Source organism: Streptomyces sp. NPDC020362 (genome assembly GCF_040642095.1).
In the GTDB taxonomy this organism is placed as follows: Bacteria; Actinomycetota; Actinomycetes; order Streptomycetales; family Streptomycetaceae; genus Streptomyces.
On record NZ_JBFAET010000001.1, the window covers coordinates 205,504 to 260,163 of the forward strand.

Genomic DNA, 54,660 nt, shown 5'->3' on the forward strand with positions numbered 1-54,660 from the left:
CGGGCCGCAGTTCGCGCACGCTGCGCAGGGCCTCCTCGCCGTCCGCCGCCTCCCCGGCCACCTCGATGTCCGGCTGGGCGTCGAGCAGCGCCCTGAAGCCGGCCCGCACGAGCGACTGGTCGTCGGCGAGCAGTACCCGGATCACTGATCCTCCCCGGTGTGCAAGGGCAGTACGGCAAGCACCCGGAATCCGCCGTCGGGGCGCGGGCCCGCCTCGATGGTGCCACCCAGTGCGGCCGCCCGCTCCCGCATGCCCGCCAGTCCGTTCCCGCTGCCGCCGGCCTCGGCGCCGGTCGCGGGCCCGTCGTCGTCGATCCGCAGCCTGAGTGCGGTGCCGTCGTCGTCGAGCCGTACGCGCGCGAGCCGGGAGCCGGAGTGCCGTACGACGTTGGTCAGGGCCTCCTGCACGATGCGGAAGGCGGCGAGGCCGGCGCCGGGCGGCAGGTGCGGGGGCGTGCCCCGGACGTCGACGGTCAGGCCGGCGGCCGCCGCCTGTTCGACCAGTTCCGGCAGCCGGTCCAGGCCGGGCGCGGGGGCGCGCGGCGCGGCACCGGGAGCGCGCAGGGTGTCGAGGACCTGGCGCACCTCGCCGAGGGCCTCCTTGCTGGCGGCCTTGATGGTGGTGAGCGCCGCGCGCGCCTGTTCGGGGTCGCTGTCCAGCAGGGCGAGGCCCATGCCCGCCTGCACGTTGATGACGGAGATGCTGTGCGCGAGCACGTCGTGCAGTTCGCGGGCGATCCGCAGCCGTTCCTCGTCCGCGCGGCGCCGGGCGGCCTGAGCCCGGTCCGCGCGCTCCCGCGCCCACTGCTCGCGCCGCACCCGGACCACTTCGGAGAGCGCGACGATGACCAGCATCCAGGTGGCGACGACGATCTCCTGCCCCACGCTCGACGCCCGGTCGCCCTGGGGCGGAAGCCACCGGTAGAGCCACAGGGCGATCAGGGCGTGCCCGGCCCAGAGCAGGCCGAGGGCCGCCCAGGCAGCCTGCCGGTGCCCGGTGACGACGGCGCTGAAACAGCCGACGGCGACGGCCAGGAAGACCGGGCCGTAGGGGTAGCCCGCGCCCAGGTAGACCAGGGCCACGGTCGCGGTGCCGAAGGCGACCACCACCGGATGGCGCTGCCGCCACAGCAGCAGGGCCGAGGCCACCAGCAGCAGCACGCGCGCGTACCCGTCGAGGTGCTCCCGGTGGGGCTGCGCGTGCGCGGCGAACTGGGAGCCGACGAGCACGAACGCGGTGAGCAGCACGGTGGAGCGCCAGGGCAGTCGGCCGGGGTGCGGCTGCGGGTCCGCGGAGCGGTTCCACCACGGGGGCCCGTACCGCCACCAGTGCGCGGGATCGCGCTCGCGCTGCTCTTCCATGCCCGTCACGCTAGACGGCGGCGGGCTGCGAGGACGTCAGCCGGGCGAGGTGGCCTCGGATACTCCCCGGGGAGTACGCCCGCCAGCGCGCTCAGCGCCCGCCGGTCAGTCCCTCCGCCTCGGCGGCGAAGAGCAGCTCCGGGTCGAAGCCCATGCCCGTGAAGTGGCCGGCGAGTTCTAGCGAGAGGACTCCGTGCAGGCGGGTCCAGAAGGTCAGGGCCCGGCGCAGGACGGGTGGCGGGGCGGAGTGGTCGCCCGCCCATCGGCGGTGGTCCGCGAGGTGGGATTCGAGCGCGTCGGGCGACGCGTCCCGGGGTGTCTCGGCCGCGCAGACGTCGAGCAGGGCGGCCATGATCTCCTGGGCGATCGCGGTGATGTCGTCCGGCGCCCGGTAGCCGGGGACCGGTGTGCCGTAGACGAGGAAGTAGCGCTGGGGATCCTCCAGCGCCCAGCCGCGCAGCGCCCGGGCAAGGCCGGGCAGGTCCGAGTCCGCGTCGGCCGTGGCGCGGAAGGTGTCCGCGAGGCTGCGGTAGGCGTCGCGGATCAGCTCGGTGATCAGGTCGTCCCGGCCGCCGAAGTACCGGTAGAGCGCCGGGCCGCTCATACCCAGTTCCTTGGCGATGGCGTTCAGGGACAGCCCCGATGCGCCCGCGGTGGCGATCTGTTCCCAGGCCTTCGCCTTGATCTCCGCCCGCACCTGACTGCGGTACCGCTCCCGGGGACTCACCGCGCCTGCCGCCATCGCCTTCACGCTCCTCGTCGTCGGGGTTTCAACCTATCACTGGCGAAAGAGGCCGTAACAGAGTTCTCCGCCAGAGCTTGACACCACCGATAGGAGAAGTCATTTTAGTTATAGCTTCTAACGCAAGCGAAGCGCTCTACACACCAAGCGCCAGCACCCCCTCTCCGACCTGGAGGTCGCCATGGAAAGCAAGGAACTCGTCGAGGTTGTCCTGCCGGGCACGGTCGAGCCGGAGGAGCTGCAGTTCCGGCGCGGGGACGTCCCGCAGCCGGACGCCGGGCAGATCGTGGTGCGGGTGGAGGCCACGGGAGTGTCCTTCGCGGAGCAGCAGATGCGCCGGGGCCGCTACTACGACCAGCCGCCGTTCCCGTTCGTGCCCGGTTACGACCTGGTCGGGACGGTTCTCACGGCGGGCGAAGGGGTCGCGCCGGGCCTTGTCGGCAAGCGGGTGGCGGCGCTGGTCAAGGTCGGCGGCTGGGCCAGTCACGTGGTGCTCGACGCGGCCGACGCAGTGGAGGTCCCGGCCGGGATCGGCGCCGCGGAGGCGGAGACGCTGGTGGTCAACGGGATCACCGCGTGGCAGATGCTGCACCGCACGGCGCGGGTGCGCAGCGGCGGGACGGTCCTGGTGCACGGCGCGAACGGCGGCGTCGGCACGGTCCTGGTCCAGCTCGCACGTGCGGCGGGCCTGAAGGTGATCGGCACGGCGTCCACGCGCCACCACGCGGCCCTGCGCGATCTGGGTGTCACCCCCGTCGACTACCGCACCGAGAACATCCCGGCCCGGGTCCGGGAACTGGCCCCCGGCGGGGTCGACGCCGTCTTCGACCACCTCGGCGGGCGCAGCGTCATCGACTCCTGGCACCTGCTCGCCCCGGGCGGAACCCTCGTCGCCTATGGCAGCGCCACCACCCGGGACGACTCTGGTTCCAAGCAGTGGCCGGTCCTGAAGATCCTCGGCCGGGTGTGGTGGTGGAACGCGCTGCCCAACGGCCGCCACGCGTACTTCTTCAACGTCTGGGCGGGGCGCGCCCTGAACAAGGACCGCTTCCGGGACCGGCTGCGCGCCGACCTCACGCAGGTGTTCCACGCCCTCGAGCGCGGCGAGGTCACCGCGCGGATCGCCGCCCAGCTGCCGCTCACCGAGGTCGCCGAAGCGATGCGACTGGCCGAGTCAGGAGCGGTGTCCGGGAAGGTCGTCCTGATTCCGGAGGCGTAGGTGAGGCCGTCGGCCGGACCCGGCCGTCGGGCGCCGGGCGTCGGGCGTCAGGGGCCGGTCAGTCCCACACCGCGGGCCAGCCGGGCGACCGCATGCCGGAAGAACGGCTCCCGGTCCTCCACGACCCGGCGGAACTGTCCGAACAGCTCGAACCCGACCAGCCCGAACAGCTGGGCCCAGGCGGCCACCAGCGCCGCCGCGGCCTCGGGAGGCAGGTCGGTGGCGAAGTCCGCCACCATGCGCTCGGCCTCGGGACGCAGCTCGGCCGGCAGGGGCAGATCGGCGAGACCCGGACCCTGATGGGCGTCGCGGACGATGCCGATGAGGAGCAGACCGACCCGGGAGGCGGCCCGCACCGTGGTCTCGGGGGCGGAGTAGCCGGGCACGGGCGAGCCGTAGATCAGCGCGTACTCGTGCGGATGGGCGAGCGCCCAGCCGCGCACCGCCTCGCACACGGTCGTGAAGCGCCGCACACAGTCCGCGCCGGCCACCTTCGCGTGAGCGGTCTCCGCCGCCTCGCCGAGGGAGTCGTACGCATCGATGATCAGCGCCGTCAGCAGGTCGTCGCGACTGGGGAAGTAACGGTAGAGCGCGGAGGAGACCATGCCCAGCTCGCGGGCGACGGCCCGCAGGGAGAGCTTGGCGGCACCTTCCGCGACGAGCTGTCTGCGGGCCTCGTCCTTGATGGCGGCGGTGACTTCGATCCTGGCCCGCGCGCGGGCGCCCTGTGCGGTGCTCATACGAGCAGTCTGCCACGAGCCCAGAGCAGTGCACACAAACGAGAGCGTTGAACAAAATAGAGAGCGGTGCTCTTGCTTCAGGGCACCCGCCTCCCCCACACTGGAGTCAAGCGAGAGCACCGCTCTCCCAACAGTGGGGGTCACCATGTCGTCGTCTTCGCCGTACTACGTCAAGAGCAGCCCGATGACCGTGCGCGCGAACGGGATCGTCGGCTGGCTGGCCCGGCACGGGATCAGCTTCGCGGGCAGCGCCGAGCTGTCCGTGCGCGGCCGCAAGAGCGGCATGATGCAGCGCATCCCGGTCAACCCGCACACCTGCGAGGGCGAGCAGTACCTCGTCTCGGCGCGCGGCCACTCCCAGTGGATGCGCAACATGCGGGCCGCGGGCGGCGGGGAGCTGCGGGTGGGCAGGAAGGTGCGCGTGTTCACCGCGGTGGAGCTTCCCGACGAGGAGAAGCTCCCGATCCTGCGGACCTACCTGGAGAAGTGGGGCTGGGAGGTCAAGGAGTACTTCGCGGGCGTCACGGCCAAGTCCTCCGACGAGGAGATCCTCGCGATCGCCCCCGACCACCCGGTCTTCCGGATCACCGTCACGAACTGACGGTGTCCTCCACCGGGGCGGCCGGCCCCCGGTCCAGCGCGGTCAGGGCGCGCTGGGCGATCGGGCGCGAGCGGATCAGCTCACCCAGGGACGTCGAGCCCTGCGTGATGTCCCTGAACGCCCGCCAAGCGGGACGGAAGCCGGTCAGGGCCGCGTGGAAGACACCGGGGCGGCGCTCGAACACGGCCAGCATGCGCTTGCCGACGCTCATCTCCACGCCGAGCCCCGCCTTGACCGCGAACGCGTAGTTCAGAGCCTGGCGACGGGTGTCGACCGCGTCGTGCGCCTCGGCGATCCGGACCGCCCACTCCCCCGCCAGCCGGCCCGAGCGCAGTGCGAAGGAGATGCCCTCGCGGGTCCACGGCTCCAGCAGCCCCGCCGCGTCACCGCAGACCAGCACCCGGCCCCGGGAGAGCGGCGAGTCGTCGGCGCGGCAGCGGGTCAGATGCCCGGAGGAGATGCTCGGTTCGAAGCCGGCCAGGCCCAGCCGGGCGATGAAGTCCTCCAAGTAGCGCTTGGTGGCCGCACCTTCGCCGCGCGCCGAGATCACACCGACCGTCAGCGTGTCGCCCTTCGGGAAGACCCAGCCGTAACTGCCCGGCATGGGGCCCCAGTCGATCAGGATCCGGCCCTTCCAGTCCTCGGCGACCGTGTCCGGGACCGGGATCTCCGCCTCCAGGCCGAGGTCGACCTGGTCCAGTTTCACCCCGACGTGCGCCCCTATCCGGCTGGCGCTGCCGTCGGCGCCGACGACCGCGCGGGCCAGCACCGTCTCCCCGCCCTGCAGGACCACGGCGACCGTGCGCCGGTCCGGGACCGCGGAGCCGTGCTGCTCGACCCGCTGCACCGTGACGCCCGTCCGCAGCTCGGCTCCCGCCTTCTGCGCGTGCTCGACCAGCTGCTGGTCGAACTCGGGCCGGTTGATGAGCCCGAACATCATGTGCTTGGAGCGGCGGGTGCGGGTGAAGCGCCCGTTGTTCGAGAACGTCACCGCGTGCACACGGTCCCGGAAGGGCAGTTCGAAGCCGGGTGGCAGCGCGTCGCGCGAGGGGCCGATGATGCCGCCGCCACAGGTCTTGTAGCGGGGCAGCTCGGCTTTCTCCAGCAACAGCACGCTCCGCCCCGCGACCGCCGCCGCGTAGGCCGCCGAGGCGCCCGCCGGTCCCGCGCCCACCACGACGACGTCCCACACCCGCTGCACGTCGTCCGCCGAAGAGTTCTCGCCGCTCACGATGGTCTACTGCTCCGATCAAGCCGCTGCCGCACCTGTCCTCCGCATCCTACGGCGGCCGTCGTCGCAGGCAGCTGTGGGAGGATCGGTCTACCTCACAGTTCAACGTCGCACCCACGAGGAGCGTGCCCATGTCGTCGAATCCGGTCGCCGAGACCGTCGCCTCGCTGCTGCCCCGAGCGAAGGCGGAGCTGACCGAACTGGTCGCCTTCAAGTCGGTGGCGGACTTCGCGCAGTTCCCGAAGAGCGAGAGCGAGGGCGCCGCGAACTGGATCGCCGACGCACTGCGCGCCGAGGGATTCCGGGACGTGGCCCTGCTCGACACCCCGGACGGCACGCAGTCGGTGTACGGCCTGCTGCCGGGACCGGAGGGCGCAAAAACGGTTCTCCTCTATGCGCACTACGACGTGCAGCCGCCCCTCGACGAGGCCGGCTGGGCCACCCCGCCGTTCGAGCTGACCGAGCGGGACGGCCGCTGGTACGGGCGCGGCACCGCCGACTGCAAGGGCGGCCTGATCATGCACCTGCTCGCGCTGCGCGCGCTGAAGGCGAACGGCGGCGTCCCCGTCCACGTCAAGGTCATCGTCGAGGGCTCCGAGGAGCAGGGCACCGGCGGTCTGGAGCGGTACGCCGAGCAGCACCCGGAGCTGCTGGAGGCCGACACCATCGTCATCGGCGACGCGGGCAACTTCCGCGTCGGCCTGCCGACGGTGACCACCAGGCTGCGCGGCATGACGCTGGTCCGGATCCAGACGGACACCCTCGCCGGAAACCTGCACTCGGGCCAGTTCGGCGGCGCCGCCCCGGACGCCCTGGCCGCGCTGATCCGTGTGCTGGACTCGCTGCGCGCCGAGGACGGCTCGACCACGGTCGACGGGCTCGACGCCACCGCGCGGTGGGACGGCCTGGAGTACACCGAGGAGCAGTTCCGCAAGGATGCCAGGGTGCTGGACGGGGTCGGTCTGATCGGTGACGGCTCGGTGGCCGACCGCATCTGGGCCCGCCCCGCGGCGACGGTCCTCGGCATCGACTGCCCGCCGGTGGTGGGCGCCACCCCGTCGGTGCAGTCCAGCGCCCGCGCCCTGGTCAGCCTGCGCGTGCCGCCGGGCGTGGACGCGGCGGAGGCGACCAAGCTGCTCCAGGCCCACGTCGAGGCGCACACCCCGTGGGGCGCCCGGGTGCAGACCGAGCAGATCGGCCAGGGCCAGGCCTTCCGCGCCGACACCTCCAGCCCGGCCTACCAGGCGATGGCCGACGCGATGGCGGTCGCCTACCCGGGCGAGACCATGCAGTACGCCGGCCAGGGTGGCTCCATCCCGCTGTGCAACACCCTCGCGAGCCTCTACCCGCAGGCGGAGATCCTGCTGATCGGCCTGAGCGAGCCGGAGGCCCAGATCCACGCGGTGAACGAGAGCGTGTCCCCCGAGGAGCTGGAGCGGCTGTCGGTCGCCGAGGCGCTGTTCCTGCGCAACTACGCGGCGGGCTGAACCCTTCTGCCCACGGCAGAGGGCCCTCGTCCGCGGGCGGGGGCCCTGCCTACGGTCGGCGCATGGACGTCATCGAACTGCTCCCCCGCCTCCACCTCCTGCGCTTCGCGGTCGGGCAGGCCTATCTCTGGCGCGACGGCGAGGAGCTGACGCTGATCGACACGGGAACACCCGGCTCGGGCCGGACGATCGCCGAAGCGGTCACGGCTCTGGGCCGCGCCCCCGAGGACGTGACGCGGATCGTGCTGACCCATTTCCACGAGGACCACGCGGGCGGGGCGGGCGAGTTCGCCGCGCTGAGCGGCGCCGAGGTGCTGGCGCACCAGCTGGACGCGCCGTTCGTCCGAGGTGAACGCACCGGCCCACCGCCGAGGTTCGAGGACTGGGAGCTGCCGATCCACGCGGAGGTGTCACGGCACCTCCCCGAGGGCGAGCCGGTGCCCCCGCCGGGCGTGACGCCGGTGTCCGACGGCGATGTGCTCGGCTTCGGTGGCGGGGCCCGGGTGGTCCACGTACCCGGGCACACGGACGGCAGCATCGCCCTGTTCGTGCCCGACGGGTCAGTCCTGTTCACGGGCGACACGGTGGCCGCGTCACCCGTCGACGGGGCGGTGATGCCGGGCGTGTTCAACCTCGACCGCCGCCGACTCCTCGATTCCTGCCGCCGGTTGGCGTCCCTCGACGCGGACGTGGCCTGCTTCGGACATGGCGACCCGGTGATGGGCAGGGCCGCGGTGGCCCTGCGCAAGGCGGCGGACAACCACCCGGCCGTCGGCTGATCACGCCGCACAGCCATCGCGCCGTCGGCCGATCACGCCGCACAGCCACCGTCCCATCGGCCGATCACGACGGACGGCCACCGTGCCATCGGCCGATCACCATGGACAGCCACCGTCCCATCGGCCGATCACGGCGGACGGCCACCGTGGCGTCAACCGACCATGGGGCCTGCTCGCCGCCCGCACCGCCGCCCGCACCCGCGTCGAGACCTCATCCCGGGCCGGTCCCGTGTCCGAGGACCTCTCAGGCAGCCTGCCCGGCGACCGGGACACCGGCCTCCAGATAGAGCGCGTCCCCGCGCTCGCGGGCACGCAACGCCCAGCGCAGCCGTTCGTAGCGGACCGGGGGCAGCATCCCGGCCGCCTCCTCCTCGGTGGCGAAGCGCCACGCGCGCAGCTCCGGCCCCGGCAGCACCACCCGGGACGCCTCGGCGGGGTCCAGCCGGCCGCCGTCGAAGAGCAGGCGCAGCCCTCCGTAGCCGGGAGGTGCGGGCCGCTCCCAGTCGACGACGAGCAGCCGCGGCACCTCCCGCAGCCGTATCCCGGTCTCCTCGGCGACCTCGCGCATGCCGGCGCGGGCGGGAGCCTCGCCGCGCTCGACCACGCCGCCCGGGAACTCCCAGCCGGGCTTGTAGGTGGGGTCGACGAGCAGCACCCGGTCGTGCTCGTCGAAGAGCAGCACCCCCGCGGCCAGGGTCTCGGCGGTGGGTTCGGGGGTCTGCACGATGTCACAGGGCGGAACGGAGCCGCTGCCGACGGCCTCGGCGATGCGGACGGCGGTCTCGTACGGGGTGAGGGAGCTGGTGTCGACCAGGTGGGCGTCGGCGGTGAGCCAGGAGGCGAGGGCGGCACGGTAGGGCTCGATGTGGTCGTACGACCACTGCCGTACCCGTATCTCGCCGTCGGGCAGGTCCGGCGGGATCTCCCGCCCGGCTATCCGCTCGCGCAGTATCGTTTCGGCCGGGGCGAGGAGCAGATGGCGTACGGGTATCCGGCGGGCGGCGAGACCGCCGAAGATCTCGTCGCGGTACTCCTGGCGCAGCAGGGTCATGGGGACCACGAGCGTCCCGCCCAGCTCGGCGAGCAGCGCGGCCGCAGTGTCGATCACGAGCCGGCGCCAGATCGGCAGGTCCTGGAAGTCGCCGACCTCCGCGAGGCGCTTGGGCGGCAGCAGTTGTGTGAGCCCTCCGCCGACGGCCTCGGGGTCGAAGAGCGTGCTGTTCGGGATCAGCTCGATCAGTTCCCGTGCGGTGGTGGTCTTCCCCGCACCGAACGCGCCGTTGATCCAGACGACGGTCACGGACTCCCCCTCTTCTGTTGGCCCCCTGTGGCTTGCCCGCTCCACCCTGCCACGGAAACCACATTCGGTTGAGGGCGCGCACACGAGAGCGCCGGTGCCCCCTGCGGCGGAGAGGCACCGGCGCCCTGCGCCACGTGGCTACTCCTGGCCCGGCGCGTCGTCGTGCAGGGCCGGGCCGTCGTGGCCGGCCGCGGGGACGTCGTCGAGGGTGCCGGCGGCCTTGAGGTCACCGGGTTGTGCATGGTCCACGGAGTGCGACGGGGTGACGGCGGCCACGACGAAGCCGGTGGCGAGGGAGGCGAGGGCGAGCATGCTGCGTTTCTTCATGCCGTGATGAACTGCGGAAGCGTCCGGGAGTCACGCGCATCGCGGCGATTGTGCCCTTCGGGCCGACGCCGCGGGGGTTCGCACACCCGGCCGCGGCGAAACCGTGGCCGTGGCGATCATGGCGCCGATATCCTCCCGGTCCCGGTCCACGGGCTCTCCGCGGGCCACGACCAGGAGAAACGACGGCCATGACCAGCACCCGCCCGACGAGGACCCTCTGGCGCCCCACCGGTCCCGAGGAACTGGATCTCGTCCGGGACCTGGACCGGAGGGCATGGCCGCCGCGACTGCCCGAGCAGCCGATCTTCTACCCGGTCCTCAACGAGGACTACGCGATCAGGATCGCCCGGGACTGGAACGTCAAGCACGACGGGGCCGGCTTCGTGACCCGCTTCCAGGTCGACGCGGAGTTCCTCGGCCGCTATCCCGTCCGGCAGGCCGGCGGCGAGACGATCCTGGAGCTGTGGGTTCCTGCCGAGGAACTGGACGAGTTCAACGCCCACATCGTCGGCCGGATCGAGGTCGTGCACGAGTTCCGCTGAGGACCACGGGCGGCCGGGCGAACCAACACAATCGAACGCCCGGCCCTCCACCCTGGCGCAAAATCCGCCGCAGTCAAGGGGTGTGACGGCATATCGAACAATGCAGACGCATCTCTTCCAACACAGTCCGACACGTCCTACCGTAAACGCGCACCGGTGACAGGCACATGCCGTCATACCTTTCGCGAGTCGGAGGAACGTCAACGATGCGTCACCCTCACACGCGCACAACCCGCCGAAGAGTGGCCGGAGCGCTCGCCGCGGGGCTGCTGGGCGCGGCGGGCCTCGCCGCCCCCGCCATCGCGGCCCCCGCCCAGGCCCCCGCCGCCCCCTCCCTGGCCGACGGCCTCGCCCTCACCCCGCCGATGGGCTTCAACAACTGGAACTCCACGCACTGCGGAGCCGACTTCAACGAGGCCATGGTCAAGGGGATCGCGGACCTGTTCGTGAACAAGGGCCTCAAGGACGCCGGCTACCGGTACGTCAACCTCGACGACTGCTGGGCCCTGCCGAACCGCGACGCGAACGGCAAGCTGGTGCCCGACCCGGCCCGCTTCCCGAACGGCATCAAGGCCGTCGCGGACTATGTCCACTCCAAGGGCCTCAAGCTCGGCATCTACACCAGCGCCGGCTTCAAGACCTGCAACAGCGCGGGATTCCCGGGCGCGCTCGGCCACGAGTACAGCGACGCACAGCAGTTCGCCGACTGGGGCGTGGACTACCTCAAGTACGACAACTGCAACAACCTCGGCGTCGACGCGAAGCAGCGCTACCGCACCATGCGCGACGCCCTCAAGGCGACCGGGCGGCCCATCGTCTACAGCATCTGCGAATGGGGCGAGAACAAGCCGTGGGAGTGGGCGGCGGACGTCGGCCACCTGTGGCGGACCACCGGTGACATCAGCGACAGCTGGGGTTCGATGCTGTCGATCCTCAAGCAGAACCTCCCGCTCGCCCCCCATGCGGGCCCCGGCCACTGGAACGACCCCGACATGCTGGAGGTCGGCAACGGCGGCATGACGGACACCGAGTACCGCTCGCACTTCTCCCTGTGGTCGGTCATGGCCGCGCCGCTGCTCATCGGCACCGATCTGCGCAAGGCCTCCCCGGCGACCTTCGACATCCTGGGCAACAAGGACGTCATCGCCGTCGACCAGGACCCGCTGGGCCGGCAGGGCACCGTCGTGTCCTCCGCGGGCGGGCGCTGGGTCGTGGCCAAGGAGATGAAGGACGGCAGCCGCGCGGTCGCCCTGTTCAACGAGTCCGGCTCCGCCCAGCGCATCGCCACCACCGCCGGTGCCGTCGGCCTGCCCGGCGCCCCCGGCTACACCCTGCGCGACCTGTGGCAGCACCGCAGCTACAACACCGCGGGCACCGTCGCGGCGACCGTCCCGGCCCATGGCACGGTGATGCTGCGCGTCTCGGCCGACGCCGGGTGGGCCGCCCACCCGCCCGCCGTGGAACTCGGCCTCGACGGGAGCCCGTTGGTGGAGGCCGGCACCCCGACGGCGCTGACCACCGCCGTCACCGACCTGGGCCGCACGCCCGCGCGCCGGGTGTCCGTGTCGCTGACGGGCCCGGACGGATGGACCGTCCGGCCCACCTCTGCGGCCACGGCCGCCGCCCTCTCCACCGGCAGATCCCTGCGCACCGGCTGGACGGTGACCGCCCCGGCGGGGACGCCGACGGGGTCGTACGGCCTCTCGCTGAAGGCGAGTTACCGCTCACCGGCCGGAGAGAGCGTCGTCAGCGCCCTCCCGCTGACCGCCTCCGTCGTGCTGCCGCCGCCGGCGGGGACCTCGTACCTCAGTGATCTGCCGTGGCTGTCGGCGACCAGCGGCTGGGGGCCGGTCGAGCGCGACACCAGCAACGGGGAGAGCGATGCGGGCGACGGCCACCCGATCACCGTGGGCGGCACGGTGTACGCCAAGGGGCTCGGCGTCCACGCCCAGAGCGAGGTTTCCTACTACACCGGCAGGACCTGCGAGAAGGTCACGGCCGACGTCGGTGTGGACGACGAGAAGGGCACGAAGGGCACCGTCGCCTTCGAGATCTGGGCGGACGGCACCAAGGTCGCCTCGACCGGGGTGCTGACCAACGCCCAGCCCGCCCAGCCGCTCACCGCCGACGTCACCGGTGCTCAGGTGGTCCGCCTCGTCGTCACCGACGGCGGCGACGGCATCGACTCGGACCACGCGGACTGGGCGGACGCCCGACTCAGCTGCTGAATCGATTCTGAGTGGGTGCGGGCGCTCGTCCGCGCGTCGCTCAGACCCCCGCCGCGGTCGCGTCCGGCCTCCGGGCCAGCGCGGCCGCGGCGGCACCGACCAGTCCCGCGTCCGTGCCCATCTGCGCGGGCACGACCGTCAGCCGCTGCACGAAGGACAGCGTCGCGTAGTCGGTGAGCGCCTTGCGCAGGGGCGTGAGCAGGATGTCGCCGGCCTTGCCGACACCCCCGCCGATCACCGCGATGTCGATCTCCACCAGGGTCGCGGTGGCCGCGATCCCGGCCGCCAGGGCCTGCGCCGCCCGCTCGAAGGAGGCCACGGCCACCGGATCGCCCACCCGGGCCGCGGCGGCCACCGCCGCGGCGGAGGCGTCGCCGTCGGGGCCCGGCCGCCAGCCCTGCTCCAGGGCGCGGCGGGCGATGTTGGGCCCGCTCGCGATGCGCTCGACACAGCCGCGCGAGCCGCACGGGCACGGGTCGCCGTCGAGATCGACGCTGATGTGCCCGATGTGGCCGGCGTTGCCGGTCGGACCGGGATGCAGCTGCCCGCCCAGGACCAGGCCGCCACCGACGCCGGTGGAGACCACCATGCACAGTGCGTTGTCGTGGCCGCGGGCGGCGCCCTGCCAGTGCTCGGCCGCCGTGATCGCCACGCCGTCGCCGATCAGCTCGACCGGCAGGCCACCAGTGGCCGCCCGCACCCGCTCGACCAGCGGGAAGTCACGCCAGCCCGGCACGTTCACCGGGCTGACGGTGCCCGCCGAGGCGTCCACCGGGCCGGCGCTGCCGATACCGATCGAGCCGGCACGTCCCCACAGGGGCGACCCGGCGAGGTCGCCGAGCACCTCCTCGACGGCCCGCATGACCGTTTCGCCCTCCTGCTGCGCGGGCGTGGCGCGCTGTGCGCGCGCCTGGATCCGTCCGTGGCCGTCCACCAGCGCGCCGGCGATCTTGGTGCCGCCGATGTCCAGGGCCGCCACGAGGTCGGTGTGCATCAGTGTCAGATCTCCCCGTTGAAGCTTGAGAACCAGAAAGAAGGCAGGCCGGTCAAGCGGTGGGGGCGCAGGCCGGAGACAGCGCTGGACAGTCTCTCGCGCATCTGACAACGTTGTCCAGGCTCTATGCTCGACGCCACATCCTCATATAAATCCAGGGACCGGCGCACCACCCCGGTGGAACGTCGGACGACAGGACAGGACAGCGCATCGTGCCCGAGACCACCCGCCGCGCAGACCGCCTCGCCGGGACCCGCTACGGCAACCGTCCCACGATGAAGGACGTGGCCGCACGTGCCGGGGTCGGCCTGAAGACGGTGTCCCGCGTGGTCAACGGCGAACCGGGGGTCACCCCGGACACCGAGCGCCGCGTCCAGGAGGCCATCGACGCACTCGGTTTCCGCCGCAACGACAGCGCTCGTGTCCTGCGCAAGGGCCGTACCGCCAGCATCGGCCTGGTTCTGGAGGACCTCGCCGACCCCTTCTACGGGCCGCTGAGCCGCGCGGTCGAGGAGGTGGCGCGCGCCCACGGCGCCCTGCTGATCAACGGCTCCAGCGCCGAGGACCCGGAGCGGGAGCAGGAGCTGGCCCTGGCGCTGTGCGCACGGCGGGTGGACGGTCTGGTGGTGATCCCGGCCGGGGACGACCACCGGTATCTGGAGCCGGAGATACGGGCGGGCGTGGCGACCGTGTTCGTGGACCGCCCCGCGGGGCGGATCGACGCCGACGTCGTGCTGTCCGACAACTACGGCGGCGCCCGCGACGGCGTCGCCCACCTGATCGCGCACGGCCACCGCCGGATCGGGTTCATCGGCGACATGCCCCGCATCCACACCGCGGCCGAGCGGCTGCGCGGCTACCGGGCCGCCATGGAGGACGCGGGGATACCCGTGGAGGAGCAGTGGATGTCCCTCGGCCAGACGGATCCGGTGCGGGTGCGCCGGGCCGCCGAGGAGATGCTCGCGGGCCCCTCCCCCGTCACCGCGATCTTCGCGGGCAACAACCGGGTGACGGTCACCGTGATCCGCGTCCTCGCCGAGCAGTCCCGCCCGGTCGCCCTCGTCGGCTTCGACGACATCGAGCTGGCCGACCTGCTCCAGCCGGGCGTGACCGTCGTCGCCCAGGACGCGGCCGCCCTCGGCCGCACCGCCGCCGAGCGCCTCTTCCGCCAGCTGGACGGCTCCCTCGTCGCACCGGAGCGCATCGAGCTGCCGACCCGCCTGATCACCCGCGGATCCGGCGAACTGCCTCCCGCCGGGTGAGCCGACCATGACCGGCCGCACCCTGGAGGAACTGGGCCTCGCCGAGGCTCCCCGCGACCATCCGCTGCTCTATCCGGGCGCCTGGCCCGCCGACTCCGGGCTGCTGCACGGCGACCGGATGCTGCCGCTGGAGCGCCTCGCGTACGACGACCGGGTGCCGGTCCTCGCGGTCGGCTCCAACGCCTGCCCCGGACAGCTGCGGCACAAGATGACGGAGTTCGGGATCACCGCCCCGCTGCCGATGGTGCGGGCCCGGGTGCACGGGGTGGACGTGGGCGTGTCGGCGCACGTCAGCAGGCTGGGATACGTCTCCGCCTCGCCCGTCGGGTCACCGCGCGCCTCACGCGAGTTGTTCGTCATCTGGCTCGGCCCACGGCAGCTGGACGTGATCGACGCCAGCGAGGGCGTACCGCTGCCCGACGGCAACTTCCGCCGCGCCTGGCTGCCCGCGCCGGACGTCCGCGTCGAGCTGGCGGACGGCACGGTCCTGCCCGGGGCGTACTCGTACGTCAACCGGCACGGGGTGCTGCACAACGGCGCCGGTGCGCCGCGCCGGCATCCCGGTCAGCACACCCTGATCTCCGAACTCCTCCTGGGTTCAAGCCCGTTGAGGGACCTGTTCGGCGACACCCCGGAGGAGTTCTGTGCCCGTGCCCGCGCCGACGTCGCCCTGTGCACGCAGGGCACGCGGCTGTTCGCCGACCACGGGTGGGTGACGGAGTCCGGGCTGGAGCGGTACGTCGGCGGTCAGCAGGCGGGGAGCCCGGGCACCGGTGCGTCGTTGCCGCCGCCCTTGAGGTAGACGTCGCTGATGTAGACGCCGGTGTGGCCGCTGTCGTCGTCGGTCTTCGCCCACCGGACGTTGGTCCACCGGCGGTGCGTCTCCCGGCGGCCCAGGTTCGACTGGCAGTAGAAGTAGTTGGTCCCCGCGTTGAGGACGCCCGCCTCGGGGCCGGAGGCGGTGTAGGACTTCGCGGTGCGCCCGACCTGGCAGTTGTACTTCCCGTCGCCGACGGGCTGACAGGCCGGGGCAGGGCTTGCCGTGCCGCCGGTGCCGCCGCCCGCCGTGCCCGTGCCCCGCGTGGGGCTGCCGGAGGCCTTGGCGGGGGTGGAGGCGGAGGCGGAGGCTCGGTGGGACGGCTTGCCGCCGCTCGCGCCGCCGGTCTTCTCGCCGGGTGCGGTGCTCTTCGCTGCGCCGCTGCGGCTGGACTCCGGCTGCGCGGACGACTCGGCGCCGGCCCGGCCCGTGGCACCGGCCTCGGTGCGGGCGCCCGCGGGTGCCGCGGCCGGGCCGGGCTCCCCCTTGTCGTGCAGGAGGACGACGGCGATCCGCGTGGCGGCCAGTACGACGACGGCGGCGACCGCGGCGAGCAGCGCGCGGCCCTTGCTGCGTGGCACAACGGAGGCGGCGCCCATGGGGCCGGTGGGGGCGCTGGTGTGCTGGGCGGGGGTGCCGGTGTACGAGACAGGCGTGCCGGTGTACGGGGCGGGGGTGCCGGTGGGTCCGAAGCCTCCGGGGCCCTGTCCGTTCGGCTCGTTCGGCCCAATCGGCTTGTTCGGCAATCGGCTCGTTCGGCCCAATCGGCCCAATCGGCTCGTTCAGCGCGGTCGGCCCAATCGGCTCGTTCAGCGCGGTCGGCCCCGTTGCCTGCGTCGGCGGCACGCTGTCGCCCACGGCTGCCGGGCCGAATCCCGGCGGCACCTGCGGCACCGCACGCTCCGTCGGTTCGGGGCCGCGTGGCGCAGTGCCGCGCAGGGCGGTGGTCGGGGTGTCCGGTGGCCTCGTCCCGGCCGCCTCGCGCAACAGCTCACGGGCCTCGTCCGCGTCCGGGCGCCCGTCCGGGCGCTTGTCCATCAGGCGCAGCAGGACCGGAAGCCAGGGGGCCCGCGCGGTCGGGCTCGGGAAGCGGCTCGCCAACGATCGCGGTGAGCGTGGAGCAGGTGGACGTGCGGCGGAACGGCGAGGCGCCCTCGACGGCCGCGTACAGGGTGGCGCCCAGGGCCCACACGTCGGAGGCCGGGCCGGGGACGGCGCCCTGGGCGCGCTCGGGCGCCAGGTGGTCCAGGGAGCCGACGAGTTCGCCGCTGCGGGTGAGGTGGGTGGCCGAGCCGTCGCCGGGGTCGTCCATGGTGGCGATGCCGAAGTCGGTCAGGACGACCCGCCCGGAGCGGTACAGCAGGATGTTCCCGGGCTTGACGTCGCGGTGCAGGACACCCACGGTGTGCGGTCGGCGTGGGGCACCTCCCGCTCGAGCGAAGCCGAGAGTGGGGAGCGTCCGTCACCGCGGCGCCGATCCGGGCCGCCTCGTGGGCTTCGAGGGTGCCGCTCGCGAAGGACGTCGTCCGGGCAGGGCCCGTCGATCAGCTCCATGACGATCAGCGGGCGCCCGTCGACCTCGGCGATGTCGTGCACGGCGACCACGCCGGGGTGGCGCACCCGGGCGGCGGCGCGAGCCTCGCGCTGCATCCGCAGCCGCAGCTCGGACAGCTCGGGCCCGGCGGCGTCCGTGTAGGTGCGCAGTTCCTTGACGGCGGCCTCGCGGCCGAGGACCTCGTCGACCGCCCGCCACAGACCCCCATGCCACCGCGCCCCAGCCGGGCTGCGACCCGGTAGCGCCCGGCGAGCAGCCGGCCGACGCCGTCGTCGCCGTACTCCGCCCGCCCGTGGCCGTCCGGCACCGGGGGCCCTGCGCGCCGCGCCGTCCCGCACCGTGTCCGGCCGGTCCGGACGCGTCCTGTCCGTCCTCCGCCGGCCCGTACTCCCCGAAGACACCGCCGCCCCGTTCCTCGTCCGCCCCGTTCGGTGATCGGCGTCCAGACCTACGGGGCGGTGGTGACGGCGCCGGCGGTCGAGCGGGGCTGGGACGGCTTCGCTAGGTGGCCGAGGCCGTCAGGTCGCCGCGCCGGGGGGCGGCGAAGCCCTCCAGATCGGCTCGAGTCAGGCCACTGAGCCGGGCGACCTCGGCGATGTCGAGGGCTCCGCAGTCCAGTCCGCGCAGCAGGTAGCCGCTGAGGGCCTTGGCGGTGGCGGGCTCGTCCATGACGTCGCCGCCCGCCCGGTTGGCGTACCGGGCGAGCCGGCCCGCCGCCTGCTCGAAGCCCTCGCGGTAGAAGGCGAAGACGGCCGCGTAGCGGGTCGGGATGTGGCCGGGGTGCATGTCCCAGCCCTGGTAGTAGGCGCGGGCGAGGGCGCGGCGGGTGAGGCCGTAGTGCAGCCGCCAGGCGTCGTGGACCTTGGCGGTCGGGCCGACGGGCAGGACGTTGGTGGAGCCGTCCGAGACGCGTACACCGGTGCCGGCGGCCGCGACCTGCATGACGGCCTTGGCGTGGTCGGCCGCCGGGTGGTCGCTGGCCTGGTGGGCGGCGGAGACGCCGAGGCAGGCGCTGTAGTCGAAGGTGCCGTAGTGCAGTCCGGTGGCGCGGCCCTCGGCGGCCTGGATCATGCGGGCGACGGTTGCGGTGCCGTCGGTGGCGAGGATGGACTGGCTCGTCTCGATCTGGATCTCGAAGCCGAGGCGCCCGGGTTCCAGGCCGTGGACCTTCTCGAAGGCCTCCAGGAGTCGGACGAACGCGCCGACCTGCTCGGCGTAGGTCACCTTCGGCAGGGTCAGCACCAGACCTTCGGGCAAGCCGCCCGCCTCGACGAGGCCGGTGAGGAAGACGTCGAGGGTGCGGATGCCCCGGTCGCGTACGGCGGCCTCCATGCACTTCATGCGGATGCCCATGTACGGGGCCGCCGTGCCGTTCCGGTACGCCTCGGCGATCAGACGGGCGGCGCGGGCGGCCGTCTCGTCCTCTTCGGCGTCGGGGCGGGGGCCGTAGCCGTCCTCGAAGTCGACGCGCAGGTCCTCGACGGGCTCGCGCTCGAGCTTGGCGCGGACACGGGAGTAGACGGGCTCGGCGAGGTCGTCGGACAGGCCGAGGACGGCCGCGAAGGAGGCCGCGTCCGGGGCGTGCTCGTCGAGGGCGGCGAGCGCCTGGTCGCCCCAGGAGCGGATGGTGTCGGCGGCGAAGGCGTCACCGGGTACGTAGACGGTGTGGACGGGCTGGCGGGTGCCGGGGTCGCCTGGGTAGCGGCGCTCCAGCTCCGCGTCGACCGGCGCGAGGGAGGCGCTGATCTCCTCGCTGACGGCACCCGCGAGGCTCGTCCCCACCTTCTGCCGCCGGCCCTGCTCCTGCTGGCCCTGCCCCATCCCACACCCTCCTATTTTCCGCTCTACGGAATCAACAATCCGTAGAATGAAGTTATCCGGGGACCTTGAAGATGGTCAACACTCACTTCCCCATGCTGCCACCTGACCATTTCGGCATGTTCACGCCCATGCCACGCATCGGGGAATCACATCTTCCGTGGACACGGCACGCCATACGCGCGGCTCGTTCGCAGTTCCGCCAATCCTTCCGGTATTTCGGTACTCGTCCGGTATTTCCACAGCTCGTCCGGCATTCCCACCTGAGGAGCCCCAATGCCGAACCACCGCCGAGTCACCCGACGTGCAGGGCTGAAGGCCGCCCTGGCCGCCGCGGTCACGGTGCCTCTCTCCAGTACGGCGCTGCCCACCCCGTCCGCGTCGGCAGCGGTCCGCCGAGCCCCCCGCCTTCAGGTCATGTCGTTCAACCTGCGCTTCGCGAGTACCGCCGACCCCCACAGCTGGGCCGACCGCAGACCGGTGATGCGCGCGCTGCTGCGGCGCGAGCACCCCCACGTCCTGGGCACCCAGGAGGGCCTCTACCAGCAGCTGCGCGACATCGAAGCCGACCTCGGCCGGCAGTACGCCTGGATCGGCACCGGACGCGAGGGCGGCAGCCGCGACGAGTTTGCGGCGATCTTCTACGACGTCCGGCGCCTCGCCCCGGTCGAGCACTACACCTTCTGGCTCTCCGGCACCCCGGAGGTGATCCGGTCCAACACGTGGGGCGCCGCCTTCCCCAGGATCGTCACCTGGATCCGTTTCCGGGACCTGCGCGAGCGCGGCCGGGAGTTCTACGTACTCAACACCCACTTCGACCACGCGAGCCAGAACGCTCGCGGGCACAGCGCCACACTGACGGCCGAGCGGATCGCCGCCCTCGACCGCTCCCTGCCGGTCGTGGTGACCGGTGACTTCAACGTGGCGGCCCACCGGAACACCGTCTACGACACGATGCTGGGCGCGGGACTCGCCGACACCTGGGACAGCGCGGCCGAGCGCAGCGCGCCGTACGGCACCTTCCACGGCTACAAGCCGCTCACGCCGGGCGGCGACCGCATCGACTGGATCCTGGCCACGCCGGGTGTGACCGCGCATCGGGCGGCGGTCAACACCTTCTCCGTGAACGGCCGGTTCCCCAGCGACCACCTGCCCGTACAGGCGTGGCTCAGCCTGGGATGAGCAGAGGCCCCCGTGACCTCGGCGGTCACGGGGGCCTCGTACGATCTGCCGGCGATCAGCCCTTGCGGGTCTTGATCTCCTCGGTCAGCTGCGGGACGACGTCGAAGAGGTCGCCGACCACGCCGTAGTCGACCAGGTCGAAGATCGGGGCCTCGGGGTCCTTGTTGACGGCCACGATCGTCTTCGAGGTCTGCATGCCGGCACGGTGCTGGATCGCACCGGAGATGCCGTTGGCGATGTACAGCTGCGGGGAGACCGACTTACCGGTCTGGCCGACCTGGTTGGTGTGCGGGTACCAGCCGGCGTCCACCGCGGCACGCGAGGCGCCGACGGCCGCGCCGAGGGAGTCGGCGAGCGCCTCGATGATCGAGAAGTTCTCCGCGCCGTTGACACCACGGCCGCCGGAGACCACGATCGCGGCCTCGGTCAGCTCCGGACGGCCGGTCGACTCGCGCGGCGTACGGCCGGTGATCTTCGTGCCGGTCGCCTTCTCGGAGAAGGAGACGGCCAGGGCCTCGACGCTGCCTGCGGCCGGGGCGGCCTCGACGGCGGCCGAGTTCGGCTTGACCGTGATGACCGGGGTGCCCTTGATGACACGGGACTTGGTGGTGAAGGACGCGGCGAACACCGACTGGGTGGCCACCGGGCCCTCGTCGCCGGCCTCCAGGTCGACGGCGTCGGTGATGATGCCGGAGCCGATGCGCAGCGCCAGACGGGCGGCGATCTCCTTGCCCTCGGCGGAGGACGGGACCAGCACGGCGGCCGGGGAGACGGCCTCGTAGGCGGCCTGCAGGGCGTCCACCTTCGGCACGACCAGGTAGTCGGCGTACTCGGACGCGTCGTGGGTGAGGACCTTGACCGCGCCGTGCTCGGCGAGCGCGGCGGCGGTGTCGGCGGCGCCGCTGCCGAGCGCGACGGCGACGGGCTCGCCGATGCGGCGGGCCAGGGTCAGCAGCTCCAGGGTGGGCTTGCGGACGGCACCGTCCACGTGGTCGACGTAGACGAGGACTTCAGCCATGGGATTGCTCTCCTGCGTAACGAAGTTGAGGGGCGGTCAGCGGGTGCGGGCCTTAGATGAACTTCTGGCCCGCGAGGTACTCGGCGAGCTGCTTGCCGCCCTCGCCCTCGTCCTTGACGATGGTGCCGGCCGTGCGGGCCGGACGCGCGGCCACGGCCTCGACCTTGGTGAACGCGCCGTCGAGACCGACCTCCTCGGCCTCGATGTCCAGGTCGGACAGGTCCCAGGACTGAACCGGCTTCTTCTTGGCCGCCATGATGCCCTTGAAGGACGGGTAGCGCGCCTCACCCGACTGGTCGGTGACGGAGACGACGGCCGGGAGGGAGGCCTCCAGCTGCTCGCTGGCGGCGTCGCCGTCACGGCGGCCCTTGACCGTGCCGTCCTCGACGGAGATCTCGGAGAGCAGGGTGACCTGCGGGACGCCCAGGCGCTCGGCGACCAGCGCGGGCACGACGCCCATGGTGCCGTCGGTGGAGGCCATGCCGGAGACGACCAGGTCGAAGCCGGCCTTCTCGATCGCCTTGGCCAGCACCAGCGAGGTGCCGATGGCGTCGGTGCCGTGCAGGTCGTCGTCCTCGACGTGGATGGCCTTGTCGGCACCCATCGAGAGGGCCTTGCGCAGCGCGTCCTTGGCGTCCTCGGGACCGATGGTCAGGACGGTGACCTCGGCGTCGTCCGCGTCCTCGGCGATCTGCAGCGCCTGCTCGACCGCGTACTCGTCCAGTTCGGAGAGCAGACCGTCCACGTCGTCGCGGTCGACGGTCAGGTCATCGGCGAAGTGCCGGTCGCCAGTGGCGTCGGGCACGTACTTCACAGTGACAACGATCCTCAAGCTCACGCCGGCTCTCCTACTGCATCGTCATTTCCGGGCTGCCTCTTGGAGGCAGCATAGGCGCCTCAAGCGGCCGATCCCGGTCGGGGCGTCGGCGCGCTCCGACCGAAATATTACTCGCCAGTACACCCAGTTCACGCTAACTAAGCAAGCGCTTTGAACTGTGACCTTCGCAACGCAGCGTAACCGGAACTCGACCGCTTCGCAGGTGGGGCAGGGCGTGATCAATCCCGCAGGCCGTTGAAGCGGCCCTGGTGATAGAGGAGGGGGCTCCCGGCTCCCGCGGAGTCACCGAGGACCACCTGGGCGAGCACGATCCGGTGATCACCCGCCGGGACGCGGCCGACGATCCGGCAGACGAGCCAGGCCAGCACGTCGTCCAGTACGGGCACGCCTTCCGGGCCCTCCCGCCAGGCCGTGGGTGCGCCGAAGCGGTCGGCGCCGCTGCGCGCGAAGGTGGCGGCCAGCTCGCGCTGGTGCTCGCCGAGTATGTGGATGCCGACGTGCTCGGACTCGGCGACGGCCGGCCAGCTGGAGGCACCGGTGCCGATGCCGAAGGAGACGAGCGGGGGCTCGGCGGACACCGAGGTGAGGGAGGTGGCGGTGAAGCCGACCGGGCCGCCTGCGCCGCGCGCTGTGATCACCGCGACACCGGCGGCGTGCCGGCGGAAGGTGGAGCGCAGCAGGTCGGGGGATGCGAGCTGAAAGGTGCCGAGTTCGGGCATGGCCGTCATGGAATTGTCCTTCTGCGAGGCGGGGCGGCGGGGACCGGGGCTGCTCAACAGCCCGGACAGTGCGCGCTCGCGGTGCGGGCCAGGTCGACGTGGACCCGCGCGAAGAGAAGGAGTTCGCTCGGCATACAGTCAGGCTGACGATAGGTGAGGCGTGCAGTCAAGTTCGTTCCGCGATCTGGGAGATGCCTCACCGTTCCCCCGAAGGCCCTCGCACCGCCTCCCCCAGCGCCGCGATCACATCGGCCTTGCGGGGCTGTCCGGCGGCCCGCCGCACCACGCGGCCGTCCGCGTCGAGGACCAGCACGGTGGGCGTCTTGAGGATCCCGAGCTCGCGGACGAGGTCCAGCCGGGCCTCGGCGTCGATCTCGACGTGGGTCACGCCGGGGACCATCCGGGCCACCTCGGCGAGGACGCGCCGGGTGGCCCGGCAGGGTGCACAGAAGGCGCTGGAGAACTGCACCAGCGTGGCCCGCTCCCCCAAGTCGCCGCCCAGTTCAGCCGTCCCGAGCCGCTCACCGTCGTTCCGCCCGCGCACCCGCACCCTCCCGCTCCGCCGATCCGGTCATCTCCCGCACCAGCATGCAGGGCACCGTGAAGATTCCCCCATCCCGAAAATCCGAGGTGGGGCATTGCGCCGACGTGACGAGGATCTCCCCGCCGCGTGGCACCAGGACTGGCTACCCGTCCGTTCTTCGGGCACGATCTGCGAGACGCCGTAAACCTACGGCTGCGTAACTTTCCCGCCGGGAGCCCCTTTCCCGAGCAGAGCAGAAAGGGTCCACCCCTCCCATGGCAGAGCTGGTCTACCGTCCCGTCATCGGTCTCGCCAGGACGATGTTCAAGGTCTGGGACCTCAAGATCGACTGCAAGGGGTCGGAGAACATCCCGCGCTCGGGCGGCGCCGTGCTGGTGAGCAATCACATCAGCTATCTGGACTTCATCTTCAACGGCCTGGCGGCCCTGCCGCAGAAGCGTCTGGTGCGCTTCATGGCGAAGGATTCGGTTTTCCGCCACAAGGTGTCCGGACCGCTGATGCGCGGGATGAAGCACATCCCGGTGGACCGCAATCAGGGCGACGCGGCCTACGCGCACGCCCTGGACTCGCTGCGCTCCGGCGAGGTCGTCGGCGTGTTCCCCGAGGCCACGATCTCTCAGTCCTTCACCCTGAAGAGCTTCAAGTCGGGCGCGGCCCGCCTCGCCCAGGACGCGGGCGTCCCGCTCGTCCCGATGGCGGTGTGGGGCACGCAGCGGCTGTGGACCAAGGGCCAGCCGCGCAACTTCAGGCGCAGCCACACCCCGATCACCATCCGGGTCGGCGAGCCGGTCGAGGCGCCCCGCGACCAGTACGCGGGAGCCATCAGCCGCCGCCTGCGCGAGCGTGTCCAGGAACTGCTGGAGACCGCGCAGCGCTCCTACCCCGCCCGCCCCAAGGGCACGGACGACTCCTGGTGGCTGCCGGCCCACCTCGGCGGTACGGCGCCGACGGCGGAGCAGCTGAAGGCGGCCGAGGCGCGCTGACACCCGGCGGCCGGGCGGCCTGCGCCTGTCGATAGGGTTCGCGGTCGTAACGAGAGAGCCTCCCCGGCTCTCGGGGACGGCTGCGCTACGGGGGCGTGTCGATGCGGCGCTGGATGCGGGCGGCGGTGGCGGTTGCGGCCGTCCTGGCCCTGGGCGGGTGGATCGCCATGCCGTACGTCAAGGACTGGTGGCTGGTGCGCACCGCCTGCGACGGGGCGCTGCCCCATGGTGCGGTACGGCAACTGGCGGCGCCCGGCGGCCACTTGACCAAGGCGGATGCGGCGTCCCACGAGCGCCTGGGCGACTACGAGTGCAGCCTTCGGTTCAAGGGGCACGGGGACTACACGCTCGTGGTCCGCTTGAAGGCCTACACCCGGCGCGACGACCAGGACGGTGCGTTCCTGGACACCTTTCCGCAGGAGGGGTTCTCCGCCCAGCGGCCGCTGGCCGTGGGACTGCCCGGGTTCATGGACGAATTCGGCGACCTCCAGTTCCTGCTGCGCTGCCCGGACCTGGGCAGGGACGCCGAGGGCAGGCCGCGAAAGCTGCTGGCGAGCGTCGGGCTGGGCCGGGCCTCGGCCCGCGCGACCCATGCCGCGTACGAGACCGCCGTCGCCCTGGTCAACTCCGCTTCGGACCGGCTCGGTTGCGGTGCCGGACCGCTGGCGGTGCCCAGGGGCGACGTCGCGCCGCCGGATTCCGAGGAGCAGCCGACGGCGATCCCGGTCCCCCGGGCCGGCGACACCGCCTGCGGCTGGGCGACCCGCGCGCAGCTGCCCCACGCCGATCGATGGCGCGTCGCGGTGCTGATGAACGACAAGGCTCCGGCGGGGCGCTGCGACCTGACGACCGGCAGCGACTCCTCCTGGAAGGACGCGCGGTTCGCAGCCTGGTACGGCGACTGGAGCAACCGCTTGGTCTCCGACGACGGTGTCCGCCGCCCCCTGACGGCGACGGCCCGCTGCGACGGCGAGGCGGCCAACTTCGCCGTCGACGCCACGCGCGGGATCCCCGGCGTCGGGAAGGCGGAGCAGCGCAGGCTGCTGAAGAGCTTCGCCGAGGACCAGGTCGAGCGGCGCGGCTGCTCGGGGCTGCGGCTGACGGGCTGACCGGCCCGCGGCTCACAACGTGCCGTACTGCACCCCCTGCACATACGCGTCGTCGAGGATCTGCCGCATCACCGCCGTCCTCGCGGCCGGTACCTTCCGGGCCCCGGCCCAGGCGTCCAGCACGGTGAACAGCTGCCGGCGTCCGTCCATGGGGTCGCCGCGCAGGGCGCCGCTCGCCGGCCGGCCGGCGATGGCGCCCATCGGCGGACGGCTGGTCAGCTGCCGGGCCGCCGCCGGGTAGGCGCCGCGGGTGTGCCGGTGCGCAGCCGCGTCATAGGCGGCGAGGTCGGAGATGGTGCCGTCCCGGGCGCCGCTCGCCCTGGCGTGCATCAGGGCGCCGATGTGCCGGCTGATGTCCTGGAGGTCGAGGTCGGGCCCGAAGGTGGCGTCCCAGGAGCTGTCTTCCGGCTTCTTCTCCGGGCGGAAGTCCGGGTCGCCCCCCTGGCGGGTGAGCCGCTCCAGGTAGTACGCGAAGTAGGCGCGCTCGGCGTCGTACAGGATCGCGAAGGCCTCGGGATCGTCGGCCAGCCGCTCGAACAGCTTCCCGGGGTCGGCGCTCAGGGCGCCCGAGTAGCCGAAGCCGAAGGCCGGGTGCCCCTCGTGCGGATCGAGGAAGCGGCCGTAGGGGGATTCATTCGCGTCGGGGGCGGCCTTCGAGCCGGGGACCGCAGGTGTGTTCACATCGTCGTCGTGGCCGCTGAACGGGGTTGCGTCGGCGATGTACCCGGCGAGCATCCGAGCCAGGCCCGGCTCCGCGCCCGGCGGTACGTCGCTGTCGTGGTAGGCCTCGGCGACGACGTAGACGGCGCGGGCCTGGGCGGTGGTGCGTGGCCTGCCGGGGGTCGTGGCCCCGGTGGCTGCGTCCACGACCCGTCCCAGCACCTGCCCGCCGTCACCGCACAGGGTGCCGGAGGGCAGAAGTGCGCGCGCCGCGTGGAAGTGGGACATGCCGTCCCGGGGGTCGAGGGCGCGGGTCGCGGCCGCGGGGTTCTTCACCAACGCCCGTGTGGCGGAGGGGAGTTCCGTGCAGGAGCCGTCCCCGACGAGCGCGAGCGGCACGGCGACGGAGCCTGCGACCAGGACGAGTGTCACGGCAGAGGCGAGCGCCCAGTGCCTGCGCAGCCGGGCGAACCTGCCGACGGCGACGGCGACGGTGCGGCCGTCCTCCGCGGCGCGCTCCGGGGACGCGGAGTCCTCCCGAGACGCGGCATCCTCCGGAGACGCGACGCCCTCCCGAGACGCGGAGTCCTCCGAGCCGGGTCCAGTGCCTTCGCGCCCGGCGCCTTCCCGGCCGGAATCCCCGGCTTCCCGCCCGCCCCCCGCAGTACCGGCCTCGCTCAGTCCTGGGAGATCCTCCTCGACCGGCTCGCTCGCCCCGGGCTGCCCGCCCTGCTCGGCCGCACCCTCGTTGGCTGCTCCCCCGTCCTTCATGACCGGGAGATTAGCGAGTGCGACGGGAGGCAGGTCAGGCGGGGGTCCCGGCCGAGACCGGGTGGTGCACCCGGATGCGGGCTGCGGGGCTGAACTTCTCCAGCAGCTCCACGAGTTCCGCGGCTGCCGACTCCGCCTGAGCGACCGGCATCGGGGCGAGCGTCTCCAGCAGGAAGATGCCGGATACCGTCTCCTCGGTGAGCCGGGTGCGCGGGCCCTGGCGCCAGTTCCAGCGACGGCAGGTCACACCGGCGTCGTCGCGCCACACCACCTCTCCCGTGTCGGGGTGTTCGACCACCTCCTCACCGCCGGCGACCGTCACGAAGTCCTCCTCGCCGGTGGCCCGCACCAGCCGCATGCCGCCCTGGATGTGATCGATGTCCTCACCGCCGACGGGGATCAGACGGGCCACGCTGATCGCGTTGTAGAGGTCAACGAGGAGGTTGATCCGGGGCAGACCGGCCTCGGACAGGGCACGCTTGGCCAGCGCCTCGGCCGAGTTGCGGGTGCGCGACGGCTTGGCGCCGAAGGCGGTGTACACCTCGCGCCAGGCGGTCATGTGCGGGTCCTCGTGCGGCGCCCGTCCCGCCAGGCGTACGGCGAGACGCCGGGCCGCCTCGTCCAGCAGTGCCGAACTCTCCTCGGTGCTGGGCCCGTTGACGAGGTCGTGGGCCTCGATCGCCACGTGGGTGAAGCCGGGCGCGAGGGCGCGGACCTCGTCGGACACGGTGAGCGTGAACGTCATCTGTCTCGCCTCAGAGGGTGCTGGGAAGCGTCTGCCACAGGTGCGACCGGTCCCGGGCCCCTTGCAGCGCGCCGAGGACGGCCGGATGCGGTTCAGCATACAGGACTGGATAGTCCACCTCATTGGACTGCGGGTCCGGGATACAGGCCAGCCGCTCGTCGCCCAGGGAGAACTGCGCGTCCACGCCCGGCTTGTTGCCGCGGGGGTCCTGACGGTGCCAGGCCCCGCGGAAGCGCACGGCGACCAGACCGTGCACGGCATGACCGCTGCCGTCGTCGTGCATCAGGCGTTGATAACAGAGGGCCGCGGGGATGTCCTCGGCCCGCAGCAGCGCGGCCAGCGCGTGGGACTTGGCGTAACAGATGCCGGTACGCCGCTCCAGCACGTCCGAGGCGCGCCAGGTGACACGCGGGTCGCCCGCGTCGGCGGAGTGCGGGATGGTGTCACGCACGAATTCGAAGGCGGCCTGCGCATAGGCATACGAGTCCGCGACCCCTTCGGCCAGGCGGGCGGCAGTCTCCCGCACCACGGGGTGATGATGGTCGATGACCTCGTCGGCGGCCAAGTAGGCGGACAGATCGGCGGTGTTCTGGATCAGCTCCATGGCCGCAGAGCATAGAAATGCGATCACCCGAGAGTCAATGACTTTTCGGATGATCGCATATCTATGCAATATCTGCTCAGACGCGGGGACTAGCGCGCCATCTCCTCCTTGAGCGCCGCCACGAACGCGTCGACGTCCTCCTCGGTCGTGTCGAAGGAGCACATCCAGCGCACGACACCCGCGGCCTCGTCCCAGAAGTAGAACCGGAACCGCTTCTGCAGGCGCTCGCTCACGTCGTGCGGGAGCTGCGCGAAGACCCCGTTGGCCTGCACCGGGTAGAGGATCTCCACACCGTGCACCGCGCGCACGCCCTCGGACAGCCGCTTGGCCATCTCGTTGGCGTGACGGGCGTTGCGCAGCCACAGATCCTTGGCGAGCAGGGCCTCCAGCTGCACCGACACGAAGCGCATCTTGGAGGCGAGCTGCATCGACATCTTCCGCAGGTGCTTCATCCGCCGCACCGCGTCCTGGTTGATGACGACGACCGCCTCGCCGAACATGGCACCGTTCTTCGTCCCGCCGAGCGAGAGGATGTCGACACCGACCGCGTTCGTGAACGTCCGCATCGGCACGTTCAGCGAGGCGGCGGCGTTGGCTATCCGGGAGCCGTCCAGGTGCACCTTCATGCCGTGCGCATGGGCGTGCTCGCAGATCGCCCGGATCTCCTCGGGCGTGTAGAGCGTGCCCAGCTCCGTGCTCTGGGTGATCGAGACGACCTGGGGCATCGCGCGGTGCTCGTCCTCCCAGCCCCAGGCCTGCCGGTCGATCAGCTCGGGCGTGAGCTTGCCGTCGGGCGTGGGCACGGTGAGCAGCTTGAGGCCGCCCATGCGCTCGGGTGCGCCGCCCTCGTCGACGTTGATGTGCGCGCTCTCGGCGCAGATCACCGCGCCCCAGCGGTCGGTGACCGCCTGGAGCGCGACCACGTTCGCGCCGGTGCCGTTGAAGACCGGGAAGGCCTCCGCGGTGGCCCCGAAGTGGCCGCGGATGATCCCCTGGAGGTTGTCGGTGTAGTCGTCCTCGCCGTACGCCACCTGATGGCCGACGTTGGCCAGGGCCAGGGCGGCCATCACCTCCGGATGCGCCCCGGCGTAGTTGTCACTGGCGAAACCGCGGACCTGCGGGTCGTGATGGCGACGCGCGTCGGTCTTGGGAGGGTTCACGGCTTCTCGGTCAGCCACAGACGATTTCCGTTCACTTCGGCGGCGGACTTGCTCCAGACACCCTCGATGGCCTCGGCCAGGTCCTTGACGTCCGTGAAGCCCGCGAACTTCGCGTTGGGGCGTTCGGCGCGCATCGCGTCGTGCACCAGCGCCTTCACCACCAGGATCGTCGCCGCGGAGGTGGGACCCTCGGCACCCTCGGAGATCCCCGCCTTGCGGAAGTAGTCGGCCATGGCCAGCGTCCACGCCTCGGCCGCGGCCTTGGCGGCGGAGTACGCGGCGTTGCCCGCGGTCGGCTTGCTCGCGCCGGCCGCGCTGATCAGGACGTACCGGCCACGGTCGCTGCGCTGCAGCGCCTCGTGGAAGGCGAGGGAGGTGTGCTGCACCGTCTTGACGAGCAGCAGCTCCAGGAAGTCCCAGTCGTCCAGGCTGGTCTTGGCGAACGTCTCGCTGCCGCGCCAGCCGCCGACCAGGTGCACCAGGCCGTCGACGCGCCCGAAGTCCTTCTCGATGTGGTCGGCCCAGTCCCGGGTGGACTGCAGGTCGAGCAGGTCCACCGTGTCGCCGGTGACGGTGGCACCGCCGGAGGCGTACCGGGCCGCATCCACGGCCTCCGACAGACGCTGTGGGTCGTTGTCCGCCCCGACGACGGTCGCACCGGCCTCGGCCAGCCGCAGCAGTGCCGCGCGCCCTGCGGGTCCGCCCGCACCGGCCACCGCGATCACTGCGCCGCTGAGCGTCCCGTTCGCGCCGTTCCCCATGATCTTCCCCTCTGAAGCAGTGTTCCTGACGCGGTCGCTCACGCGGCGAGCCGCTCGGCGCTGTCCGCCGTGATGCCCTTGGTGGAGGCGATCACATTCTTCAGCTTCTTGGACAGGGCCTCAAAGAACATGCTCAGCGGAAACTCGTCCGGAAGCACGTCGTCCACCAGCTTGCGCGGCGGCTGGGTCAGGTCCAGGGCGTCCGGGCCCTTGGCCCACTTGGAGCCGGGGTGCGGGGCGAGGTAGCCGGCGACCAGCTCGTAGCCGGCGAACCAGTGCACGAGCTTGGGGCGGTCGATGCCGTCCTTGTACAGCTTCTCGATCTCGGCGCACAGCTGGTTGGTGACCTGCGGGGCGCGCTCCCAGTCGATGGAGAGCTTGTTGTCGGTCCAGCGGAGCACGTCGTGCTTGTGCAGGTAGGCGAAGAGCAGCTGACCGCCGACGCCGTCGTAGTTCCGGTTGCGGTCGCCGGTGAGCGGGAAGCGGAACATGCGGTCGAACAGCACCGCGTACTGCACGTCACGGGCCTGCGGAACGCCGTCCGCCTGGAGCTTGACGGCCTCCTTGAAGGCGGTGAGGTCGCAGCGCAGCTCCTCCAGGCCGTACATCCAGAACGGCTGGCGCTGCTTGATCATGAACGGGTCGAACGGCAGGTCACCGTGGCTGTGGGTGCGGTCGTGGACCATGTCCCACAGCACGAAGGCCTCTTCGCAGCGCTTCTGGTCGTGGATCATCGCGGCGATGTCCTCGGGCAGCTCCAGGCCCAGGATGTCGACGGCCGCGTCGGTGACCCGGCGGAAGCGGGCGGCCTCGCGGTCGCAGAAGATCCCACCCCAGGAGAATCGTTCCGGCGCCTCGCGGACCGCGATGGTCTCCGGGAAGAGGACCGCGGAGTTGGTGTCGTAGCCGGACGTGAAGTCCTCGAACGTGATGCCGCAGAACAGCGGGTTGTCGTAGCGGGTGCGCTCCAGCTCGGCCAGCCAGTCCGGCCAGACCATGCGCAGCACGACCGCCTCCAGATTGCGGTCCGGGTTGCCGTTCTGCGTGTACATCGGGAAGACGACCAGGTGCTGCAGGCCGTCCGCGCGGTTCGCGGCGGGCTGGAAGGCCAGCAGCGAGTCCAGGAAGTCCGGCACCTGGAAGCCGCCCTCGGCCCAGCGGCGCAGGTCCTTCACGAGGGCCTGGTGGTAGGCGGCGTCGTGCGGGAGCAGGACGGAGAGCTGCTCGACCGCCTCGACGACACGGTCCACGGCCGCCTCGGCGTCGGCCCGGTCGGGCGCGCCCTCGGCCTCGAAGTCGATCGACCCGTCGTTGGACTGCCATGGCCGGATCTGCTCCACGGCATCCTTGAGCACGGGCCAGGCCGGGCGCTCAATCACCCTGGTCAGCGAAGGAACCTGTCCCTCGGTACCCGCCTGCACAAGAATTTCCGTCATGTCCCATCCTCCACGGGAGAACCTCGCGTAAGGACACCGTATGCATACCCCCTTTCTCCCAGCAAGAGCCCCCTCGGGAAATTATTCTGCCGATCCACATGAACACCGCCGTTTTTCCTGTGGCAAACCGTGACGGCGGTCACTTTCGCCATCGAGGGCGGGAGGGTGCACAGAAGTTCCGGCACCGATCGAATCCGGCCGGTCAATGGACGCGGGGACTCGCCCACGGGCGGGTGACGCCAGGGGCGGATATGAGCCAGGCGCCGTGCGACCCGCGCCCCGATCCCCCCGCGCAGGTGCGGGTTCATCGTGGGACCGGGCCACTAGGCTGCGACCCTGCCGCGTGGACAGCGACGTCCGCCGTCCGGTCCGCGCGTCGCCGAGCCGCCGTCGACGGAAGCGAGTCGAACCTTGAACTTCCTTACCATCGGTCACCGCGGGGTCATGGGTGTCGAGCCCGAGAACACCCTCCGTTCGTTCGTCGCCGCCCAGCAGGCCGGCCTCGACCTGATCGAACTCGATCTGCACCTGAGCAAGGACGGCGCCCTGGTCGTCATGCACGACGCGGAAGTGGACCGCACGACCGACGGCACCGGACCGATCGCGGAGAAGACGCTCGCGGAGCTGCGCGCCCTGGACGCGGGCCTCGGTGAGCGCGTGCCGGTCTTCGAGGAGGTCCTGGACGCGGTGAAAGCACCGTTGCAGGCCGAGATCAAGGATGTGGCGGCGGCCCGGGCACTGGCCGAGGTCATGCACCGGCGGGACCTGGCCTCGCGGGTGGAGGTGTCCTCCTTCCACGACGAGGCGGTCGCCGAGATCACCCGGCTGGTGCCGGGCGTGCGCACGGCACTGATCGCGAGCCGCTACGGCACCGACGTGGTGGAGCGCGCCACCAAGGTGGGGGCCGCGGCGGTCTGCCTCAACATCCGCAGGCTGACCCTGGAGATCGTCGAGCAGGCCCGCGCGGCCGACCTGAAGATCATCGGGTGGGTGGTCAACACGCAGGACCATCTGCGGCTCGTGCGCGCGCTCCAGCTGGACGGCGCGACGACCGACTTTCCGGAGATCAAGCGCACCGGCCGCTTCACCGCGTGATCCGGTGCGCGGTCTCCCGCGTGGAGGTCACACCGGTGACCGTCACACCAGCGGCTTGACCAGCAGCTCGAACTGCAGGTCGTCGCGCTGCGGGATGCCGAAGCGCTCGTCGCCGTACGGGAAGGGCGTCATCTTTCCCGTACGGCGGTAGCCGCGGCGCTCGTACCAGGCGATCAGATCGTCGCGCACCGAGATCACCGTCATGTGCATCTCGGTGACTCCCCAGATCGCACGGGCCAGGCGCTCCGCCTCCGCGATGACTATCTTGCCCACGCCCGCGCCCTGCAGGGCGGGACTGACCGCGAACATCCCGAAGTAGGCGTGGCTCCCGCGGTGTTCGAGCTGGCAGCAGGCGACGATCCGGCCGTCCTGCTCGACGATCAGCAGCCGGCCGTCGGGCGACTTGATGACCTGCAGGACACCCTCCGGGTCGGTCCGCTGGCCCTCCAGGATGTCCGCCTCGGTGGTCCAGCCGACCCGGCTGGAGTCGCCCCGGTAGGCCGACTCGATCAGCGCGACCAGCGCGTCGACGTCGGCATCGGTGGCATCACGGAAGGTGAGTCCGGTGGCGGCGGTGTCCATGGGGGCGGTCTCCGATCTCGGGCGCGGCTGAGCCAGTCGAGCCTAACCCTGCCACTAGGGTGCGGATGCATGGTGCACGTACTCAGCAGCCGGACACTTCTGCGCCCCATGGACCCCGAGCGCTCCCGGACCTTCTACCGGGAGCAGCTGGGCCTGGCCGTCTACCGGGAGTTCGGCACGGGCCCGCAGCGCGGAACGGTCTACTTCCTCGGCGGCGGCTTCCTCGAGATCTCCGGCCGGGCACAGACCCCTGCGTCGCCCTCGGTGCAGCTGTGGCTCCAGGTCGAGGATGTGACGGGCGCGCAGGAGGAGTTGGCCGCCCGGGGCGTCGAGATCCTGCGGCCCCCGGTGAAGGAGCCGTGGGGCCTGATCGAGATGTGGATCGCCGACCCGGACGGAGTCAAAATTGTTGTCGTCGAGGTACCCGAAGATCACCCCCTCCGCTACCGCCCCGGTATCTGATGACCTGCGGACATGACGAAGCCCCGCTCACCGGGGGCGTGGGGACGCGTAGGCGAGCGGGGCTTCGTACCGCCCCTTTCCCACGGCGGATGCGGGCGCCGTCGGGGCGGTTCCTCATCCCCGCGGGGGCAGAGACGAGGAGCTTCGGACGCCGGCGGGGGCTGGGGAGCGGCCGACCTCACATCAACCTCGACCCGACCACCCCCGCCGCGCCCTCCATGGGCCGGGCGCCCGGCGCGCGGGTCCATGGGGCGGGTGGCGCCGGCCGGATGTGCTCGCCGACGACCTGGTCGCCCTTGGCCACGGGTCCGACGTGGTCACCCTCGGCGCCGTGCGGCTCTTTGGCGCAGGTGATCGTGACGCCCGGCCAATCACCCGGTCCGGCAAGCGGTTGTGCGGCTACGAAGTCGGGAGAAGCCGACGTGACCGCCCCGCACGTCTGCCGCTCGCTGGCGGGCCTGTCGCGCCCGTAGCAGACCCCGACGGGCCGGTCATTGAGCACCACCGGCGGGGGCTTCCTCATTCGGGCTCAGCGTCCTCCGCAGGGGTGGTGTGGGGCTGCGCGGGTGGCCGCCCTTCCCGAAGCCGCGGCCGGACGGAGCCGGCAATTCCTGGAAGTCTTCGTGGGCACCGCGCAACTGCGCGGTGCCCAGGCTTCACGGAATGAACTTCACCTCCGGAAAGGCCGAGCTCGGGCCGTCGAGCAGACGCCCCGTGCGGTGCCGCAGGTGCAGGTCGAAGAACGCGAGCGGGTACGCCTGCTGGATCCGCACCGCCCGGGCCGGGTCGAGGGTGCCGATCCAGCCCCGAAGTTCCGCGTCGCTCATCCCGACGACTCTCGCCAGCTGGGGGATCAGCACCTGGTAGTCGCCGTAGGAATGGTGGACGGCGCCGTCGGCCTGAATGTTGAGCCGCCAACCTCGCAGGTGCGACCAGAACTCGGCGGCGCTGGGCTGCGCGGCCCGGGTGTTCTCGGCGGTCATCATCATGAACGGCCGGTTCAGGTCGGTGGTGATCGTCGGCTGCATCGGGCCGTCGAGGCTCAGCCCGGCCCTAACACGCTGGTCCTCGACCATGACGAGGGCGGTCGCCGTCCCACCCTTCGACCAGCCGAACATGCCGATGCGGTGCAGGTCGGGGGCACCGCGCAGGCCGGCCGGCAGCGGCCGCTGATCGGCGTCGGGATTGCGCCCGGCGGCGAGGTCCTCGATGCAGTCCAGGACGAACCGGATGTCCGCGGCGAAATCCGCTGGTGCCAAGGCGTGCTTCGGGTCCATGAGCGGGACGACGACCCGGCCGTCGGGGAACTCGCTGAAGGCGTCGTAGGTGTGATCCACCGTGACCACCACATATCCGTGGCTGGCGAGTTCCTGAACCACGATGGTGGCGTCCGCACGGTGATCGTGCGCGCCGTGCGAGAACACGACAACGGGTAGTCGTCCACCGGTTCGCCGGACCGGGGCGCCCTCGTGGCCGGCCGTGAGCGGCGCCGCCGCGGCGTCGGCCGGGAAGCCCCCGGACGTCAGGAGAGCCAGCAGCACGGCCGGGTGCGTCCAACGCGCCAGCGGATACCGCTCGGCGTCCCGGGCGGGGTACCAGACGGCGGCCATCAACTCGCGGAAATGCCCCCGGCCGGCGACGGGATCCGGACGCGAACTGTCGACGAGATGCAGCGCCACCATGCCCACCGGGTACGGTCCGGTGGGTGCGGGCAGGGTGAGCCACGCCGGGCCCGGGGCGGTGGAAGCCGCCCACGCCTGGCGTGTGGCGCCAATCGGTAAGGCGGCCCCGGCTGCCAGCGCTGCTTTGAGCATGCGACGGCGTGTCATTCCTTGGTTCATGAACGGTGCGGACGTCACGGATCCTCCCTGGGTTTCCTGCACAGAACCGGGCTGCGGCCCCGCGCTTGGGCAGCCGGCCCAGCCCACCAATCCTTTTGATCTCTGGATGTGGGCGATTTTGTGACGAGGGATCAGAAGGGTCCTGACAGAGCCCTTTGAATGCAGATGACAGGTCCTCGACGTCACTCCGCCGACTCGGGCGCTTTCGGGCCGATCCTGATGTGGACGATGCCGTTGTCGAGGTCGATCGGCCCGCGGTAGGGGTCGCCCTCGCCGTCGTCGTCGCGCATCCACTCCAGACGCTGTCGTTCCTCCTGAACGTGGCGGGCGCTCGGAAGGAAGACCTCTTCGAGGATGTTCACTGGCGGGCAACGGCTTGATCGGGCCGAGGTTCCCGACGCCGACCAGACGGATGGTCTGAAGGGATGTACATCATCAGGGCTCCTGGCTGTGGATTCAGAGACAACCGTTGTCGTGTTGCGAAGAGCTCCATCAGCCCCGGACGCCGTTGGAGGGGGTCCGGGGCCGTAGCGGGGAGGTGGCGCGTCAGCCGTTGCGGGCGGCCTCTGGGCCGGTGATGCGTTTGAGCAGGGGGAGAGTCGAGGCGATGATGCCCAGCGAGGCGACGAGGCCGAGGGCGACGAGCGCGTAGTACGCCGCGCCGGGCGACACCAGGTCGTAGTGCATCTGCGATTTCAGGAACAGGGCGGAGGCGGCGAAGGCCGTACCGATCGAGATCGCGGCCACCGCCAGCAGCGGCAGTGTGCTCTCCAGGCCGATCACCCGCTGCAGCAACCGCAGCGGCGCGCCGGTGAGCCGCAGCAACGCGAACGGGCGTCGGCGATCCGACAGGCCCGCAACCACGCTCACCGCCAGGCTGCAGCCTGCGATCGGCAGGGTGGTCAGCAGCACCACGTTGGCCAGTTGCCGCCAACCGGCCAGCTCTTGCTGCAAGTCGGTGCCCCAGTCGCCCACCGTGCGGGCCTGGTGGTGCGGGTAGGCGGTGGTGAGCGAGGTCCGTACGCGTTCCATGGCGGCTGTCGACCCGTCGGTGGCCACGTAGACCAGTTGCGCGGGCAGCTTGGCGAGGGCTGCGGTGCTGATCGCGGCGGCGGGCCACGGCAAGCTCGGGTGCGATTGCAGGCTGACGAACGCGTAGAAGTCGACGGCCGTGACGCTCGCGCCGGCCGGGCAGCGGCCCATCATAGGAATCTGCGCCAGGTCGGAGCAGGTCACCAGTGCCGGCGCGTCCGGGGGCGGATCGCCCGGGTGGACTCGCCGGTGTACCACCTCGCCGACGCCGTCGGGGTTGGCGTGGACGACCGCCACGCCCCGCACGCCCTGGATCGCCCGCACCTCGGTGAGCAGCCGTGTCGGTATGGCCCCGGCCAGCGGCGCCTTGCCGTCGCCGCCGACCTCCACCACGGTTCGGGTCTGCCGGTCGCCGCCCAGCGTGCCGCGGTAGTCGTTGATGGTGCCGATGATGCTGACCGTTGCGGTGGTCACGAACAGGGCCAGGACGAGGCCGCTGACCGCGCGAAAGCCGGCCTTCGGGTCGTCGGCGAGCCGGCGCACCGCGATCAGGGCGGCCGGGCGTCGGGTGCGCCGGGCCACCGCCCGGGCGACGATCATGGTCAGCCACGGCCCGGCGATCACCAGCCCCAGCATCACCACCAGGAAGCCCGGGAGGTAGGCGGCCGTCTGGCCGTTCCCGGTCGCCGGGCGGTGGCCGGCGAAGACGAAGTACGCCAGCTCGGCCAGGCCCGCCAGCAGCGGGATCAGCCGCCAGGCGCGCGGCGGGCGCGGGGTCACCCGGCGGGTCACGCCGAGCGGGGAGATGGTGACCCGGCGCAGCGCGAGGCGCGCCGCGACCGCCGCCGCCACCGGCACGCCGACGACGACGCCGACGGCCTGCGGGGTGCTGAGCGTCAGATCCGAGAGGAAGAACCGCTGCTGCCCGGTGAGCGGAATGGTGGCGACCAGCGGGCGCAGCACGGCGTAGAGCCCGAAGCCGATCACCGTCCCGGCGACCGCCGCCAGCGCGGACTCCACCGCCGAGATCACCGACACCTGCCGGGGAGTGGCCCCAGCCAGCCGCATCGCCGCGTACCGCTGCTCGCGCGTGGCGGCGGACAGGCGGGTCGCCGTGGCGATGAAGATCAGCACAGGGAAGATCAGTGCCCCGGCCACCACGGAGGAGATGAGCGTCAGCGCGTCGCCGCGCACGGCGTTGTCCCAACACTCGTTGTCACAGGCGGGTGGCCGGGTACTGGCGATGGCGGTGACCGCTCTCGCCCCTGGTGCGCCCTTGATCTGGGCCGGGGTACGGCCAATTACAGCGGTCAGCGAGTCCGGGGAGGCCAGAGCGGCGTCGCCGATCGTGCCGGTGATCCGCCCGGGGAAGCGGTCGCCCAACTGGTCGGCCGGGGTGTCGCGGATCAGCTTGGCCAGCGCGGGAGAGGCGTAATACTCGCCCGGCGCCGGCAGGTGAGTGAGGCCGGGCGGGACGGGCGAGGTCGGGCCGGTCGCGGCGACGTCGACCTCGGTGAGGGACTTGCCGTCGTAGTAGTCGACGTGCGGCCGCCACCACAGCGGGTCCGCCGACGCGTGCTCGGTACGGCTCGCGGCGCCGGTGTCGAGCCACACCTGACGCTGGTTCGTCCGCTCGACGGCGTTCATGCTGGCGAAGGTCGACAGCAGCAGCCCGACGCCGATGGCGACCGCGGCGGCGATCATGGCCAGCCGGGCGACGGCCCCCCGGCCGCCGCTGACCGCGAGGCGGAGCGCGAAGGCGATCACGAGGCTATCCGTCCGGTCGTGAGCAGGCTGGCCTTGCCGTCCCGCACGATGGCCTCCCGGTCGGCGTGCGCGGCGACCCGGGGCTCGTGGGTCACCAGGACGATGGTGGTGCCCTCCTCGTGGGCCGCGTCCACCATCAGGTCCATCACCTGCTCGCCGGTCAGCGAGTCCAGCGCCCCGGTCGGCTCGTCGGCGAACAGTACCTTGGGCCGGGACACCAGACCGCGGGCCAGCGCCACCCGCTGCGCCTGACCGCCCGACAACTCCCCGGAGCGGCGGCGCTCCAGGCCGTCCAGGCCCAGCCGGGCGAACCAGGGCCGGGCCTCGGCGAGCGCCGCCGCCCGGCGCACGCCGGAGAACAGCAGCGGCAGGGCGACGTTCTCCTCGGCGGTCAACTCGGGGACGAGCTGGCCGAACTGGAAGACGAAGCCGAAGGTGTCGCGGCGCAGGGCGCTGCGCTCGGCCTCGTTCATGGTGTCGATGCGGTGTCCGTCGAAGTGGACCTCGCCCGAGTCGGGGGTGAGGATGCCGGCCAGGCAGTGCAGCAGGGTGGACTTGCCCGAGCCGCTCGGGCCCATCACGGCGAACACCTCGCCGGCCTCGACGGCCAGGCTGGCGCCGCGCAGGGCGGGAGTCTCGCCGAAGGAGAGGGTGAGGTCGCGGGCCTCGATCAGGGCGGTCATGTGCGCACCGCCGCTGCGAGCGTGTCCATCCGGGCCGTGGTCAGCTCGATCCATCGTAGGTCGGCCTCCAGGTGGAACAGGCCGTGGTCGGCGAGCAGGGCGTCGATGATCGGGCCGGTGCGGCGCAGCCGGGTCAGCTCGTGCATCCGCTGCAGGTGGGCGGCCCGCTGGGTGTCGAGGTACTGCTGGGCGTCGCGGCCGAGCATCAGGGCCAGCACGACTTTGGTGAACAGAACGGTCTGCAGGTTCGGCTCGGGGGCCACCGGCTCGGTGAGCCAGGTCTCGAACTCCGTCGCCCCCGCCTCGGTGATCACGTAGCGCTTGCGCTCGGGGCCGACTCCGGGCTCCGTCTCGCCGGCAATGACCTTCCCGTCCCGCGCCAACCGGCCAAGAGTTGTGTAGACCTGCCCGTACGGCAGCGGTTTGCCGCGGTTGAAGAAGGCGTCGTAGTCCCGTTTGAGGTCGTAGCCGTGGCTCGGCTCCCGCTCCAACAGCCCCAACAGGGTGAGAGGAACACTCATGCGAGGACCATACACCGGAGATATACTCTGAGTGTATATCTGCTGAGAGTGCGTTCTGGTCCTGGGGCCTCGCATCCGGTTGCGGGCCCGTCACCGGCGACCAGCGAGTCGCCCTGAGCCGACTTCAGGGACGCTGGTTCAGAGCTTTGGTCAGCTCCTGGTTGGCGGCTCGAGCGGCAGCGAGTTCGGCATCGCGTTCTTCCAGCCGAGCGGAGAGCTCGAGGTTGTGCTGTTCCACGCTGGTGACCGTGCGCTGGAGTTCGTCGATGTCGCCGGGGGCTTCGAGACCCGACGCGCGCCAGACCTGCTCTCCCAGTGCTTCGGACAGCCGCCTCTCCAGTTGCTGGATGCGGGCGGCAAGGCGGGTGTTGCGGGCTTGGGCGAGGTCAGCTGCAGGGAAGCCCTCGTGACGGCTGGCGCGCTCGCTGTTGCTGGAGCTGCGGGTTCGCGAGCTGCGGAGTGGAGTCGCTCCAGCAGGTCGCGGTGGCGGTAGAGGAAGGTTCGATCGACACCTGCGGCGCGGGCGACAGCCGAGGCGGTCAGATCGGCGCCGTCCCGGGTGGCAGCAGCGATGGCCCCTGCACGCGCTCACGGCGGCGTTCGGTGCCGGCGCATCGGCCGTCGTCCATCGCGGTCGTCAGGGGGCAGTCCTCGGGGGTCGGACGTCGGGTAGGCGCTGGCCGACGCGGGGCATGCCGAGCAGGACGGTGCGGCCGCGGCGTACGAGGCTGACGGCCTGCTCGATCTGGGCGCGGTCCCCGGGCGTTGGGTCGTCGAGGTCGGACTTGACCCGTTCGATGAGACGGCGCACCCGTCGGATCTCTTCCTCGGCAGGCATGGCTTGGGTGCGTGCCCCGTCGTCGGCCTCGAAGGCGGACATCCGGCGTTCACGGCCTGCTGGACTCCGAGCACGTCCGCCGGGCGATCGGCGAGGTCGCCACCGCCTACGGCATCTGCCGGGAGCCCTCCAACGTCGCCGCCGGCGGCCACTCCTGCCCGCTCCGGTTCCGCTGTCTGGGCTGCGAGCATTTTTCCCCTGCGCCTACCGGCACTGCTGCGCCCAGCGGCACGCCGACGCCGGCATCGCCTCGGACGTCCTCAAAGAGCCGATCAGGCCGCCACCACAGAATGACGTCGAATCGCGACGGTTCGGTCAGCCACTGGCCCAGTTCAGGACGCTCGAACGGTGCCGTCCGTGACGCGGACACGTACAAGTCTTCTGCCTCGCCGACAATCCTTGCGTTGATGGCCCTCGCGGACCTCTCGTTCGCCTCTCGCCGACGTGTCGGCGGCGTAGTCTCGTCGGTGCGCACGCTCAGCCTGATCGCCGACAGCGCTTCGAGCTGCTCGCCCCCCCCAACAGAACAGTCATGGCAGCGAACCTGGCTTGATAACTGAGTTGCTGCGGCCTGAAGACCCGGACGGCACCCGGATCGTCCTGGTGGAGATCCCGCCGGAGCATCCGCTGCGGTACCGCCCCGGCATCTAGGCCCAGCTGCCCGCCGTGAGCAGATGGCCGCTGATGCCGAGCAGCGACGGCACGGACTCGGTCCGCCGCAGCGCGCGCAGGACCAGCTCGCGGCGTGCGGGGTCGTCCAGCCAGTCGCAGACGTCGCCCATCAGCCAGGCGGCGCCCTCCACGCCGTACTGGCCCCGGGGTGTCAGGCCGGCGTCCGCGAACTCGGCCAGGACGTCGGCGGGCTCGTGGAAGTAGGCCGTCGTGAACAGCGACTTCGGCCCTCCGGTCGGACGCATCCGCCCGTCGCCGGCGGCCGCCTCGATCTGCGGCCGGCGCTCGGCGTCGAAGTACAGCCCCGTGCTCAGGTTGTCGTGCAGCGGCGCGTACCGGTTGATCGTGGCCGCCACCGCCAGCCCTCCGGGACGCAGCACCCGGCGGGCTTCGCCGAGCGCCCGGACGCGGTCCTCCCGCTCGGGCAGGTGGTACAGGGGGCCGAGGAGCAGCACCACGTCCACGGACGCGTCCGGCATCTCCAGGGCGCGGGCGTCGCCGAGGCGCGCGGTGACGCCGGGCAGCCCGGCCGCCCGTTCGACGTGCAGGGGCACGGGGTCCACGAGGTCCACCGGGTAGCCGTCGGCGGCCAGCCACTGGGCGTGGACTCCGCTGCCGCCGCCCACGTCGAGGACCCGCGCCGGTGCGGGCGGCAGGAGGCGGCGCAGGACGTCCTGGGTGCGCCACAGCTCCAGCCGTCCGGCGCCCGTGCGCAGCCGGCCGTCCTCCCGGTCCCGCTCGTAGTACTCCGCGATCTCTGCGGCGAGCGCGGGACCTCCGGTCCCGGCGGCGTTGTCCGTCTCCATGCGCGCAGCCTCGCCTGCCGAGCCGGACTCGCACAAACCGATTTCCGTACGGGGGGCGGGGTGCGGCCGACGGCCGGCAGCGGGCGCCCGGCGGAGTCGGGTCGGGGGCGGTCCGTCGTCGAGGGAATCCGGTCCCGGATGGCCGGCCTCGGCGGCCGGGGCTAGCGTGCGAGGAAGGCCCCCTGGCATGGTCCCCGGGCCCGTGCGGCCGAACCCGGAAGGAGCCGTCATGATGTTCGACAAGCCGGTGATCGGCGGCCCCTGCTGGACCGAGCTGGGGACCAGCGATCTGGAGGGCGCGAAGCGGTTCTACACCGATCTGTTCGGCTGGCGGCCGGAGACGGATCCGCGGCAGGAGGCCGGCGGCTACACCGTGGCGCACCTGGGAGACGCGGCGGTGGCCGCGCTGACCCCGCTCTACCAGGAGTCCCAGCCGGTCGCCTGGAACGTGTCGTTCGCGGTGGCGGGCGCCGACGAGGCGGCACGGCGGGTGGAGGAGGCGGGCGGCACGGTGGTCCTCGGGCCGATGGACGTCTTCGACGTGGGCCGTTTCGCCGTGGCCCTCGATCCGACGGGCGCCGCGTTCCAGCTGTGGCAGGCACGGGCATTCCCCGGCGCCGGGCTGTTCAACGCGCCCGGCACGCTCGGCTGGGTGGAGCTGGCGACCCGTGCTCCCGACCGGGCCCGGGACTTCTACACCACGGTCTTCGGCTGGAGCGTCAACGCCTCGCAGTGGTACACGCAATGGGGCATCGGCGGGGAGGACTTCGGCGGGATGGCCGACATGGGCGACCGGTATCCGCCCGAGGTGCCCGCGCACTGGCTGCCGTACTTCGCGGCGGACGACGTGGACGCCACGGCCCAGGTCGCCCGGCAGGCGGGCGGCGAGGTCGTCATGGCGCCCACGGACGTGCCGGACGGCCCGCGCATCGCGGTGCTGCGGGACCCGCAGGGGGCAGCCTTCGGCGTGCACCGGGCGGGCCAGGAGGGCTGACCCGCGGCTTGCCTTCGAGCGGGCTCCAGCTCCTAGCGTCGTGCACACGGCCCCGGGACCTGCTCTGCACCTGCTCGGAAAGGACAGCACACGTGCGTTACACGCTCTTCGGACGGACCGGTCTGCGCGTCAGCGAACTTGCCCTCGGCACGATGACCATCGGCGACGACTGGGGGTGGGGCGCGGACAAGGAGACCAGCGCCCGGATCGTCGACGCCTATGCCGACGCGGGCGGCAACTTCCTCGACACCGCGAACAACTACACGGACGGCAGCTCGGAGCGGATCCTCGGCGAGCTGCTCCACGGGCGGCGCGACTCCTTCGTGCTGGCCAGCAAGTACACGTGCGGCACACGCGACGGCGACGTCAACACGGCCGGCAACCACCGCAAGAACCTGGTGCAGTCGGTCGAGGCGAGCCTGGAGCGGCTGCGCACCGACCGGCTCGACGTCCTGTGGGTGCACGCCCGCGACAACTTCACCCCCGTCGAGGAGGTGATGCGGGCCCTGGACGACCTGGTGCGCTCGGGGAAGGTGCTGTACATCGGGGTCTCGGACTGGCCGGCATGGGAGATCGCACAGGCCAACACCCTTGCGGAGCTGCGTGGTTGGACCTGTTTCGCGGGCTCGCAGCTGCGCTACAGCCTGCTGGAGCGCACTCCGGAGCGTGAACTCCTCCCGCAGGCCCGGGCGTTCGACCTGGCCGTGTTCGCCTGGGCGCCCCTGGCATCGGGCAAGCTCACCGGGAAGTACCGGCGCGGGGAGACGGGCCGCCTCGCGACCCTCGGCACCGGGACACAGGCGTGGGAGGAGGACGTCATCGGCGCCGTGACCGAGATCGCCGAGCAGGGCGGCTGGAGCCCGGCGCAGGTGGCTCTCGCCTGGCTGCGCGGCCGCCCGGGGAACGTCGTCCCCATCGTCGCGGCGACCAAGGAGGCGCAACTGGCCGACAATCTGGCGAGCACCGGGGTCCGGCTCGACGCCGACGCGGTGGCCCGCCTGGAGGAGGTGAGCGCCGTCCCGCTCGGATTCCCGCACGACTTCCTGCGCGAGCCGCCCGTCACCCGCAACGTCTACGGCGACCGCTGGCCGCAGATCGAGGACCGGCGCTCCACCCACCGCCGCACGGTGCACGACGTGCTCTAGGGCTCAGGCGTGCAGCACGCCCGCGCGGCCCTCCAGACGGCCCAGCAGGTCACCGAGCAGGGCGGCCAGTTCGCCCCGGCCCTCGGGGGCGAGGGCGGACAGCACGGTCGTCTCGTAGGCGAGTTGTTCGGGGAGGATGCCGTCGACGAGGTCACGGCCGGCGTCGGTGAGCCGGACGTGCGCCACGCGCCGGTCCCGGGTGTCACCGCGCCGCTCAACCAGACCGCGTTCGGTCAGCTGCTTGAGCCGCTTGGTGACGGCGGCCCCGGAGGAGAAGGTCTCCCGGACCAGCTCTCCCGGGGTCAGCTCGTGGCCGGTGCGGCGCAACGCGCCGAGCAGGTCGAACTCGGGGCGGCTGAGGCCGGCCCGGCGCAGCGGAGCGTCCTCGGCCTGCTGGAGAAGGGCGGCGCAGCGGTTGATCCGGCCGATGACCTCCATGGGGCCGGTGTCCAGGCCGGGGTGCACGGCCTGCCACTGCCGGACGACGGTGGAGACGGTGTCCGTGTGCACCGCGTCGCTCCCGTGTCCCGGCTGCCCATCCGGGGCGTCGCTCCCGTCCTCCGCCCGCCCGCCCGGCTCGCCGATCCCGTCCTCAGGCCGCGCCCTCACCCCGTCGCTCCCGTTCGCCGGGCGCCCTTCGGCCGCGTCGCTCTGGGCCTGCGGACGTCCGTTCGTCGCCGTCATGGCCGTATGTCCTCCGTCGTCGCGCCCGTGTTCTGGTCCAAGGGGGCGAACCCCTGGCGTCGTACCGTCGCGGCGAGCGTACGGTGTCCCGCCTGTTCGGCGAGCACGACCCGCTCCTCGGGCAGGGCGCGCTGCCACCATTCGCCCAAGGCTGCGTCGGCGGTGGCGCGCAGATCGACCAGGGCGGCGGCGAGGGCGCGGCGGGCCGTCTCCAGGGCGCGGGGCGCCGGGTGCGGCTCGGCCAGGAGGCGTGCGGCCTGTTCGCGGGCGCGTTCGACAGCGGTGAGCGCGTGCTCGATCCGGTCGCCCGCACGGCGGTTGGTGACGACCACGGCCGCGACGAAACCGACCAGCGCGCCGACGACGGTGTCCACGACCCGCTCGGTGATCAGCCGGCCGGGGTCCTGGGCGCGGGCGAACTCGGTGACGAGCAGGGCCATCGGCGTGACGCACACGCTGCCGAGCCAGTAGTTGCGGCCGATCAGCGCCTCGGCGCCGAAGTTGAAGGCGAGGCAGCACAGCACCAGGGCGGCCTGGTGGAGGTGGGCGAGCGGGGCGACGGCGGCGAAGACGAGGACGCCGACCAGGTTGCCCACGACGCGCTGGACACCCCGGCTCCAGGTCAGGGTGACGTTCACCTGGTAGAGGGAAGCCGCGGTGACCAGGGCCCAGTACGGGCGGCCGACGCCCAGCGCGAGGGAGGCGTAGCCGGCGAGGGCGCAGCCGATCGCGGTGCGGGCGGCGACGGGGGCGAGGGGGGCGAGCCGGTGGCGCAACGGGCGGCGCGGGCAGCCGGGTTCGACGTCCACGCCGAGCAGTTCGTCGGCCGCGGCCCGGGGCAGCTCGGCCCGCGGGACCCGGCCGGTGCCGCGCAGGTCGCGGGCCCAGACGCGCAGCCGCCCGGGATCGGCGTCGGCGGGGGCTGCGAGGGCGACCTCGGCGCGCACCAGGAGCCCTTCGAGGGCACGCCGGGTGCGGTCGGGGCGGGGTCCTGCGGCCGACAGGGACTGCCAGGCGGCATGGACGGCGGCGGCGCACGCGGCACGGGCCCGGGCATGCCCTTCGCCGGTGTCACCATTACCGCCGGTGCTGCCAGTACGGCCGGTGCCACCGGTGCCGACGGTGCCACCGATGCTGCCAGTACCGCCGGTGCCGGTTTCGGCGTACGCGGCAGCTACGTTCAGAGCCCGGGCGGTGGCACGGCGCTCGGGACCGTGCGGGCGCAGCAGCCCGGGGGCCATACCGACCAACCAGGCCCAGACACCCGCCGCCAGGGCCAGTCCGACATGGCCGGGGACCTGGCCGAGACTCTGCGGCACGAACAGCGACGCGGAACTGATGAAGGTGAGCACCACGTTCCCCGGCGGACCGATGCGGCCGGCGTCGCACACCGCCTTCTGCACGGCCGCCATGAGCGCGCCGACGGTGACCAGCACGACGGCGTCAGAGGTGACCGACGCCGCGACCAGGGCGACGGCGAGGCCGCCGACCATGCCGAGCACGACCCGGGCGAGGGTGCGGGCGCGGGCGGCGTAGGGCCGGTTGTGGCCGTAGAGCGCGCACAGCGAGCCGGCCATCGTGTACATGGCCAGGTCGAGGTGGCCGAGCGCCAGCAGGGTCAGGTTGGGCGGGGCGACCGCGGTGACCGCGCTCAGTGCGGGCTTGAACCAGATGTCGGAGGGCCGCCCGAGACGGAGCGCACCGGCGAGGGGAAGACGGTGGGGGGTCGCACTGCTCATATCAACAATTTAGCATGTGTTTCACATATGTTTCATCTATAAAAGATTTACTGGCGGACCCCCTCACCTGCTGCGCTCCGGCGAATGCTCCCCGTGTACACCCTTGCGCTCGCGTGCGCCCCGCCTGCCGTGGGCATCGCATCCCTCGACCCTCCGTCGAGCTGGGGAGGTGCGCGTGCACGGACCGACGTCGCCGGCCTGGCTGCTGGTCGCGCTGTGCGCCGCGACCGGGGCCTACTGCCTGCTGCGGATGCGCAGCGGGGTCGAGGAGCAACGCCGTGCCGCGGGCGGCGAGGCGCTGATGGGGTTCGGGATGGCCGTGATGGCCGTGCCCGCCACGGCGTTCACCCCGCCGGGGTGGGCGTGGCCGCTGTACGCGGCCGTGTTCGGGGCGGCGGCACTGCGCGACCTGTGGACCGCACGCAGTGGCCCGCACCATCTGCACCATCTGGTGGGAACCGGGGCGATGGTCTACATGTCCCTCGTCATGGCGGCCTCCCCCACCTCTCATCACCATGCGCACACCGGCGCCGGAGTGCCGCTGGTGACGGGTGCGCTCCTGCTCTACTTCACCGGCTACGTCCTCGTGTCCGGGGCCCGCCTGGTGCCCGCGGGAGCCCCCGCGGACGGGACGGTGGCGGCGCGCTGGGGCGACCGTCCCGAACTGGCGCGGGCGTGCCGGCTGTCGATGGGGATAGGGATGGTGGCGATGCTCATGACGATGTGATCCGACGGGTCCTTCCCGCACGAGGGACGAGCACCGTCCGCCGGACTCAGGGACTCCGTCTGCCGGAATCAGGAACGCCGCCCGCCCCCCTCAGGAACTGCGCCCGCCGGAACACAGGAGCGCCGCCCGTGAGAACCACGGGCACGGCCCGCCGGATTCAGGAGCGCCGCCCGCGAGGATCACGAGCGTCGCCCGCCGCAATCACGGGCGTTGCCTGCGTCACTTCGACGCCGGGCACCGTACCCGTGAGCGGCTCGGCACTCATAGGGTGCTGCCCATGATGGTCCCCGTGGCACTGCTGCTGCTCGGCGCCCTGACCGCCGTCGTGGGCCCACGACTGCTCGCCCGGGCCGACTGGCCCGACCGCGAGCCGGTGGTCGCCCTGTGGGTGTGGCAGTGCGTCGTGGCGGGCGTGCTGCTGTGCTGCGCGCTGTCGATGACGCTGAGCGCCGCGGCGGCCTGGCAGGCGGTGCGCGGGCACGTGTTCGCCCGGGCGCCACGCGCGGTCGTGGACGCGTACGTGCTCGGCGCGAGCGGCCCCTGGGCGGCGACGGTCGCAGTGGCGCTCGCCTGCGCCGGGCTGTGGAGCCTGGCGATGCTGGTCCGTGAGGTCGTCCGGGCCGGTGCGGGGCGCCGCCGCCGTCGGGCCGAACTCCTTGTTCGTGCACCGCTGTTGCCGGGTGAGGAGCGCGCGGGCGGGCGGCTCGTCCTGCTGGAGGGGGAGCGTCCGGACGCCTGGTGGCTGCCCGGTGCGGCACCCCAACTCGTGGTCACCACGGCCGCGTTGCGCCGGTTGAAGGGGCGGCAGCTGGACGCCGTGCTCGCCCACGAGGAGGGGCACGCGCAGGCCCGGCACGACTGGCTGCTGCACTGCTCGGCCGCCCTGGCGAGCGGATTCCCCCAGGTGCCGGTGTTCGCCGCGTTCCGCGACGAGATGCACCGACTGGTCGAGCTGGCCGCCGACGACATGGCCTCGCGCCGCTTCGGCCGGCTGACGACCGCGCTCGCCCTGGTGGAACTCAACGAGGACCGGGGCGTGTTCGGGCCCGGCCCCACCCCGCAGGCCCACGTCCCGCAGCGTGTGCACCGGCTGCTCACTCCCCCGGACCGGCTGACCGCCATGCGCCGGCTGCGGCTGACGGCGGCCGCCGCCCTGGTCCCGGTGATCCCGGTGCTGGTCGCGCTCGTGCCGGGGGTGCGCGCGCTCGGCTGAGCCGCCGGCGGCCGGCTGGCCGGCCGTCGGGTTCCGGGGCGCCCACCGGCCGCCCCGCCGAACTGACGCACACCGGACGGCGGACGGCGCCGGACAGGCCCCCGGTAGGGTCCGGCGCATGGCTGCCGTCCTCTTCGATTTCTCCGGAACCCTCTTCCGCATCGAGTCCCCCGAGTCCTGGCTGCGAGCCGTCCTGGCCCAGACACCCTTCGCCCTCTCCGAATCCGAACTCGCCGAGACCGCACGGGCCTTGGAGAGGGCCGGCGCGCAGGCCGGCGGGGCGGACCCGGCCGAACTGCCGGGGGACCTCGCCGGTCTGTGGGCGGTGCGCGACGAGAGCACCGAGCTGCACCGGGCCGCCTACACCGGGCTGTCCCGGCGAGTGCCCCTGCCCGACCCCGGTCTCCACGACGCGCTGTACGACCGGCACATGTCCCCCGCCGCCTGGTCCCCGTACCCCGACGCCGCCGAGGTGCTGCACGCGCTCCGTGAGCGCGGCATCGGGATCGGCGTGGTCAGCAACATCGGCTGGGACCTGCGGCCGGTCTTCCGCGAGCACGGGCTCGACGGGTACGTGGACGCGTACGCGCTGTCGTACGAGCACGGTGTCCAGAAGCCGGACCCGAGGCTGTTCTCGGTCGCCTGCGAGGCGCTCGGCACCGATCCGCGGCAGGTGCTCATGGTCGGCGACAACAAGGCGGCGGACGGTGGGGCAGCCGCGCTGGGCTGCCGGGTGCACTTCGTGGCCCATCTGCCGGTGGCCGAGCGGCCCGCCGCGCTGCTGCCGGTGCTGGACCTGATGGGCCGCCCCGGCTCCGTCCGCCCCTGATGGGCCGACCCCGCTCCGTCCGGCCCTGGTGCGCTGCGTGATCCGGCCGAGCGGACCGCCGCTCCCGCTCGCCCTGACACCCCTGCCACCTGCGGTGACGGGGCACCCGGCGGGCGGCAGCGGCGGGACCGGCGCCCCCGCACCGCCCGTCTGAGACGATCCCCCGCGTCGCCCCAGACGGGCGGCAGCCCTGGACTGGCCCCGCGCAGAGCGGTGCCTCGGCGTTGAGTATAGTTGGCTGGCAGCCAGTCAACGCAGGAGTTACAGGATGTCCCCGCGCAGCGCCTCGGTCAATGAAGAGTTGCGGCGACGTTCCCGGGAGCGGCTGCTGCAGGCCGCGGTGGAGCTGGTCGACGAGCACGGCTTCGAGGCCACCACGCTGGCCGACATCGCGGACCGGGCCGGTTCGGCGCGCGGACTCGTGTCGTACTACTTCCCCGGCAAGCGCCAGTTGGTGCAGTCCGCCGTGCACCGGTTGATGCACCGCACACTGGAGGAGGCGCTGGAGCGGGAGCCGCACACCGAGGACGGCCGCGAGCGGCTGGCCCGCGCCGTCGACGCCATCCTGGGCCTCGCCCGCGACCGGCCGGTGCTCATGCGCCAGCACATGGCGGGGCTGCTCCAGGCCGAGGGCTTCGTGCAGTGCCCGGAGCAGCGGCGCCTGTCGGAGCTGCTCGGCGACACCGTCGCCCGGTACGGCTCCGAGGACGTGGCGGCCGACTATCCCCTGCTGCGGGCCCTGCTGATGGGAGCGGTGTACGCGGCGCTGGTCCCGGGGGTGCCGATGCCCGTCCCGGTGCTGCGGGCCGAGCTGTTCGAGCGGTACGGGCTCGACTGGGAGCTGGGAACGCCCCCGGGGAGCGAAGCGGACACCGAGGCGGGGCGGCAGCAGGATCTGTCGCGGTTCTTCGCGACGGAGGAGCGGGACGAGTAGCGGGACGAGTAGCGGGACGAGTAGCGGGCACCGGGCCGGCCGTCGTCCGACTCCCTGTCACCACCCTTTCCGCCGCCTCCCTTTCACCGCCTGGCATGACGAGGCGCCAGGAAACCGGCGTCCCGTGCCTGCGCGATCAGCCAGAGGGAGCGCCGGCGGCTGTGCCCGGTCGCGCACATCACCGCGAGGACCGGGTCGGCGCCCTCCTCCTGGGCCGCACGGTATTCCCGGGCGGCCAGCCTGCACCCCTCGATACCGCGCGGCCAGGCCGGGCGGGCGCGCCGCCCTCCCGCGTGGCCGGCGTCCCACTGTGCCCGTCCCCCTGCGCCGGATCCCGCGCCGGAGACCTCGTGCGAGCCCTCGGACGCCCCCTCGGACGCCACCCCGCACGCCTCCAGCAGCGGATCCTCGATCCAGTCGGCGAGCACGGTCAGGTCGGCGAGGGACAGGGCGGGCTGCGCCTTGACGTCCTCGATGGACACTTCTCCCCCGGTCACCACGGCCACGGCGTCGACGCGCGCTCCGTCGGAGAAGGCCAGGCGGACGTGGACCCAGGACGTGACGCCCCCGTGCCCCTGCACCTTCCAGGCGGGCCGCACGGACACCGTGCCGTCCTGCACACGCCGATCGGAAAGATTAAGAAAGGATGCTTCTAGCACACACGCAACGTAACCTCATGATCACACTCCATTCGGGCGGACACGCGTCCAGGTCACCCCGCCGGCCCCTGCCGGTGTGGGCCGGGCGGTGCCATGCTGGAGCCGTCCGCACACCTTCCTCCTTCGAATCCTTCGAGCAAGGAGCACCGCAGTGCTGTGTGTCGCCGTCGTCGGCTCCGGGCCGAGCGGGTGTTACACCGCCCAGACCCTGGTCCAGCAGGATCCCGAGGTGCATGTGGACGTGCTGGACCGGCTGCCGTGCCCCTACGGCCTGGTGCGCTACGGCGTCGCCCCGGACCACGAGAAGATCAAGTCCCTGCAGGGCAGCCTGCGTACGGTGCTGGAGCACGACCGGGTGCGCTTCCTCGGCGGGGTCCGGGTGGGCGGCCCCGGCGGAGTGCCCGTGGCGCGACTGCGGACGATGTACCACGCGGTCGTGTACTGCGTGGGCGCCGCCGCCGACCGCCACCTGGGGATCCCCGGCGAGGAGCTGCCGGGCAGCTGGTCGGCGACCGAATTCGTGTCCTGGTACAGCGCGCATCCGGACGCGGCCGACGCGGGGTTCGTGCGCGATGTCCGGTCGGCGGTGGTCATCGGCGTGGGCAATGTGGCCGTGGACGTCACCCGGATGCTGGTGCGGGGCGCCGGAGAACTGCGCCCGACGGACATGCCGCAGGCGGCGCTGGACACCCTGGCGGCGAGCGGCATCGCCGAGGTGCACATGGTCGGCAGGCGCGGCCCCTCGCAGGCTCGCTTCACCACCAAGGAACTGCGCGAGCTGGGCGCCCTGCCCGACACCGAAGTGAGCGTGGATCCGGACGAGTTGGCGCTCGATCCGGGATACGCCGACCCCTCCGCACTGCCCGCCGTACAACGCCGCAACGTGGAGGCGCTGCGCGGCTGGGCGGCCGGGCCGCCCCGGCGGACGGCCCGCAGGATAAGGATGCGGTTCTTCCTGCGGCCCGTGGAACTGCTCGCGGAGGGCGGCCGGGTGGGTGCCGTGCGCTTCGAGCGGACGGCACCGGACGGGCAGGGCGGGGTGACGGGCACCGGACGGCACGAGGACGTGCCGGCCCAGTTGGTGCTGCGTTCGGTGGGCTATCGCGGAGTGCAGCTGGAGGGGCTGCCGTTCGACGCGGCAAGGGGCACCGTGCCGCACCGGGAGGGCCGCGTCCTGCGCGACGGCGTGGCCTCACCGGGCGAGTACGTCGCCGGCTGGATCAAACGCGGTCCGACGGGAGTCATCGGCACCAACCGGCCGTGCGCCAAGGAGACCGCGGCCTCCCTGCTCGCCGACGCGCCCGCGCTCGCCCGCAGGGAGGTGCCCGAAGACGCGCTCGCGGCGCTGCGGGACGCGGGCATCGATCCGGTGCCGTGGGCGGGCTGGCTGGCCATCGAACGCGCCGAGGCCGCACTGGGCGCGCAACTCGGCCGGGGCGTGGTCAAACTGGCCGACTGGGACGCGCTGATGGGGGCGGCGCGGTCCGCGTAGCCGGGTGGCCGTGCTGATCGGCATCGCGGTGGGTCCGGTGGTCGCCGTGCCCCGAGCCGGACACCTGCCCCGACCACCTCCTGCGAACGAAGGACACAGTGGTCACGTCACCTTTGCCTCCAAGGCGGTGAGGCGCTTCTCCAAGGCGGCCATGCGCTGCTCAAGCGCGGAGTCCGGTGCAAGGGCACGTTTCGACGGAGCCGGAACCGGCAAGGCTCCCGGCTTCCCCGTGAGGCAGGCCGCGACCTTGGCCCGCACGTCCGGCATGGCCACAGGAGCGCCCTTCGGGTCCGACTTCTGGTCGGACCACTCCAGATGGCCGACCACGCTCTTCGCACTCCACTGGTGGACGCGGCAGAGGGCGGCAGCAGCCTTGACCATGGAGTTGACCTGGACGGCCGGCCACGGATCCGTGCCGTCCCCCAGGTTCACGCATTCGAAGCCATAGAAGTGCGCATTGCCGTCCACGGCGCCCGAAGAGCCCTCATGCTCGTGCGTCGGCGGGGGCTTGGCGCCGTAGTCCTCGGCGACCACCGCGGCCAGGACCTTGGGATCCCCGCCTCCGGCGTGGTTGGCCCGGCCGTTGCCGACCAGCCAGACCTCGCCCTTCTTGTCGATGACCCCGTGGCAGAGCGGGCCGGGAAGGCCGGGGTGGCCGTCGTAACAGAGGTCGACGGAGAAGGCCGTGCCGGAGGTGACGGTGTGATGGAGCGTCACGCCGTTCACCGGGCCCCAGGCCCCCTTGGCGTTGCGGTTGTGGTGGCGCCAGTCGCGCACCTCGTGCACGACCAGGCCCTCGGCCTCGAGGGCCGCGACAAGTCGATCGGCGGTCAGCGGAGTTGCCACGTCTCCTCCTTCACCGGCTCATGGCGTCGTTCCGGGCGCCGGCGCCCTGCTGCTGCAAGGCGAAGTCAATGTCCAAGAGCATCTGTCCGGCCCGGTCGCGCTCGCTAAGAACTCCGAGGTCTGCACGCGCCGGCCGGAGAGGTCCGACACCATGAGTTCGCGGCAGCGATCTCCGCGAAACACGGCGCCATGACCGTGTTCGTCAGGCCCCTGGCCTCCGGGCACCACGAGCGGAGCTGCTCGATGAGCGCGCGAAAACTCGGGCTGAGCCTGCGACGGCAGACGGATCAGGATGCCGCCGTCCCGCCGCCCTTCGAAGAGGGCGCCATGGAAGCCACGCCGAAGTCCGAGTCCCACTTGCTGCTGTTCGTGTGGTGACCGGAGATCAGGCACCCGCGGCCGGCGAGGTACGTACGTACCTCCTGGTCCTGCATGGTGGAGGCCTGACAGGCGTTCTTTTCGACTCTCCATTCAATGATGCCGTAGCGCTCCGTCAGGCGCTCGATTTCACCGCGCGTCTCATGCGGCGGCATCCCCCGCTTGTTCACCAGGACCAGGTGGCCGATGACGCGGTCTTCGGCAGGAGGACGCGAACCGCAGGGCTCACGGAGGACGACCGGACGGTCAACGGGTCAGCGGCTCGGCGGCCGGCACCAGGACGGGTCGTAATCCGGATGGCCGGCGAACGGCAGGGCCAGCAGGCGCAGCGTGGCGCACGGTGAGCGGAGTCCGGTCGTCAGCCGGCGCCCGGCGCACGTACGGCACCGGCCGTGCCGTGCCCCGTGCTCGTCCAGCAGCGCCTGCCTGGCGTCGAGCTCGCGCAGCACCCGGGCCGGATCGTGGCGCGCCACGTGCGTGAGCAGCTTCACCGGGTCGTCGGCGCCGAACTGCACCAGAGGGGTGTGCGTGGTGCGGCCGTCCTGGGAGGTGAGCACCTGCTCGATGTCGTCCGCGAGCACACCCCAGACCGCGCCCGGGGCGCCCACGATCGCATCCCGGGCCACCTGCGCGTCCTCCTGGAAACGAGCCCGCAGGAACCGCACCAGCTCCTCCTGAGCGCTCACCGCAATCACTCCGGATGCCCGACGGAGGCGGCCAGGTCCCGGCGGTACCCGGCGTAGGCGGTCCGCAGGGTCTCCCCCGGCCAGTCCGCGGGCAGCAGTTCTGGGGGCAGCACGGGGTCGGTGAGCAGATGGCGTACGACCGCGGCGAAGGCGGTGAGGCGGTCGGCCGGACGACGGGCGTCGGCCGCGCGCTCCAGGAGGCTCCGCGCGGTGTCCGCCCAGGTCTCCACCGGCCACAGGCGGGCGACCAGGTCCCGTGGGGAACCGTCGGGGCGTGCGGTGTACGACAGGGTCACGCGCGCGAGGTCGCCCGGCAGGGACCGGCCGAGGTTGGCCGGACGCAGCCACACGCCCTCGCGGAGTTCGGCCAGGCGCAGGGCGGTCAACCGGGTGCGCAGCTCGGCGCGTTCGGCGGGGCCTCGGCCCGTCACCGTGATCACCACCATCTCCCAGTCGCCGCGCCACGCGCGCGTGCGTGGCTGCACCGCGTCGTCCTGGCGG

General features: G+C 72.2%; 57 protein-coding genes and 2 pseudogenes (2 of these 59 cut by a window edge). 22 read left to right on the forward strand and 37 right to left on the reverse strand.

What is annotated here, in order from left to right:
* From AB0H32_RS00910 to AB0H32_RS00920, 3 genes are all read right to left on the reverse strand, one after another.
* Positions 1–145, reverse strand: the 5' portion of a protein-coding gene (locus tag AB0H32_RS00910) for a response regulator transcription factor (protein WP_361112031.1). 521 nt of this gene lie to the left of the window's left edge; the window shows 145 of its 666 coding nt (coding positions 1–145); its start codon is at positions 143–145; its stop codon lies beyond the left edge, outside the window.
* Complete coding sequence (locus AB0H32_RS00915) at positions 142–1,362, reverse strand: sensor histidine kinase (RefSeq protein ID WP_361112034.1); 1,221 nt, start codon at positions 1,360–1,362, stop codon at positions 142–144. The genes AB0H32_RS00910 and AB0H32_RS00915 overlap by 4 nt, the downstream gene beginning before the upstream one ends.
* Positions 1,363–1,453: 91 nt before the next feature.
* Positions 1,454–2,104 (reverse strand): TetR/AcrR family transcriptional regulator, encoded by a 651-nt coding sequence (locus tag AB0H32_RS00920; RefSeq protein WP_361112037.1) that lies wholly within the window; start codon positions 2,102–2,104, stop codon positions 1,454–1,456.
* Positions 2,105–2,285: 181 nt separating this feature from the next.
* Between AB0H32_RS00920 and AB0H32_RS00925 the strand changes: the two genes are divergently transcribed.
* Positions 2,286–3,323 (forward strand): medium chain dehydrogenase/reductase family protein, encoded by a 1,038-nt coding sequence (locus AB0H32_RS00925; RefSeq protein ID WP_361112040.1) that lies wholly within the window; start codon positions 2,286–2,288, stop codon positions 3,321–3,323.
* 47 nt (positions 3,324–3,370) lie between these two features.
* Here AB0H32_RS00925 and AB0H32_RS00930 read toward each other — a convergent pair whose 3' ends face one another.
* Complete coding sequence (locus AB0H32_RS00930; protein ID WP_361112043.1) at positions 3,371–4,063, reverse strand: TetR/AcrR family transcriptional regulator; 693 nt, start codon at positions 4,061–4,063, stop codon at positions 3,371–3,373.
* Between the two features lie 145 nt (positions 4,064–4,208).
* Between AB0H32_RS00930 and AB0H32_RS00935 the strand changes: the two genes are divergently transcribed.
* Positions 4,209–4,664, forward strand: a complete 456-nt coding sequence (locus tag AB0H32_RS00935) for a nitroreductase family deazaflavin-dependent oxidoreductase (protein WP_361112046.1) — start codon at positions 4,209–4,211, stop codon at positions 4,662–4,664.
* On the opposite strand, the gene AB0H32_RS00940 is transcribed toward AB0H32_RS00935, so the two are convergent.
* Complete coding sequence (locus AB0H32_RS00940) at positions 4,654–5,895, reverse strand: geranylgeranyl reductase family protein (RefSeq protein WP_361112050.1); 1,242 nt, start codon at positions 5,893–5,895, stop codon at positions 4,654–4,656. The genes AB0H32_RS00935 and AB0H32_RS00940 overlap by 11 nt on opposite strands.
* A gap of 131 nt (positions 5,896–6,026) precedes the next feature.
* Here AB0H32_RS00940 and AB0H32_RS00945 point away from each other — a divergent pair, with 131 nt between their 5' ends.
* Together AB0H32_RS00945 and AB0H32_RS00950 are read left to right on the forward strand one after the other, a co-directional pair.
* The gene (locus tag AB0H32_RS00945) at positions 6,027–7,382 is read left to right on the forward strand and encodes a dipeptidase (RefSeq protein WP_361112053.1); all 1,356 of its coding nucleotides are present in this window, start codon (positions 6,027–6,029) and stop codon (positions 7,380–7,382) included.
* Between the two features lie 62 nt (positions 7,383–7,444).
* Positions 7,445–8,161, forward strand: a complete 717-nt coding sequence (locus AB0H32_RS00950) for an MBL fold metallo-hydrolase (RefSeq protein WP_361112056.1) — start codon at positions 7,445–7,447, stop codon at positions 8,159–8,161.
* A 244-nt stretch (positions 8,162–8,405) separates the two neighbouring features.
* Here AB0H32_RS00950 and AB0H32_RS00955 read toward each other — a convergent pair whose 3' ends face one another.
* Positions 8,406–9,461, reverse strand: coding sequence for an NUDIX domain-containing protein (locus AB0H32_RS00955; RefSeq protein ID WP_361112059.1), 1,056 nt, complete (start codon positions 9,459–9,461; stop codon positions 8,406–8,408).
* A 138-nt stretch (positions 9,462–9,599) separates the two neighbouring features.
* Positions 9,600–9,788, reverse strand: a complete 189-nt coding sequence (locus AB0H32_RS00960) for a hypothetical protein (protein ID WP_361112062.1) — start codon at positions 9,786–9,788, stop codon at positions 9,600–9,602.
* A gap of 188 nt (positions 9,789–9,976) precedes the next feature.
* Here AB0H32_RS00960 and AB0H32_RS00965 point away from each other — a divergent pair, with 188 nt between their 5' ends.
* Positions 9,977–10,330: a hypothetical protein gene (locus AB0H32_RS00965; RefSeq protein ID WP_361112065.1), complete on the forward strand. Its 354-nt coding sequence runs from the start codon at positions 9,977–9,979 to the stop codon at positions 10,328–10,330.
* 206 nt (positions 10,331–10,536) lie between these two features.
* Entirely contained in the window at positions 10,537–12,558 is a 2,022-nt protein-coding gene (locus AB0H32_RS00970) for an NPCBM/NEW2 domain-containing protein (RefSeq protein ID WP_361112069.1), read from the forward strand.
* Positions 12,559–12,598: 40 nt separating this feature from the next.
* Here AB0H32_RS00970 and AB0H32_RS00975 read toward each other — a convergent pair whose 3' ends face one another.
* Positions 12,599–13,552, reverse strand: coding sequence for an ROK family protein (locus tag AB0H32_RS00975; protein ID WP_361112072.1), 954 nt, complete (start codon positions 13,550–13,552; stop codon positions 12,599–12,601).
* A 212-nt stretch (positions 13,553–13,764) separates the two neighbouring features.
* Between AB0H32_RS00975 and AB0H32_RS00980 the strand changes: the two genes are divergently transcribed.
* Complete coding sequence (locus AB0H32_RS00980) at positions 13,765–14,814, forward strand: LacI family DNA-binding transcriptional regulator (protein WP_361112075.1); 1,050 nt, start codon at positions 13,765–13,767, stop codon at positions 14,812–14,814.
* Positions 14,815–14,821: 7 nt separating this feature from the next.
* Positions 14,822–15,616 carry a hypothetical protein gene (locus AB0H32_RS00985; protein WP_361112078.1) on the forward strand — a complete coding sequence of 265 codons (795 nt, stop codon included), beginning with the start codon at positions 14,822–14,824 and terminating at the stop codon, positions 15,614–15,616.
* On the opposite strand, the gene AB0H32_RS00990 is transcribed toward AB0H32_RS00985, so the two are convergent.
* The 3 genes and pseudogenes from AB0H32_RS00990 to AB0H32_RS01000 form a co-directional block, all read right to left on the reverse strand.
* Positions 15,562–16,377, reverse strand: a complete 816-nt coding sequence (locus AB0H32_RS00990) for a hypothetical protein (RefSeq protein ID WP_361112251.1) — start codon at positions 16,375–16,377, stop codon at positions 15,562–15,564. The genes AB0H32_RS00985 and AB0H32_RS00990 overlap by 55 nt on opposite strands.
* Before the next feature lie 118 nt (positions 16,378–16,495).
* A pseudogene (locus AB0H32_RS00995) lies at positions 16,496–17,493 on the reverse strand (serine/threonine-protein kinase); the annotation flags it as partial.
* 194 nt (positions 17,494–17,687) lie between these two features.
* Positions 17,688–19,007 (reverse strand): aldolase, encoded by a 1,320-nt coding sequence (locus AB0H32_RS01000; RefSeq protein ID WP_361112081.1) that lies wholly within the window; start codon positions 19,005–19,007, stop codon positions 17,688–17,690.
* A 273-nt stretch (positions 19,008–19,280) separates the two neighbouring features.
* Here AB0H32_RS01000 and AB0H32_RS01005 point away from each other — a divergent pair, with 273 nt between their 5' ends.
* Positions 19,281–20,186, forward strand: a complete 906-nt coding sequence (locus AB0H32_RS01005; RefSeq protein WP_361112084.1) for an endonuclease/exonuclease/phosphatase family protein — start codon at positions 19,281–19,283, stop codon at positions 20,184–20,186.
* Positions 20,187–20,241: 55 nt separating this feature from the next.
* On the opposite strand, the gene AB0H32_RS01010 is transcribed toward AB0H32_RS01005, so the two are convergent.
* The 4 genes from AB0H32_RS01010 to AB0H32_RS01025 all read right to left on the reverse strand — a co-directional run bounded on the left by AB0H32_RS01010 (position 20,242) and on the right by AB0H32_RS01025 (position 23,311).
* Complete coding sequence (locus tag AB0H32_RS01010; RefSeq protein WP_361112087.1) at positions 20,242–21,204, reverse strand: electron transfer flavoprotein subunit alpha/FixB family protein; 963 nt, start codon at positions 21,202–21,204, stop codon at positions 20,242–20,244.
* A 52-nt stretch (positions 21,205–21,256) separates the two neighbouring features.
* Entirely contained in the window at positions 21,257–22,042 is a 786-nt protein-coding gene (locus AB0H32_RS01015; protein ID WP_361112090.1) for an electron transfer flavoprotein subunit beta/FixA family protein, read from the reverse strand.
* A 218-nt stretch (positions 22,043–22,260) separates the two neighbouring features.
* Positions 22,261–22,770, reverse strand: coding sequence for a flavin reductase family protein (locus tag AB0H32_RS01020; protein WP_361112093.1), 510 nt, complete (start codon positions 22,768–22,770; stop codon positions 22,261–22,263).
* Between the two features lie 187 nt (positions 22,771–22,957).
* Positions 22,958–23,311, reverse strand: coding sequence for a thioredoxin family protein (locus tag AB0H32_RS01025; protein ID WP_361112096.1), 354 nt, complete (start codon positions 23,309–23,311; stop codon positions 22,958–22,960).
* Between the two features lie 248 nt (positions 23,312–23,559).
* Here AB0H32_RS01025 and AB0H32_RS01030 point away from each other — a divergent pair, with 248 nt between their 5' ends.
* Complete coding sequence (locus AB0H32_RS01030) at positions 23,560–24,288, forward strand: lysophospholipid acyltransferase family protein (protein ID WP_361112099.1); 729 nt, start codon at positions 23,560–23,562, stop codon at positions 24,286–24,288.
* A gap of 95 nt (positions 24,289–24,383) precedes the next feature.
* Positions 24,384–25,397 carry a hypothetical protein gene (locus tag AB0H32_RS01035; RefSeq protein WP_361112102.1) on the forward strand — a complete coding sequence of 338 codons (1,014 nt, stop codon included), beginning with the start codon at positions 24,384–24,386 and terminating at the stop codon, positions 25,395–25,397.
* 12 nt (positions 25,398–25,409) lie between these two features.
* Here the strand turns inward: AB0H32_RS01035 and AB0H32_RS01040 are convergent, their stop codons facing one another.
* From AB0H32_RS01040 to AB0H32_RS01065, 6 genes are all read right to left on the reverse strand, one after another.
* Positions 25,410–26,828 (reverse strand): hypothetical protein, encoded by a 1,419-nt coding sequence (locus AB0H32_RS01040; RefSeq protein WP_361112105.1) that lies wholly within the window; start codon positions 26,826–26,828, stop codon positions 25,410–25,412.
* A 34-nt stretch (positions 26,829–26,862) separates the two neighbouring features.
* The gene (locus AB0H32_RS01045) at positions 26,863–27,573 is read right to left on the reverse strand and encodes a phenylalanine--tRNA ligase beta subunit-related protein (RefSeq protein ID WP_361112108.1); all 711 of its coding nucleotides are present in this window, start codon (positions 27,571–27,573) and stop codon (positions 26,863–26,865) included.
* Positions 27,574–27,583: 10 nt separating this feature from the next.
* Positions 27,584–28,177, reverse strand: coding sequence for a transglutaminase family protein (locus AB0H32_RS01050; RefSeq protein WP_361112111.1), 594 nt, complete (start codon positions 28,175–28,177; stop codon positions 27,584–27,586).
* Between the two features lie 89 nt (positions 28,178–28,266).
* Positions 28,267–29,337, reverse strand: a complete 1,071-nt coding sequence (locus tag AB0H32_RS01055) for a low specificity L-threonine aldolase (RefSeq protein WP_361112114.1) — start codon at positions 29,335–29,337, stop codon at positions 28,267–28,269.
* Positions 29,334–30,098, reverse strand: a complete 765-nt coding sequence (locus tag AB0H32_RS01060; protein WP_361112116.1) for an SDR family NAD(P)-dependent oxidoreductase — start codon at positions 30,096–30,098, stop codon at positions 29,334–29,336. Before AB0H32_RS01060 ends, AB0H32_RS01055 begins: the two co-directional genes overlap by 4 nt.
* Before the next feature lie 38 nt (positions 30,099–30,136).
* Entirely contained in the window at positions 30,137–31,534 is a 1,398-nt protein-coding gene (locus AB0H32_RS01065; protein ID WP_361112119.1) for a DUF6421 family protein, read from the reverse strand.
* Positions 31,535–31,945: 411 nt separating this feature from the next.
* On the opposite strand from AB0H32_RS01065, the gene AB0H32_RS01070 reads away from it, so the two are divergent.
* Entirely contained in the window at positions 31,946–32,629 is a 684-nt protein-coding gene (locus AB0H32_RS01070) for a glycerophosphodiester phosphodiesterase family protein (protein WP_361112122.1), read from the forward strand.
* Between the two features lie 42 nt (positions 32,630–32,671).
* On the opposite strand, the gene AB0H32_RS01075 is transcribed toward AB0H32_RS01070, so the two are convergent.
* A complete protein-coding gene (locus tag AB0H32_RS01075) occupies positions 32,672–33,211 on the reverse strand; it encodes a GNAT family N-acetyltransferase (RefSeq protein WP_361112125.1) in 540 nt (179 codons plus the stop codon).
* Between the two features lie 69 nt (positions 33,212–33,280).
* On the opposite strand from AB0H32_RS01075, the gene AB0H32_RS01080 reads away from it, so the two are divergent.
* Positions 33,281–33,673 (forward strand): VOC family protein, encoded by a 393-nt coding sequence (locus AB0H32_RS01080; RefSeq protein ID WP_361112128.1) that lies wholly within the window; start codon positions 33,281–33,283, stop codon positions 33,671–33,673.
* Positions 33,674–33,851: 178 nt separating this feature from the next.
* Here AB0H32_RS01080 and AB0H32_RS01085 read toward each other — a convergent pair whose 3' ends face one another.
* From AB0H32_RS01085 to AB0H32_RS01120, 8 genes are all read right to left on the reverse strand, one after another.
* Entirely contained in the window at positions 33,852–34,196 is a 345-nt protein-coding gene (locus tag AB0H32_RS01085) for a hypothetical protein (protein ID WP_361112131.1), read from the reverse strand.
* A gap of 133 nt (positions 34,197–34,329) precedes the next feature.
* Positions 34,330–35,355: an acetylhydrolase gene (locus tag AB0H32_RS01090; protein ID WP_361112133.1), complete on the reverse strand. Its 1,026-nt coding sequence runs from the start codon at positions 35,353–35,355 to the stop codon at positions 34,330–34,332.
* A gap of 341 nt (positions 35,356–35,696) precedes the next feature.
* A complete protein-coding gene (locus tag AB0H32_RS01095) occupies positions 35,697–35,876 on the reverse strand; it encodes a DUF6191 domain-containing protein (RefSeq protein ID WP_361112136.1) in 180 nt (59 codons plus the stop codon).
* 184 nt (positions 35,877–36,060) lie between these two features.
* Positions 36,061–38,313 (reverse strand): FtsX-like permease family protein, encoded by a 2,253-nt coding sequence (locus AB0H32_RS01100; protein ID WP_361112139.1) that lies wholly within the window; start codon positions 38,311–38,313, stop codon positions 36,061–36,063.
* Positions 38,310–38,996, reverse strand: a complete 687-nt coding sequence (locus AB0H32_RS01105; protein WP_361112142.1) for an ABC transporter ATP-binding protein — start codon at positions 38,994–38,996, stop codon at positions 38,310–38,312. The genes AB0H32_RS01100 and AB0H32_RS01105 overlap by 4 nt, the downstream gene beginning before the upstream one ends.
* Positions 38,993–39,517: a PadR family transcriptional regulator gene (locus AB0H32_RS01110; protein WP_361112145.1), complete on the reverse strand. Its 525-nt coding sequence runs from the start codon at positions 39,515–39,517 to the stop codon at positions 38,993–38,995. Before AB0H32_RS01110 ends, AB0H32_RS01105 begins: the two co-directional genes overlap by 4 nt.
* Positions 39,518–40,154: 637 nt before the next feature.
* Positions 40,155–40,397, reverse strand: coding sequence for a transposase (locus tag AB0H32_RS01115; RefSeq protein ID WP_361112148.1), 243 nt, complete (start codon positions 40,395–40,397; stop codon positions 40,155–40,157).
* A 64-nt stretch (positions 40,398–40,461) separates the two neighbouring features.
* Positions 40,462–40,830, reverse strand: coding sequence for a recombinase family protein (locus AB0H32_RS01120; protein ID WP_361112151.1), 369 nt, complete (start codon positions 40,828–40,830; stop codon positions 40,462–40,464).
* Between the two features lie 101 nt (positions 40,831–40,931).
* Here AB0H32_RS01120 and AB0H32_RS01125 point away from each other — a divergent pair.
* Positions 40,932–41,006, forward strand: a pseudogene (locus tag AB0H32_RS01125) (VOC family protein); the annotation flags it as partial.
* Here AB0H32_RS01125 and AB0H32_RS01130 read toward each other — a convergent pair.
* Entirely contained in the window at positions 41,003–41,833 is an 831-nt protein-coding gene (locus AB0H32_RS01130; protein ID WP_361112154.1) for a methyltransferase domain-containing protein, read from the reverse strand. The pseudogene AB0H32_RS01125 and the gene AB0H32_RS01130 overlap by 4 nt on opposite strands.
* A gap of 229 nt (positions 41,834–42,062) precedes the next feature.
* Here AB0H32_RS01130 and AB0H32_RS01135 point away from each other — a divergent pair, with 229 nt between their 5' ends.
* Together AB0H32_RS01135 and AB0H32_RS01140 are read left to right on the forward strand one after the other, a co-directional pair.
* The gene (locus AB0H32_RS01135; protein WP_361112157.1) at positions 42,063–42,827 is read left to right on the forward strand and encodes a VOC family protein; all 765 of its coding nucleotides are present in this window, start codon (positions 42,063–42,065) and stop codon (positions 42,825–42,827) included.
* Between the two features lie 92 nt (positions 42,828–42,919).
* A complete protein-coding gene (locus AB0H32_RS01140; protein WP_361112160.1) occupies positions 42,920–43,972 on the forward strand; it encodes an aldo/keto reductase in 1,053 nt (350 codons plus the stop codon).
* 3 nt (positions 43,973–43,975) lie between these two features.
* Here the strand turns inward: AB0H32_RS01140 and AB0H32_RS01145 are convergent, their stop codons facing one another.
* Positions 43,976–44,656 carry a MarR family transcriptional regulator gene (locus tag AB0H32_RS01145; RefSeq protein WP_361112163.1) on the reverse strand — a complete coding sequence of 227 codons (681 nt, stop codon included), beginning with the start codon at positions 44,654–44,656 and terminating at the stop codon, positions 43,976–43,978.
* Positions 44,653–46,395 (reverse strand): FUSC family protein, encoded by a 1,743-nt coding sequence (locus AB0H32_RS01150; RefSeq protein WP_361112166.1) that lies wholly within the window; start codon positions 46,393–46,395, stop codon positions 44,653–44,655. The genes AB0H32_RS01145 and AB0H32_RS01150 overlap by 4 nt, the downstream gene beginning before the upstream one ends.
* Positions 46,396–46,570: 175 nt before the next feature.
* On the opposite strand from AB0H32_RS01150, the gene AB0H32_RS01155 reads away from it, so the two are divergent.
* The 4 genes from AB0H32_RS01155 (at position 46,571) to AB0H32_RS01170 (ending at position 50,098) form a co-directional block, all read left to right on the forward strand.
* A complete protein-coding gene (locus AB0H32_RS01155) occupies positions 46,571–47,122 on the forward strand; it encodes a DUF5134 domain-containing protein (RefSeq protein WP_361112169.1) in 552 nt (183 codons plus the stop codon).
* 277 nt (positions 47,123–47,399) lie between these two features.
* On the forward strand, positions 47,400–48,335 hold the full coding sequence (locus AB0H32_RS01160; protein ID WP_361112172.1) for a M56 family metallopeptidase: 936 nt from the start codon (positions 47,400–47,402) through the stop codon (positions 48,333–48,335).
* Positions 48,336–48,453: 118 nt separating this feature from the next.
* Complete coding sequence (locus AB0H32_RS01165; RefSeq protein WP_361112175.1) at positions 48,454–49,164, forward strand: HAD-IA family hydrolase; 711 nt, start codon at positions 48,454–48,456, stop codon at positions 49,162–49,164.
* A 268-nt stretch (positions 49,165–49,432) separates the two neighbouring features.
* The gene (locus AB0H32_RS01170; protein ID WP_361112178.1) at positions 49,433–50,098 is read left to right on the forward strand and encodes a helix-turn-helix domain-containing protein; all 666 of its coding nucleotides are present in this window, start codon (positions 49,433–49,435) and stop codon (positions 50,096–50,098) included.
* 83 nt (positions 50,099–50,181) lie between these two features.
* Here the strand turns inward: AB0H32_RS01170 and AB0H32_RS01175 are convergent, their stop codons facing one another.
* A complete protein-coding gene (locus AB0H32_RS01175; protein WP_361112245.1) occupies positions 50,182–50,703 on the reverse strand; it encodes a DUF6214 family protein in 522 nt (173 codons plus the stop codon).
* A 205-nt stretch (positions 50,704–50,908) separates the two neighbouring features.
* Between AB0H32_RS01175 and AB0H32_RS01180 the strand changes: the two genes are divergently transcribed.
* Complete coding sequence (locus AB0H32_RS01180; protein ID WP_361112181.1) at positions 50,909–52,249, forward strand: FAD-dependent oxidoreductase; 1,341 nt, start codon at positions 50,909–50,911, stop codon at positions 52,247–52,249.
* 102 nt (positions 52,250–52,351) lie between these two features.
* Here AB0H32_RS01180 and AB0H32_RS01185 read toward each other — a convergent pair whose 3' ends face one another.
* Positions 52,352–53,095 (reverse strand): peptidoglycan recognition family protein, encoded by a 744-nt coding sequence (locus tag AB0H32_RS01185; protein WP_361112184.1) that lies wholly within the window; start codon positions 53,093–53,095, stop codon positions 52,352–52,354.
* Between the two features lie 189 nt (positions 53,096–53,284).
* Here AB0H32_RS01185 and AB0H32_RS01190 point away from each other — a divergent pair, with 189 nt between their 5' ends.
* The gene (locus AB0H32_RS01190; protein WP_361112186.1) at positions 53,285–53,473 is read left to right on the forward strand and encodes a hypothetical protein; all 189 of its coding nucleotides are present in this window, start codon (positions 53,285–53,287) and stop codon (positions 53,471–53,473) included.
* Positions 53,474–53,727: 254 nt separating this feature from the next.
* Here the strand turns inward: AB0H32_RS01190 and AB0H32_RS01195 are convergent, their stop codons facing one another.
* Positions 53,728–54,159, reverse strand: a complete 432-nt coding sequence (locus tag AB0H32_RS01195) for a DUF6221 family protein (protein ID WP_361112188.1) — start codon at positions 54,157–54,159, stop codon at positions 53,728–53,730.
* A gap of 5 nt (positions 54,160–54,164) precedes the next feature.
* Positions 54,165–54,660 carry the 3' portion of a PaaX family transcriptional regulator C-terminal domain-containing protein gene (locus AB0H32_RS01200; RefSeq protein ID WP_361112192.1) on the reverse strand. The gene runs 254 nt beyond the window's last position, so only the last 496 of its 750 coding nucleotides appear in the window; the start codon falls outside the window, past its right edge; it ends in the stop codon at positions 54,165–54,167.

What these genes read in the sequence shown, in the direction of transcription:
- AB0H32_RS00930 (WP_361112043.1), bottom strand. Translation starts at nt 4,063, where the DNA reads ATGAGCACCGCACAGGGCGCCCGCGCGCGGGCCAGGATCGAAGTCACC.
- AB0H32_RS01065 (WP_361112119.1), bottom strand. Translation starts at nt 31,534, where the DNA reads ATGACGGAAATTCTTGTGCAGGCGGGTACCGAGGGACAGGTTCCTTCG.
- AB0H32_RS01170 (WP_361112178.1), top strand. Translation starts at nt 49,433, where the DNA reads ATGTCCCCGCGCAGCGCCTCGGTCAATGAAGAGTTGCGGCGACGTTCC.
- AB0H32_RS01105 (WP_361112142.1), bottom strand. Translation starts at nt 38,996, where the DNA reads ATGACCGCCCTGATCGAGGCCCGCGACCTCACCCTCTCCTTCGGCGAG.
- AB0H32_RS01160 (WP_361112172.1), top strand. Translation starts at nt 47,400, where the DNA reads ATGATGGTCCCCGTGGCACTGCTGCTGCTCGGCGCCCTGACCGCCGTC.
- AB0H32_RS00915 (WP_361112034.1), bottom strand. Translation starts at nt 1,362, where the DNA reads ATGGAAGAGCAGCGCGAGCGCGATCCCGCGCACTGGTGGCGGTACGGG.
- AB0H32_RS01150 (WP_361112166.1), bottom strand. Translation starts at nt 46,395, where the DNA reads ATGAGCAGTGCGACCCCCCACCGTCTTCCCCTCGCCGGTGCGCTCCGT.
- AB0H32_RS00945 (WP_361112053.1), top strand. Translation starts at nt 6,027, where the DNA reads ATGTCGTCGAATCCGGTCGCCGAGACCGTCGCCTCGCTGCTGCCCCGA.
- AB0H32_RS01050 (WP_361112111.1), bottom strand. Translation starts at nt 28,177, where the DNA reads ATGGAGCTGATCCAGAACACCGCCGATCTGTCCGCCTACTTGGCCGCC.
- AB0H32_RS01030 (WP_361112099.1), top strand. Translation starts at nt 23,560, where the DNA reads ATGGCAGAGCTGGTCTACCGTCCCGTCATCGGTCTCGCCAGGACGATG.
- AB0H32_RS01190 (WP_361112186.1), top strand. Translation starts at nt 53,285, where the DNA reads ATGACCGTGTTCGTCAGGCCCCTGGCCTCCGGGCACCACGAGCGGAGC.
- AB0H32_RS01090 (WP_361112133.1), bottom strand. Translation starts at nt 35,355, where the DNA reads ATGGTGGCGCTGCATCTCGTCGACAGTTCGCGTCCGGATCCCGTCGCC.
- AB0H32_RS01145 (WP_361112163.1), bottom strand. Translation starts at nt 44,656, where the DNA reads ATGACGGCGACGAACGGACGTCCGCAGGCCCAGAGCGACGCGGCCGAA.
- AB0H32_RS01080 (WP_361112128.1), top strand. Translation starts at nt 33,281, where the DNA reads ATGGTGCACGTACTCAGCAGCCGGACACTTCTGCGCCCCATGGACCCC.
- AB0H32_RS00975 (WP_361112072.1), bottom strand. Translation starts at nt 13,552, where the DNA reads ATGCACACCGACCTCGTGGCGGCCCTGGACATCGGCGGCACCAAGATC.
- AB0H32_RS00970 (WP_361112069.1), top strand. Translation starts at nt 10,537, where the DNA reads ATGCGTCACCCTCACACGCGCACAACCCGCCGAAGAGTGGCCGGAGCG.
- AB0H32_RS01060 (WP_361112116.1), bottom strand. Translation starts at nt 30,098, where the DNA reads ATGGGGAACGGCGCGAACGGGACGCTCAGCGGCGCAGTGATCGCGGTG.
- AB0H32_RS01110 (WP_361112145.1), bottom strand. Translation starts at nt 39,517, where the DNA reads ATGAGTGTTCCTCTCACCCTGTTGGGGCTGTTGGAGCGGGAGCCGAGC.
- AB0H32_RS01085 (WP_361112131.1), bottom strand. Translation starts at nt 34,196, where the DNA reads ATGAGGAAGCCCCCGCCGGTGGTGCTCAATGACCGGCCCGTCGGGGTC.
- AB0H32_RS01010 (WP_361112087.1), bottom strand. Translation starts at nt 21,204, where the DNA reads ATGGCTGAAGTCCTCGTCTACGTCGACCACGTGGACGGTGCCGTCCGC.
- AB0H32_RS00920 (WP_361112037.1), bottom strand. Translation starts at nt 2,104, where the DNA reads ATGGCGGCAGGCGCGGTGAGTCCCCGGGAGCGGTACCGCAGTCAGGTG.
- AB0H32_RS01005 (WP_361112084.1), top strand. Translation starts at nt 19,281, where the DNA reads ATGCCGAACCACCGCCGAGTCACCCGACGTGCAGGGCTGAAGGCCGCC.
- AB0H32_RS01000 (WP_361112081.1), bottom strand. Translation starts at nt 19,007, where the DNA reads ATGGGGCAGGGCCAGCAGGAGCAGGGCCGGCGGCAGAAGGTGGGGACG.
- AB0H32_RS01135 (WP_361112157.1), top strand. Translation starts at nt 42,063, where the DNA reads ATGATGTTCGACAAGCCGGTGATCGGCGGCCCCTGCTGGACCGAGCTG.
- AB0H32_RS01020 (WP_361112093.1), bottom strand. Translation starts at nt 22,770, where the DNA reads ATGACGGCCATGCCCGAACTCGGCACCTTTCAGCTCGCATCCCCCGAC.
- AB0H32_RS00965 (WP_361112065.1), top strand. Translation starts at nt 9,977, where the DNA reads ATGACCAGCACCCGCCCGACGAGGACCCTCTGGCGCCCCACCGGTCCC.
- AB0H32_RS00960 (WP_361112062.1), bottom strand. Translation starts at nt 9,788, where the DNA reads ATGAAGAAACGCAGCATGCTCGCCCTCGCCTCCCTCGCCACCGGCTTC.
- AB0H32_RS01130 (WP_361112154.1), bottom strand. Translation starts at nt 41,833, where the DNA reads ATGGAGACGGACAACGCCGCCGGGACCGGAGGTCCCGCGCTCGCCGCA.
- AB0H32_RS01115 (WP_361112148.1), bottom strand. Translation starts at nt 40,397, where the DNA reads ATGTCCGCCTTCGAGGCCGACGACGGGGCACGCACCCAAGCCATGCCT.
- AB0H32_RS00985 (WP_361112078.1), top strand. Translation starts at nt 14,822, where the DNA reads ATGACCGGCCGCACCCTGGAGGAACTGGGCCTCGCCGAGGCTCCCCGC.
- AB0H32_RS01075 (WP_361112125.1), bottom strand. Translation starts at nt 33,211, where the DNA reads ATGGACACCGCCGCCACCGGACTCACCTTCCGTGATGCCACCGATGCC.
- AB0H32_RS00925 (WP_361112040.1), top strand. Translation starts at nt 2,286, where the DNA reads ATGGAAAGCAAGGAACTCGTCGAGGTTGTCCTGCCGGGCACGGTCGAG.
- AB0H32_RS01165 (WP_361112175.1), top strand. Translation starts at nt 48,454, where the DNA reads ATGGCTGCCGTCCTCTTCGATTTCTCCGGAACCCTCTTCCGCATCGAG.
- AB0H32_RS00935 (WP_361112046.1), top strand. Translation starts at nt 4,209, where the DNA reads ATGTCGTCGTCTTCGCCGTACTACGTCAAGAGCAGCCCGATGACCGTG.
- AB0H32_RS01040 (WP_361112105.1), bottom strand. Translation starts at nt 26,828, where the DNA reads ATGAAGGACGGGGGAGCAGCCAACGAGGGTGCGGCCGAGCAGGGCGGG.
- AB0H32_RS01045 (WP_361112108.1), bottom strand. Translation starts at nt 27,573, where the DNA reads ATGACGTTCACGCTCACCGTGTCCGACGAGGTCCGCGCCCTCGCGCCC.
- AB0H32_RS00950 (WP_361112056.1), top strand. Translation starts at nt 7,445, where the DNA reads ATGGACGTCATCGAACTGCTCCCCCGCCTCCACCTCCTGCGCTTCGCG.